The sequence below is a fragment of the Rhodopirellula bahusiensis genome (assembly GCF_002727185.1).
GTDB classification, from domain to species: Bacteria; Planctomycetota; Planctomycetia; order Pirellulales; family Pirellulaceae; genus Rhodopirellula; species Rhodopirellula bahusiensis.
In genome coordinates, this window is sequence record NZ_NIZW01000008.1 from 230,687 (window position 1) to 287,864 (window position 57,178).

The following is a 57,178-nucleotide window of genomic DNA, read 5'->3' on the forward strand; positions in this document are numbered from 1 at the left end:
ACAGCAAAGAAACGCTGCACGACATCAACAACGGAGCTCGTGCGTTCGGCCACTGGCACTACACGTACCTGTACTACAGCCAAGTCGTTTACCGGCAAGGCGACGAGTTGTGGTTGCCGTTTCGCGACCGGTTGTACGACCGGATCGCTGCCGAGCAAAAACCAGATGGATCGTGGGAGGGGCAAATTCACCCGGTTTATGTGACCGCTTGCAACCTGATCATGCTGCAAATCGATCGTGGGTTCTTGCCGATCTATCAACGCTGAGGCCGACGATGGATTTGGAATCGTTCAGTCATCGCGTGCTCGAAATTTTGAAGCATCACTTCCCCACCGAAGGGTTTCGGGCGGGAGAAGAACTTGGCGTGCTGAACTGCGGTGAATTGCAGTTCGGGCTTTCAAACTTGCTGGCGCAACATCAACAAGCGGGTTTCACCGACGAGGAATTGGATGAAACCGTTCGCGTCACGTTCGAGCGAATGTTGGAAATGGTTCGGGCCGCTGACAAGGTGTTGCCCGAAACATGGGAAGAGGCCAAACCTCGGTTGCGGGTGCAGTTGTGTCGAAGCGACATCGATGCCCTTCGCAGGGCCATCACGTTTCCGTTTGCCAACGACATCACCAGCAGCGTCGTCGTCGATTCGCCTCACGGGTACGCCTACATCCGGCCGGAGGATGCGGAGCGTTGGGGGCAATCGGTCGTGGATTTGATCGAGGTAGCCAAAGCGAACTTGTTGGTTGATTCGCTGGAGTGCCCCATGGGTGTCGTCGAAGGACCTACGAAGTTCATCGCGATCCAGTCCGGCGACGGCTACGACGCGGCGAGAGTCTTGCTGCCGCAAATTCGCGAACGTTTGATCCAGGAATTGAGCGACGAGTCCGACGACCCCGAGATGGAACCTGCTGCGATTGTGGGTGTGCCCAATCGAGATTTCTTGATCGCGTGGTCAGCTCAGGTTCCAACGGAACTGCAGGAGCAATTGGCTCGGACGGTCGCGGAAGATTCCCACCGCCAATCGCATCCGTTGTCGGAGCAAACGTTCCGCATCACCGCCGAATCAATCTGGCCGATTCACGGTTAGGCTTCGGGTACGATGGACTTTCAAGTCCGTCGAAAGCTGTTTGTACCGACGGACTTGGAAGTCCATCGTACGGTCATCCAGGCGAGTCCGGCAGCTAATCAGTTGGAAAGCTTTTCCATGATCTGATCGGCGGAGCGTCGCAGCAATACATCGTCGTCGAGCGATCCGTCGATTTTGCGAATCGCGTGCAAGACGGTCGAGTGATCTCGGCCGCCGAATGCGTCGCCGATTTGGGTCAGGCTGTCTTCCGTCAATCTGCGAGCCAGCCACATCGCCAACGAACGGGCTCGGACGATGTTCTGTCGGCGGGAACCGCTTCGCATGTCCGCTGACTTCACTCCCAATTGCCGAGCCACGGCGGTCGTGATCGCTTTGATGGAAATCGACTGGGTCCCGCCTGCGGCTTCGATCGCCGACTGAACCGCTTCGCCGCAGATCGGTTGATCGTGCATTCGGCACCACAACGCGACTTGTTTGATCGCAGACTCGAAGGCCCGTACGGTCGATTCAGCTGGCAAACCCGCATCGAGAAGCGACAAGGCCTCTGGTTCAACGTCCGGCAAATGAGCCAACATCAGCTCGCGAAGGATTGTGCGTCGGGTTTCGCCAGCGGGCGGATGCAGCGTCACCGTCAAACCAGGAAGCGTGCGGCTGACCAAGGCAGGACGCAGTCCGCGAACTTCGGAAGGCAGACGGCGGCAGGTGACGATTGTCAGTCGTCCTTCCGCGTCGCGAGCTTCCAGACGCTGAGCCAGTTCTTCTTGAGCGGGTGCCTTGTCCGCGATCAGATGCAAATCATCCAAAACCAAAATCGGCACCGTGTCCAGTTTTTCGCGAAAACGTGGCATGTCCTTCGAGTCGATCGAAGAGGCAAATTCGCGAGCGAAGTCGATGGCGGGTTGGTACAGAACTCGGCTGGAAAGGACCCGCGATGTGACGCCGGTCGGACCGCCCTGCGCGGTGTCCTTGTCCATTTCCATCGCTTCCCAAACGTTGCTGATGCTCATCCGTTTGGACAGGTGCAGTGCCAGGGCCGTCTTGCCTGTGCCGGGTTGGCCGACCAGCAACATCGGACGCGAAATTTCGAGCAGCGTCTCAATTGGGTTTTCGCACACGTAACCCGCCAACCGATTTTCATCGCCGCAGTAGAACAGCGGGATGATCGGCCGAACGACTTCACTATCGCGACGGCGTCGACGAAGCGACGGACGTTCCAGCGCGAAGGAATTGACGTTGGGAGGCGAAGCGACCACGGCAAATGGCAGTGAACGAGTGGAACACGAAAAGTCGTGCCGAGTGGCTGGAAAGCCGCAGCGGCAAAACATGCGTGGGGAGGGTCAATCGGAGTCCATTCAAACGTGGTGCGTCCTGCCGAAACTTTCGACCCAGCTCCACTCTAAATGGAACTTTCGTTCACCGCCATCCATTTTCCACCGAGTTATCCACAGTTGAAAAGCCTTCTGCCTTCGAAAATTGACGAGAAATCAGCTCGATGGCTCGTTCAATTTCGGCTTGCGTGGAAAACCTCGAAACGCCGAACCTCAACGCCGAATCGACCAGCGACTTGGAGGCGCCCATAGCAAGCAAAACGTGGCTGGGCGGGCTGCTTCCGCTGCTGCACGCGGATCCGCTGCTGCAGGCCACCCCGGCCATATCCAGCGACATCAGCAGACTTTGTCGATCCGCACCCGGCAGCGACAGACACGTCGTGGATGGCAAACGTGGTGCCTGGCGACCGTGGATCAGGCAGGTCGGATGCCGGCGGACCAATTCGGATTCCAGTTGATCTCTCAGAGCCGCCATGTGCTCGGCGGCGGTGGGTTGCTGCTCGCAGGCGATGCGGATGGCTTCGGCGGCCGCGATAACAAGCGCAACGGGCTCGGTGCCCGGACGCGTGCCGAGTTGTTGTTCGCCGCCACGCAGAGCCGCGCGGATATCGACTCCGGAATCGAGCCACAAAAAGCCGACTCCCGTGGGACCGTGCAATTTGTGAGGCGTGATCGTGGCGGCCGAGACTCCCCAAGCGGTCAGATCGACCGGGACCTTGCCAATCGATTGGGTCGCATCAACGTGCAGCGGCACGCGAAATTCGCGGCAGACTTCCGCGGCGGCCTGGATTGGTTGAACAACGCCGGTTTCGTTGTTGGCGGACATGATCGAAACGACCGAAACCGCCTCGGGAGAATCGCCGGACCGAGTCAGTCGATCCAGTGTGCTCCGTAGCGAAACCAACGAAATGACGCCGTTGGCATCGACATCGACCCATCCCAATTCGCGGCCGGACTGCCCCCGTTCTCCCACTTCGGCCGCTGCTGCCGCGGCCAGAACGCTGGGGTGTTCAATTCGGCTGACCACGATCGCACCCTCGGGTTCGCCCATTCCAGCGATTGCCAGGTTGTTCGATTCGGTGCCGCCGCTGGTAACCAGCAACCGAGGCGCGTCGACCCGAGACAAGTCGCTGCCGAGGCAACGTCCGATTTGGTCGGTCGCGGCTTCGAGACGAGACCGAGTCTGCTGGCCGAGTCGGTGTTGGCTGGATGCGTTCGCGGGCGTTTGCGAGAAAGCCTCTGTCAAAACGCGTGCGACCTCGGGATCAATGGCGGTGGTCGCGTTGTTGTCGAGATAGATCATGTTTGACCAGCGGGATCGACCGTTGGGCGATCTTTCTTCAGTGATTGCAGTTCGGGATTGTCGGGTGATTCTTCGAGGGCCTCCGCCAATAAGTCGTCGGCCAATTCGTGCCGCTCGGCGTCTCGCATGTCTCGGATCAGGCTGACGTATTCTTCCGCCAAGTAGTCCGCGACGGTGGTTTTGAGAGTCGCGACATCCTCGACGTCGCGAGTCAATTCCATCAATCGTGGGATCAGGATGTAAAGCTCTCGATCGGCCAATTTGTCGATTGTGGGCCAAAACTGTTTGGCAAGCTTAGGATTTTTCTTGCTCCATTGCTTCCAGGTTGGTTTTCCATCCACCATCAGACGCAGGTGATCGACGAGCAGCGCGGGATCGCGCGGCTCGATTTCCTGAATCCCATGCCTGATTTCGACCAAATCCCACCGACCTGGAATGCTATTGGGCATGATCAGAATTTTGGACTGGGTGAGGTAGCGAGCGGTTTCGGGAGTCGTGCTGACTCGGTGGATCGGCGTGATTTGCCAATGGACCAGCGGGATTTCGTAAAACGAAAATCGGCGGGTTTGGAAGTGTTTGGGGGCGAACTCGGTTCCTTCCACGTAGCCAAACGTGCGAATCATGACGAACAACAATCCGGCCATGATCAACGATGAGATCACAATCAGCAGGATTTGATATCCCGACGCGAGGCGTTTTCGCTTGCGCGTTGCCCCGGCTGATTTGGTGGCGGAGGAATCTGAGGCGGGCGAGGCGGAGGTCGCTGACATCGTTGAAATATCCCGGCAGACGTCAAACAAACGGTTTGGTAGGTTCGCGACTCGTCGTTGAGTGTCCCGAATTCCCTTTTTCCAAGCGTAACAAAGATGAATGGGTACGCCACACCTTGGGCCGGCCGTCGGGCTTGGGCCAACGCGATGCGGCAATCCCCCGCGGCGACCTCTTGGCCGTCCCAGTCGCAGGGACAGCAGGCACTCAGCGGACCAACGCCAGCACAACTTTCGGTGCCGGGCGGAAATCGATCGACGGCGGCTGATTCGCACCCAGCAGGCTCGCAATCCAGCCATGACAACCCGAACGCCGACGTCGTGGATGATGGATCCACCGACGCGGCTGCCGGAGAAGCTTTTGATCCCGAAGACCGCTTGGCTGCTCGGGCCAGGATCGAAGCGGTGCTGCTGATTGCCAAATCGCCGCTGAATTACCGGCGTTTGGCGGCCTTGGCCGGTGTCGAGGACGCTACTTCGGCTCGAACCTTGGTCGGGGAATTGAACGAACTTTACGAGCGATTGGGGCGTGGAATCCGAATTGAACAGGTCGCCGGTGGTCAGCGGATGATGACTCGGTCGGTTGTTGCACCTTGGCTGCGCCGACTTGGGTTTTTGGCTCCAGCGATCCGGTTGAGTTGGCCGATGATGGAAACGCTCGCCGTGGTGGCCTACCGCCAAGACGTCACGCGAGCGGATGTCGAAGCCGTGCGTGGTGTCGCGTGCGGTGAAATTCTGCGACAGTTGATGCAACTGGATTTGGTCCGGATCAGCGGTCGCAGTGAAGAGCTCGGGCGTCCCTACCTTTACGGGACCACCAAACGTTTTTTAAAAATCTGCGGATTGGCATCGATAAAGTCGCTGCCGCCGATTGACTGGCACGCATCCTGCGATGATGTTTCTCAATCTGCCGAAGGCGAGGTTGAAAACATCGCCGACGAAGTGACTGCCGACGAACTGAACTCGAGAGATCCCTCTCAAACTGAATCCCATCCTCGCCGTGAATCTTCGGACGCTGAGTCTTCGGAAACGAATCCTTCAGAAACCGAGCATTCGCACCCCACCAAGGAGTCTGACGTGAGTGTCGCTGCGATCGAAACTCTCGCCACTGAATTCACCGCTTCCTTCGACGCCGACCAGTCCGGTGCCGTGGCCGTTTTGGATGCACCCGCATCCGATGCGGATGCTGCATCGTCGATTGATCCTTCGGCTGTGATCGAAGACGAAGAAGACGATTTGTATGAGAACGGCTACGAGCTCGACGACGAAGAAGATGACGACTTCGACGACGACTGGGATGATGAAGACGACGACAGCGATGATGAAGAAGATGACGACGACGAGGATGATGAAGACTCGGACGACGTCGATGATGATGACGACGATGACCTCGACGGCACCGACGACTGGGAAGAAGTCGACGACGATGAAGCCGACGAAGATTGGGACGATGAAGATGAGGAAGACGACGCGGACGACGAAGAAGAAGAGTGGGAAGACTGATCGTCTTCGAGACCTCATCTCATTGACATAGCCAGACGACGGAAGATGTCGTTGGCTTGCCTTGCTCGAATCATCGCATTCGCCGTTTCGTTCGGTGAATGCGTTTCTTATTTGGTAGCCGCTTCTCGCGGCTCTCTTTCAATTCTGCTTGGACCTTCCACGCGAATGACCGCGGCGGCAATCGCTTCGTGGTGATCTTCCGACTGTGCTTGTTGCCAGCCGATCGCGGGATTGATGACGATTGTGCGGGTCATGACGGTGGCTGCGACGGCCGCATGATGCTTGGACACGCCATTCATCGCTCGATGTGGTGATTTTTCAACATGGTGCATTTGGCGACCTACCTTTGAAACGGTAGCTGTCCTTTTGTATCGCAATCCTTGCGTGGATCCATGTTTGAAACCTCCCAAGCCCAACTGTTGATGGTCGAGCCCGAGCAGGTCTTGGCTGAACTCGCGACCTTCCGTTTGGAGTTGCTGGGTTATCGCTTGGAAGTGGTCAGCAGCGGTGGCGAAGCGATCGATCGATTGCGACATGAACCAATCGACTTGTTGATCCTGGACACCAAGCTGCCCGAAGGCGACGGACTGGAATGGCTGACGGAATTGCGTCTGGAATTTAAAGCTGACCAAGTCCCCGCGTTGGTGTTCTCGCTTGACCCCAGTCTGGAAATGGTTCGTCGCGCTTACTTGGCCGGCGCTCAGGACTACTTGATCACACCGTTCGATCCGACCGTGCTCGAGGAGAAGGTTCAGCGTTTGTTGCCTTCTCATGCCGAGACCGTTTGATCAACCGACGCTGCTGATGGCAAACCGAATCACTTCCAACCCACCTCCTAGTCTTCACGACGGACTCGCACGATGAAACGCATTGGCGACATCTTGGTCGAATTGAACATTCTGACCAACGAACAAATGGACGCTGCCTTCGCGAAGAAACCACGCGGCGTGATGATCGGCGATTGGTTGGTGCAGCAATCCTTGGTCAGCAACGCGCAGCTGGGTGCGGCGTTGTCGGAACAGTTTTCGGTGCCCTTCGTCGACATCGATTTTTCCAGCGTCAATCCACAGGTCGCACGCCTGTTGCCGGAAGACTTTGCTCGTTCACAAGCCTCCGTCGCGATCGATGTCAGCGACCGAATGCTGACGCTCGCGATGGTCGCACCCGACGACATCGAAACGATTGCCGAAGCCGAGTTGATGACCGGCTACAAAATCCAACCTGTCGTGGCATTGGACGACGACGTTCGCGATTTGCTGAACCGCATCTACGACGACCGTGCCTTTGCACGTCAAACGATCGTGGACATGAAGTTCGCCGAGATGGCAGAATCAGGCGAGGTCACCGAAGAAGATGAACTGGCGATCTCCGCCGTCAGTCAAGAGGACGCGCCGGTGGTCAAACTGGTTCAAGCGATCTTGTCCGGTGCCGTTTCGGCGGGAGCAAGCGACATTCACTTGGAACCGCACAAACCCGAGATGCGAGTTCGCTACCGCGTTGACGGTGAGCTACAGGTCGTGATGACGATCCCCAATCACATCGAGGATTCGGTCATCAGTCGCATCAAGGTCATGGGCGACATGGATACAACCGAGAACCGTCGCCCGCAGGATGGTCACCTGACGGTTTACGAAAACGGCAAACGCGTGGGCTTTCGTATCAGCGGCATTCCAACCGTGGACGGTCAAAAGTTGGTGCTGCGACTGCTCGACGAAGGCGGACAAACGTTCGACCTGGCGGGTATCGGAATGCCTCAACGCGACTACGAAACCATCCGCCGCGTGATCGACAAACCTCACGGGATGTTTGTGGTGACGGGGCCAACGGGGAGCGGCAAAAGCACGACGTTGTACGCCGCTCTGCAGCACCTCAATGACGACGATCGCAACATCGTGACGGTCGAAGATCCGGTGGAATATCGATTGCCGGGAATCAACCAAGTCCAAAGCGACAACGAATTCGGGATGGGGTTCGCCAACGCGTTGAAGTACATCATGCGGCAAGACCCCGACGTGATCATGTTGGGCGAAATTCGCGATTGCGAAACGGCGACCACGGCCGTTCAGGCTGCTCTGACCGGTCACTTGGTGATCAGCACGTTGCACACCAACGATGCCGTCGGTGCGGTCCAACGATTGGCCGACCTCGGCGTCGACAATTTCAAGATCGCGGGTTCGTTGCTTGGAAGCGTCGCTCAACGATTGCTTCGCTGTGTTTGTGAAAACTGCAAGGTCGACGCACCTGCCAACTTGAACCTGCTGGAAGCACTCGACCCCGAGCAAATCGTTCCGCGAGACACAACCTTCGTTCGCGGTGCTGGTTGCAAACGTTGCCTCGGAACTGGGTTCGCCGGCCGGGTGCCGATCTTTGAGATCATGCCGCTCAATTCCGATATCACCGCCGCGATCGAAGCCGGAGTTCCAAACTCGCAGTTGGAAGAGATGGCTCATGCGGCCGGAATGGTGCCGCTTCGCCAAGCCGGTTTGGAAGCCGCTGTTGCCGGCAAGACATCGCTCGAAGAAGTGTATTTCAAAACCAGTGGCGATCGCCGCAGCAACAATTCAGCGTCGATTGCCGGCGGACGCCGATCGGTCGATCAACCCATTCCCAACGCGATCGCTTAACGCCCTATCATCCGACCGGATTGGGTTGGCTCTCTCGAACATTGCTTCTGTCATCTGCCTTGGTGCAATCACATGTCATTTCCCGCTAGCACAGCCAACGCGACTTCCTCCGGCGGTGTGATGGGCTTTCTCAGAAAGCTCAACTCGATCGAGGTGGGAGGCCCCAAACGCGGCGTCCCCAAAGGATGCGAGTCCACTCGCATTCCACCGGTTGCGCTAGCGCAGTTGATGCGTTTGCTGTTGATGCTGCTTCAGAATGGACTGACGTTGCCCAAAGCACTCGGTTCGCTCGCGATGGACAACTCCAATCGCAAGTACAGCAGCGTGCTGATGAAGATGCGAAGCACGATCATGGCTGGCGGATCGATCAGCGACGCGATGGCTCGCTATCCGCGAACGTTCAACAAGATGCAGGTTCAGCAGGTCCGATTGGGCGAACGCAGTGGTTCGCTGGAGATGGCTCTGATGCGTGTTTGCGAGCAAGTTGAACGCAAAGTTGCCCTTCGCAAACGAATCTTCAAGAAGATCAGCTACCCGGTTTTGATCAGCGTCGCGGGTCTGGGATTGATGGTGTTCATGTGCGTCGTCGTCGTTCCCGAATTTGAAACCGTTTACACCGCCAGCGGAGTTGATCTGCCACCTGTGACCCAGTTCGTCACTGGTTTGAGTCGTTTCATGCTGACGAAGGGATTGCTGGTATTTCCTCTCGGATTTGTCGCAATTGTCCTGTGGATCTGCGGTCGCCGGAATCCAAGAATTGCCGCCAAGATGGACGCGGTGTTCCTGCGGATCCCCGTTGTCGGACCATGGCTTCGGGACGCTGCCGTTTTGCAGTTCATTGAAGCCACCTCCGCGATGGTTCAGTGTGGGTACAAACCCATCGAAGCAATCGAAGTCGCTTCGACCTGCGTCAGAAATCGCTGCGTACGAAGTGCGATCGAAGACATTAACCATGGTGTGCGCCGCGGCGAAAAGCTGAGCGTCGAACTTGGTCGGTACGAACGGTTCTTTCCACCGACCTTGTGCCAGTTGATCGGCGTTGGTGAACAATCGGGCGAGTTCGCTCGTTCGCTGCAAGGCACCTGCGATCACCTGCGTGAACGTCTGGAGTCTCGGATCGAAGCTTCCGTTGGAATGCTCGAACCAATTCTTACGATCTCATTGGCGGTGATGATCGGCGGCATGGTGCTGTCGATCTACACGCCGATGTTCCACATGTTTGAAGTGCTTGAATGATGCTTGACCGATCCTTCATCCAATCATCGCATCGGAGCGGTGCTCGCCGCGCCGCGTTCAGCATTTTGGAGATCATCGTGGCGCTCACGATTGCAACCTTGTTCGCGATGACAGGGTTGGCGTTCATCCAAACGCACGGCGAGACCGCGAAATCACGTGCCTGCGAAGGCCATCGGTCGATGTTGCAACGCGATGTCGAGTTGTACGAGCACGAGACCGGACGCTCGCCCGGTCGAACCCTGCGGGAATTGGCCGATGAAGATTACACCGGCCCGAACATGCCAACGTGCCCCACGTCGGGGAATGCGTACGCATTGGATGGCGGCGATGTGACCTGCCCCACCCACGGCAAATGATCAGCGAATGGAGATCGCTGTTTGCAACGGACGCAGCACACTGTCGATCAAATACTCATCGACCAAGTCGCGGCAAAGTTGAGATAATCGTGTGAACTCATCCGCGTAATTTTCCTTGGCACCCAAGGAATCATAACGCCGGACCATCATGTAGACGCTCAGTTGTTCTTCCGAGAACTCACCAGTTCGAATTTGGAACGCACCGGTTCGTGATTCAAAGCTGATTCGGCACTGAGTCTTGCAGTCTTCATCGAGCGCAAACTGAACCACAGGTTCGTTGGACAGCAGTTTGCCATAAGGCAACTGGGTGAACTTTTCTAAACCCGGTGCGATGCCAATCGCTTCGGTCACGATCTCGTTGTGGTTGCCTTTGCAAACGAAGTCAAACCCGAGCATCACGGTCAACGCTTCGCAGTCCAACGGGCTGACTGACAACTCGTAGGGCACTAATTCCAAGACCGCTCGGTGCTGCTCGCAAGCGTCCTCGTACGTCGTCGGACTGACCATGCCACTGTTGATTCGCTTGGGTTCCACGGAGACCCAGCGATACGAACCGCTGTCTTTTTCCTTCTCTTCTTCCAGCACGTATTCGTCTTTTTCACGAGCGTAGAAGTTCGCCATCTTTGGGTAACGACGCTGGACCTGTTCAAAGTAATGCAGGACTGATTCGCGACCTTGCGGCAACTCCATTTCGGTGGACAGGTTCATGTTCACGTAATATTCGTCGCCGAATGTGCCGTAATCACTCATGTCGTTTTCACTCAATGAAAAAGATGGTTGACGGATGAACGCCAGGGAAGAGAACGTCCCGTTGTAGCCTTTGCCGATGACCTCGGCCAGACGCAACGGATCCTTCCCGGCGATCAGTGGGACAACTGCATTTTATCACCGCGAGCCAGTCCGTGAGGTGTCTCGTCGTGCGGTTTGCGCAAATGCGTTGTGTCCGGTTTGATGGCATTGCCTAAATCACGACGCGAAGAGGCGACCGTGAGTTCGCGGGGCGCCGCATTCAGGCCGAGTGCGGGACGCCAGCCAAGTTGCCAATCGCGACATCGTTTTCTTCCATCTCATGGTCGCTGAGGCGGTACGGCAGGATCACCCAAAAGGTGCTCCCACGCCCGAGTTCGCTTTGGAAGTCGATTTCGCCGCCCAAGAGCACGGCAAGTTCCTTGACGATCGAAAGTCCCAACCCCGTACCTGCGAATTCGCGAGTCAGGCCATCGCCATCGAGCACCTTTTTACTCTGACGAAATTTCTGAAAGATGATCGGTTGGTCTTCGTCCGCCACGCCCACTCCCGTGTCGGTCACCGAAAGTCGGAAGCGATCGTTGTGCAGATCGACCACGCGAACCGTGATCATGCCTCCCTCCGGAGTGAACTTGATCGCGTTGCTGAGCAAGTTGTTGATGATCTGGCCGAGCTTGTTGGGGTCCTGAAACGCCACCGGCAGATCATCGGGAACTTCCACCGACAACGAGATGTTCTTGTCTTCGGACAGCGACTGAATCATGTCGCACTGAGCCCCAACCAATCGTGACAATTGGAACTCACTGCGGCGGACTTCCATCTTGCCAGCTTCCACTTTGGCCAAATCCAAGATGTCGTTGATCATCTCCAAAAGCAGACGACCGCTCTTTTGAATGTTGGACGCATAGCGACGTTGCTTTTCCGACAGCGAATCGATGCCCTGCAGGACCTCGGAGAATCCGATGATGCTATTCAGCGGCGTGCGAAGTTCGTGACTCATGTTGGCCAAGAAATCCGTCTTCAATCGGTTGGCTTCGTAGAGTTGCAAGTTCAACTGCGCAAACTGGTCGACCCGCGCGTCGAGTTCTCGGTTGACGCTTTGCAATTGAGTCTGTGTTTCGGTCAGGTGACGAAGCATCCGGTTGAAGGCATCCGCCAATTCACGGAACTCATCGTCAGTTGAAATGTTGGCTCGTTGGTTGGTGTCGCCGTGCGTGATCGCGTCACTGACGTCACGCAGGTGCAGCAGCGGTTGCAAAACCAAGTAACGAACAATCGCGTGCAGCACAAACAAAGTCACCGCGACAATGAACATTGCGATGGAAACCACGATGGCTCGAATGCCCGTCATGTCCTTGACGATCTTGTCGTCGGGCATGCTGATGCGTTTGACTCGGTACGGCAGTTGGGCAGCTAACTTTGCGGGGTCTTCGTCTTTGGAGAGCGAAATGATTTCGCCGCTGGGGCCATGGCACGGAACACAGTCGGTGGTCATGAAGACAGGTTCGTAGTAGACGTAGCGACCGTTAGTGGGGCCAAGTTCGTCGAAGACGGGACGGTTGGCGGGACCGATTCGGCTCATCGCTGCGTCGTCGGCCAAGTCCACCGCTTTGCTTAGGTCAATCGGATCTCCAGACAGCAACCTTTCCAGGCGAGAGCGAAACTGTGGTTCCAGTGTTCGAAGCAGTTGCAGTTCGCTCGGATCGGTGGGCTGAGTCGGAGCGGAGAGGTTTTCAAAGGGTTGCGGGTCCTCGAGTCCCAGGATGTCGAACTCGATGTCTTGACTAAGCAATTGCGAACGGAGGTCAGCGATCGTTTGCTGAGTCATCTCGAGTTTGTTCTCAGGCAGATGTTCGGTGTACGTGGCCGCCGCGTGAATCAGCATCATCTCCGTCGCCGCCGCGTCGCGAGCTTGTTGCTGGGTCGTGCTGCTGACCCAGCGATCTGCCAGCAGGAACACCATGCAGAATGCTCCGCACATCAACACGACCAGCGCCGAGCCAAAGAACAGCAAGCATTTGCGTTCCAGACTCATCGATGAGAACAGGCTTTGGATGAACCTCAGCATGAGTTTCCAGGGCAGTACCCCGATTCAATAAGAAAGGTCAAAACCTGTTCCGCGAGACGGAGAAGAGTGGAATGTGAAAGCCCCATTTTGCCTAAAATGGCAGGCTGCGACGAGACGAATCGGGCGATTCGTGCTCGGGACCAGCCGTTTTAACCGGTTTTTTTGGAAATGCTTGCCTCCGATGGCACGGAGATTGGTCCGTAAATCGCTGCAGAAATGCTTGTTTGGCCCCCTGGCCACAACTAGGATGCGAGACTAATTCACGATCCCGTACGATCACATTTCGCCTCCTGTTTTCCCGCCTTCTGACTCTGAGAATACGATGAATCGTTCCCTTCGCCTCGCACTGCAGTGGACGTTGGTGGTCTGCATGATCGCCATTTTGAGCGTGAGTCCCGCTTCGGCCGGATGGCTGCTGAAGCGAATTCACAGCAAAAATGCTGACTGCTGCGAAATCGCGACGGACACCTGCTGCACCGCTCCAGAGCCTGTTTGCTGTGTCCCCGCACCCGAACCAACTTGTTGTGAACCCGCACCGATCAGCTGCGAACCAGCTCCGACCTGCTGCGGCAGTGTTGAAATCGTTCCCGCACCCGTCGTTTCCGACGCTTGCTGTGGTTCGGTCGTGGCACCGATCAGCGAAGGCATCGTCATCGAACAACCGATCTACGGCGATTCAACCGTCGTTCCTATGATCGAAGGGGAAGTGATCGAGGGCGGCATCATCGAAGCTCCCGCCATGCCAGCCGAAGATTCGACAGACGTCGCTCCACCCACACCTGCTGAACCAGCGACGGAAGAGCCGTTCGTTGAGCCTCAAGCGGATCCGGCTGCCAACGCCGAAGCGGAAGACGCGATGCCGATCGAAGAGCCAGCTGAAGAAGCACCGGTTGTCGAGCCACCAGCTGAAGAGCCACCAGCCGAAGAACCAGTGATGGAAGAACCTGCTGTTGAGGAACCTGTCGCAGAAGAGCCAGCAGTCGAAGAACCAACCGAGGATCTGTTCCCCGCTGACGACAACCCGTTCCCGCAAGACGCACCCGCGGAAGAAACTCCTGGCTTCGACATGCCAGTCGAAGAAGCACCGGCTGAGGAAGCTCCCGCCGACGACGCGTTTGGCGATCTGTTTGGTGGCGAAGCGGAGATGCCCGCCGAGCCTGCGACCCCAGACGTCGAAGCTCCGGAAACTCAATCGGTCGATGACCTATTTGGTGGCGACGCTGCTCCTGCGGATCCCGTGATGCCGGAAGCTCCGATCGAAGAAGCTCCCGCCGCCGATGCCTTTGGCGATCTGTTCGGTGGCGAAGCGGAAGCACCTGCCGACATGCCCGCCGACCAACCAGCCGACGATGGCTTTGGTGATTTGTTTGGCGGTGAAGCGGAAGCTCCCGTTGAAGAAGCGATGCCAGAAGAAAGTGGCTTGGACGGATTGTTCGACGACGCTGCTCCTGCCGAAGAGGCTCCCGCGGACGGCGGCTTGGACGACCTGTTCGGTGATCCACCAGCCGAAGACACCTCGGAGTCTGCGATCGACGATCTGTTCGGCCAAAGCAAGCAGCAACTGGCCGACTCGGAAGTCACGCAAGTCGTGACTGAAAAGAAGGTCGCCAAGACCGTCGACGTTTTGGACAGCACCAAGACTCGTACCTGGATCGACAACACTGGCAACTGGGGCACCGACGGTCGATTGGTCGAAGTTCGTGAAAACGAAATTCAGATCCTGAAATCGAATGGCCGCACCTGCACCGTTCCGATGGAACGACTCAGTGAAGCCGATCGATCGTACGTCGATTCCATTCGTGCCCAAGTCAGCGAACTATTGTTCGCGATGGCTTCGGTCGACTGAGGTGGAGTTGGCCCTGATCGAGCTTGCTCGACGTCGAAAACTTCGCACCTGAAACACCAAACGCCTGGCAGCCTCTGAGCTGCCGGGCGTTTTTTTGATTGGTGCTCAAGCTTGGACCGGACTCAGCCGAATAGAACGGTATCAGCGATTGAATTCGCTTTGAGCAAGAAAGAGTCTTCGAGGATGGTCGGGCTTGACGAAAAAGCACGGGTTTCCTAACTTGCTCAGCTTGTGCAACAGTCAGTCTTTGACCGGCTCGAAGCACGTGAAGGCGACGTGGCCAAGTGGCTAAGGCGAAGGATTGCAAATCCTTTATTCGTGGGTTCGAATCCCACCGTCGCCTCTGATGATCGCGAGTGGCTTTTGAAGCGCGGCCCTTCTCAAGGGACCGAAACAGGGCTACGATCATCGTTCCAAATGGGAGAGATTGAGCGTTAGCCAACTCACCCACGCCCTTGTAGCTCAGTTGGTAGAGCAACGGACTCTTAATCCGTGGGTCCTAGGTTCGAGCCCTAGCGGGGGCACTAAGTTCAAAGAAGACGACACCCGAGGCGACACCTCTGGGTAAAATCTGGCTTCTCTTTCTACGGAGCCAGAACAATGACAAAGTCGTCGCAAGCTGCTGTTTTCCCGCTGTTCCGCCATCGGAACGGCCAGTGGGCCAAGAAGGTAAACGGAAAGCACCGTTACTTCGGTGCCGACCGTGATGAAGCCCTGAAAAGGTGGCTGGAAACCAAAGATGATCTCTTGGCGGGTGTCGAGCCGACGCCCGTTGCAGATTCGCCAACTATCGCCGAGTTGGCGAACCTTTACATCGACCGATGCCGACTCCGCGTCGAATCCGACGAGATGGCAGGGTCTACCGCCATCGAATACGAAAACGTCCTTCATCGGATGATTGGTTTCGTTGGTCGTGAGGCTCAACCGGCAACCTGGAAGCCGATCGACTTCGCCAAACTCAAAGAGCGTTTGCACGAACCAATCAAACGCACTGCGGGCCCCCGAGGTGGATTGAAGGGCAAATCGGTCAAACGCCGATCGGCAACGACGGTCGCGATCGACATCAGAGCGATCAAAGCGTTTCTGAACTGGTGTTCCAAATCAGCGTTAATCCCGCCGCCCCACTTTGGTCCAGACTTCGTTCCGCCAAGCCAAAAGAAGCTTCGCAAGGTGAAGCGGGAAAGCGGACGTCGTGATCTCTCGCCGGCGGATATCCTCTCGATCATCGAATCTGCGTCAGTGAACCTGAAGCCACTGATTTTCCTTGGAATCAATGCTGGCATCGGCAACAAGGATCTTTCGCTTTTTACTCTCGATCGACTGCCGGAGATGACCGGCGACGTATGGATCGACTATCCGCGAAACAAAACGGAAGCCGACCGCCGTTTCTGCTTGTGGCCGGAAACCCGCGATGCGATTGCAACTTATCTCGCCAAGCGACCCGGGCCGGCTGGTTCATCGAACACCAACTTGGTTTTCCTGACGCGACAAGGCAGTGCGTGGGTCCGCGGTGATGGCAGCAGCCGTATGGATGCGATTGGCCAGGCATTCAAGAAGGCAAGGACCGATGCAGGCGTTGAACGTGGGACGTTTTATGACCTTCGCCGAACGTTTCAGACTGTCGCAAATGAGACCGGAGACTTTCAAGCCGCTCGTTTGGTGATGGGGCACAGTTCGCACGCCAACGACATGACCGACCGATACACGCAGGCGATCGGCGATGATCGAATCCGTCGCGTTATTAATCATGTTCGAGAATGGTTGTATGCATCATGAAAGATGGTTGGGAATTCGAAGACCAGATCGAAATGAGCGAGCGAATTACTGAGACAGTTCGTCAAATCGTCTGGACGCTGCGTTCAGAACCTGACGCTGTTTCAGTGGAGCTTCTTGCGTCTCACTTTATTGAATTTCGGAACTTAGTGCTTTCGCCTTCGATGACCAAAATGATGAAACGCCAGCACAAAATCTGGTCATCAAGTGAAGGTCGAATCGACTTGAACGAATCGTTCAAGGTCGGAGTTCAGGCGACAGTGGACACGTTCATATTGGTGCGACAATCGAGAGAAGGTGATCTTGACTGGTCAAAAGCCAGGATGGCCGCGAAAGACTTTCTATTCGCCATTGGCGAGCTCAGGAAGTTCACAATTCAATGTCGCTCGCTAGCGGATGGGATAACTGAAAAGGAAGCGTCTCGCCGGATCGAAGTCCAACGCGACATTCGGTTGGCGAAGGTGGATCCGAGCGGTGTTCAGTACGGCCAAGAATCAAAAGAAGTGGACGACTCAACGCAAAATTTGCTGGAAGAATGGCCAACGCGGAGGAAAGACAATTGGCCAAGACCGCTGGCCGAAAAAGTCCGAGAGCTACGATTGAGTGGCGAAACTTGGCAGGACGTCAAGCGACACCTTCGCCAAATAGACCTGGAACAACTCCCGAGAAAGTACCAGAACAATCCGATACCCAAAACTTGGCCGAGCAGGCAGATTCAGGATCGCTGGATTGGGATGTTGAACAGCATTGAGCAATTCGAACGCCTACAGTCGAACAAAGCTGAGCACGAGATGAGCAAAGAAGTTTTTGGAGAGAAAACCGAATGATTTGCAATGCCTTCGATGCTCGACTTTAAAAGTTGAGCATGAGTCAAGCGAACTCAAGATTGACTAGTGAGCGGAGCCTCCCCAACAATCACAAACGTAGTTAATTAAAGCTTTCTTGTCTTTCGAGGCTATTGCCATGCAGGCCACCGCGGACCATCCGACACGCGATATCGAATCAAACATCACACTCATGAGTACCGGCGACGTCGCCAGGCAGACGGGTTGGTCAATCACGAAGGTGAGAAATCTTTGTGAGTCAGGGCGATTGCCAGCGATTAACACCGGCACTGGCAAGCGAAATGTATGGGAGGTCCGCCAACGTGACCTCAACGCGTTCTTAACGCCAGCCGCTCGCGGTAGTGCTGAAAGTTCAAAGCCGCTTCAGTCACTGCAGCGAAACGGAAGAAAGCGGATTGACCGATCGGTGCCGCAGATTTTCTGACCCGCGCGACCAACAACCACCCAGGCCGACCGACCAACGGAAGCCGACATCACACCTCCACGGTGCCGGTGTCGGCTTTTTTCGTGGGCGGCTGGCAAGCGAAAAAACGCCGCCTACAGCAGACGCGGCAGACGACGTTCAGTTTCAGTTTCTCGTTGAATTTGGTTGGCCACCGACCAACAAGAGACTAACCCCTCCGGCAACTCGATATCACACGAAGGACACTCCCATGGTAGCACTACCGCAGAAACAAGCAACGCAGACCCGATCCCGAATCAACCTTCCGCGATTCACACGACATCGAACGCAAAAATCAAAACCGCGATCGAAACGAATCCGCGGCACCGGACTGTTGGCGGTTCACGACTCGACATTGGCCGCAGGATTCGAGGTCACACCGGTGATCAAACTCATTCGAGATCGAACTGGCAGGTTCATTCCGTTTGGGCTGATGCGTGGCAGGATCACTCGACTCGACCGGCATTCATCGCAAAATGGGTACTACTGTGGGCTGATCCATGTCGGCGATGACCCGCGTGAAATGGCGATGCGGCACCAACTGGACCTGCATCACATGACGACAGCTCTACTGTTCGCCCAACATGGATTTTGCGAAGAGACCCGAAACGATGAGCTTGATCTGCTCGACCTTTGTCCGGTTGCGGGAGGTCAATAGCAGTGAGAAAGCTCAACACCACGGGGATAGAGCTCACTATGTCCCGAAAGGCTACGGCAAGGACCAAACGACCAACTCCGAAACAGCGATTGCCCTCGACTAATTCGCTTCCAACGATCGAAGGCCTGCGGTCACACCACGTGGATGATTTGGTTCGTTCGGGACTTACCGTGCAAACCATTACCGAAGCGGGTTTGTATTCGATTGATGATCCCGCCGAAATCAGCAGGAAACTCAACTGGGCCGCTCCAGCCAATCGACTTGGCCCAGCTCTCGCGTTCCCGTTCATCGACCTCGCGACAAAAAAACTGAACGGCTTCACGCGATTGAAGCCCGACACCCCGCGAAAGAACAAAAGGGGCAAAACAAACAAGTACGAACAGCCCGCTGGAGAATCACACCGGGCCTACTTTCCGTTTGGTTGCCTTTCGGCGATTGAGACGCCCGGGGAGATGATCGGGATCATTGAGGGCGAAAAAAAAGCTTTAGCTGCCACGCAGTCTGGCTTGCCTGCATTGTCAACGTCCGGGGTCTGGGGTTGGACCAAGAAGCGAAAGAAGGACTCGAGAGGGAAAGCGATTGGGAAACGACTTCTCATTGATGACCTGAGTTCGATCTTGTGGTTTGAGCGGGAAGTATGGATCGGATTTGACTTCGATGAAGACCGGAACCCCGATGTCAATCACGCAGCAGCAGAACTTGCGAGAGTTCTTGAATCACATGGTGCTCGTGTCACAATCATCGAGATCCCGCCAGGTCCAAGGAAAGATGGAGGCGGTTTGTCGAAAATGGCCGTCGATGACTACCTCGTGTTGCATGGAGAGAAGGCACTCCGAAATTTGATTCGGGGACAAGTCTTCCGGAAGGAAGCGGCTCGTTCACTCGACGACTGGCGAAATGATCTAGCGGTCGCACGAATCGACTCGATCCGAAAAAAGGAAGTGAATCTCTGTCGGTCTCCCACGGGGGCAGGAAAGTCTCATGCAGACACGCACGCGATGGACGCGGTTTCGACAAGCCTGGTCGTGCTGCCAAGCCACAAGAACTGCTCTGAGTTCCAAGGAACTTGCGAGTCAGTCGGCATACCCGCTGTCGCGTACCCCAAGTTGTCTAAAGCAACCTGCGAGAACTTCGATTTGGCTAAGAAAGCGATGGCAAGTGGGCTGTCTCCATCACAGTCAATTTGCCCGAAATGCCCTCATGCTGAAGGATGCGAATACCAAGACTTGCTCACGCTGGCGGAGAAAGCCCGCCACAAAATCTGCACCCACGCTCGCGGAGCAATGTCTTTTGACCAGCTTTCCGAGGGCCGGGAGTACATCAGTGTCCACGAAGAATGTTCCGAGTTTCTTCGTCCTGGGATTCAAATCTCAAGCGGACTCAAGCAAGTAACGATGGTGGCCGAGGCTGCCATCAACGATTGCAAGAACAACTACCAAACGAACAATCCGGATCTTAGCGAAGAGTACTTCTACGTTCGGATGAGAGAGATTTCGGAAGATCTTGCAAAGTCGCTCAAGGCGGACAAAACCGCGGTGATCGACATTCCGGTTTTCACAGGGCCTCCCTGGAACTGTGATGCGAGACTGTGGGACGCAATGAACAGCATTGACGTTTGGCCTGATGCTGATTCAATGCGACTTGTCAAAGCGTTGGCAAGCGGCGAGATATGTGAACTAGTTGTGCGTGTCGACGAAGTTTTCCAACGGGGAGGTGATCGAAAAACGAGAACTTCGATTTGTGCCGTCCGCCAAACCAAAATCCCAAGCGACGTTGCTATCTGGTTCGCTGACGCGACAGCTGACAGATCGGAGGTCGAATCGCTGCTTGGTGGGCTGCAAGTCCGAGATCGCACGCCAGTCGGCAGCCTCGAAGCGAAGCACCCGTCGCTGCAAGTTCCCGTCGACATCACAAAAGGCACATCTCCAAAGAACGTTGCTGCCATTGTTACCGGCATGCTCGAGAGTTTGCCCTATCAACGAATCGGTGTCATCTGCCATCGAGAGCACATCTCTGCCGTGAAAGAGGTCGCCGGGGTCATTCAAGCGAGCCATTTTCGTGGGGGTGAATCCCGTGGCTCGAACGAATGGCTTTCTGAATGTGATTGCATGCTGGTTCTGGGGACGCCGCGTGTTCCACCGCATGTCATCCGGGATCGGCTACTAAAACTTGGACTCCCGGCTGCAATGGCAAAATCAGATGAGGAAGTTCGGTGGGGGAAAGACTATTGGTCAGGCCGCACAACGCGAGGGAATCGGATCACCGTTACGACGCTGGCCTACCGAGACCACGATTGGCATCGGGCTCACTGCCAAATCGTTCGGTCTGAAATCCTTCAATCGGCTGGTCGAGGTCGATCGGTAACTGAAACGGGAATCCCAGTAGTGGTTCTGACCACCGAAGACATGGGACTCCCAATTCTGGAATCAAAATTTTCGCCACTGACTGAATCTCAGAGAGAAATTCTCGAGAGTCTGAAGTTTCACCTCCTTCGAAAACAGGTTTCCAGCGTCGTTCGAGGCGAAACGCTATCGGAACCATCCCCTACAGGAGCGTCATCGGAACAAACTCCTACTATATATATTGTAGGAAATGGTTCCGTTAGCTCGTCCACGATCGCATCGGCGGTTGGATCCTCTGACCGCTACGTCAGGAAAGTTTTGAAAGAGCTTTCAGAACGGAATTTTGTGAAACGGATTGGCCAACGGGGTGGCTGGACTCTCGATCAACCTCCAAAGCTCAACCTCTATGCCGAGGCCGGGATAGCGAATCTGTCTGCTTGCACCTCTCGCGGGGGAAGCCAAGCATGAGTCGAAAGCAAACCCCGTTTTCAAAAATGTCGCCGGATCAGCGACGTCGTTTTGTCGGTGGCAGGCGTGCTCACAACCATCGCCGCCGTATCGAGCGAGACTATCGCCGCTGTCGCTTGGCCGAAGTTTTGAAAACTGTTGACGAGTTTTCGTACGGAGCTCGAAAAAGGCTGGCGAGCGAATTGGGGATCAGCCGGTGGACGCTGCGAAAAGACCTGATCGCGTTGGGAGTCATCACGCGAACTGAACGTCGCGAACGAACCGAACGTGATGCCGTCCAACGTGAAGCTTTCGCCAATCGTCTGCACGAAAGCTTGAGGCGTGGTCGTGAAATTCAAGAAGCACAGGAGCAAGCCAAATGAGAAAGCAAAAACCAAAGACAACGGGAACCAAAACTTCGAAGCCGAAAGCTTCTTTCCCTCCCGTCCCCGATCAGCCACCAGCGACGTTGGCAGAGCTCAAGGCCTACCGCGATTCGCTTCCGGCATCGACTCGCCGGCGCCGTGGACCGCTGGCTGGATGCGACACCGATGGCCAACTCGCTCAGCTGAAACGCTGGAACGAGGAGCTTGGGCAGCGAGAAGGCGACCTACCGAAACCGAAACGCAAGAAACGACTGAAACCACTTCCATTTTCTGATGCCGATTCCACCACCAACGAAGGGAACGAAAAATGACAACCACGATCCGAACGAACGACATTGATCAGATGAAAGCGAAGGCCCAGCGTGACGTCGAGGATGCGAACGCCGTCCTGGAAGAAGCCCGGCGACGCCGTGAAGCAACCGAACAGCAGGTCACCGGTAGCCAGGCCGAACTTGATCGGCTGAACGCTGAAGCAGCCGCGAAGAAGCAAGCCATCGACGCCGCCCGCCAAGCGAGGATCGACGCCGATGCCGAATTGCAAAAAGCCGCGGAGCAAGCTCGCATTGCCGAGGCGAACCTCCCGCAGAATCGAGTCACCCTTGAGACCGCCGAAGTGACATCTTCGCGGGTATTGAGTGCGTTTGATGAATTCCGAAGGGAAAGTGAATTTGCCGACAACCAAGACTTGCCTATTACCGAGTCGTCAAAAAAGTTCTGGTGTGCCATCGACAACGCTCGCGACCGCTTATTGACCACAGACGTCGACGACGATGCATCTGCGATCGTTTTGGGAGTGGAAGGCATTGTGTTGGCTTGTGAGCGATGGGAAGAAGACCGGAAAAACCTTTGGGAAACAGAGATTCCGCCAAGTGAACTCGGAGATTGCCCGCCAGAAAACCATCGTGTCGAAAAATTCGAACGCGATCTTCGCCGGCTGTTGGCAGGTGAGTCTCCGACCTTCACTTTACCAATGATCGGAGACCTGATTCTTGAAGGATTGTCCTTCAGGCAGATTGCCCAGAGGCTGAATTATCTCCGCCCGAGCGGGGTGGTTTGCTTAGAGACTCTCGCAGTTTTAGTCGACACCTTCGATCGACAAGACGGTCCTGAATTCATTTCAGTGCATTGGATGGGAGCCCGTACGTTCGAGACAGCATGGAAGCGACGGCAGGCATCGATCGAATCCCGCAGGAAGAGACGCAATCTATCAATCGCTTCGTCGCTTCGGATTATGCGTGATCCCAATGCGAGGCTTAAGAACGACCCCACTCGCGAGTCGTCGGAAGCAGCACCGGCTCGACGACTTGGCGGTTCATCGGCTTCCGAACCGAGCCAGCTTTCAACGATGCAAGCCGACTGGTAGTCCGCTCCGGCACTCAGTCAACAACCCGACACCGCAAACCACAGCCAGAAGGAACCAGATGTTTGGAGACATGACACTCGCCGTTGAGCGGCGGTTTGATATAGATGCGAGCGAACCGCAATTGCTGGTTGACGCCTATGACGATGGCCGACTGAACGAACTGCTTCCTGATGGCTGCTTCTGGATGGTTTTGATCGGCGACGACGGAAGGTTCACGAGCATTGAACCGATGCGGGTAGACACCACAATCCCAATCCTTCGCTTCGTGATGGTGCGGGAAGGATCATTCGTCATGCGAACGACGAACGAGAGCGAACAGTACCTTCGGGCACTGTCGGCACCGAGTGCCGAACTAATGAAACGACTCAAAGGAAATTAAAGCGAATGACTACCCTCGTCTACAATAATGTTGTCCTGAAGAACTGCGAAACACTTCGATTCGAACAAGACCTCCAATACGACGAATCGAAGACTGATCTTCTGTTTTCACGATTTCGCATCCGAGTCGGATCTACCCTGGTTGCGGTCCGCTATCCCGATGATGGCGGCTTCGGGATCCAGACGCCGAGAGGGTCAACGGTCGGTCAGCGATTGCATGACATTCAGGCGAGACTGTCGCAGCCGCGGAAAGACTTCTGGTTTTTAACTGAGTCGAATCCCATTACAGAAAACGGGGATTCCGGTGCGATCGATCAACCGCTGATCATTGCAACTGGCGAGCCCTACTCCTATGAGTACTCGGAAAGCTCGGTCGATGATAGAAGCCGCGTCGATGCTGAGAAGACCGTTCGCCAGCTGCAACCAAATCCGCTCGATTTCTCTCATGTCAGTGACTACAGCACGGAGAGGTACGGACCGTTCAACACGCCGTTTCCGGCTGACCAAGTGGTTGACTCCGACAATGGCCCCAAGCCCAAAGACATCAATTGCACTGCAATCTTTGGCGGTCGATCGATACGCGTTGAATTTGAGATTGAAGTTTGCCGGCACTACTGCGACCCCGATAGAGCTGGTGACCCTTATCCGCCGACTGAACCGTGGATCGAAGCTCGCGATGACGACGAAGACACCAAAGGCGAGAATGAAGCGGAAGATGGTTTCCGAATCCCGCCATCAAAGAACATCTTTTCAAACCGGTGGTATCTCACTGAAACAAAAGATGCCAACTTTGTGACAACCAAGACGATCCAAGGGACGTTGCGAGTTGCCACGAAAGAAACCCTGCCGCACCTACAACGCTTCTTAGTGGTTCCGCCTCTTTTAGATGGCTATCAGCGAACCGAGCAAACGTTTGCTGACGATCCGTCCGGCTTGGTGCTCAAGTATCGGATCAGCGATCGAGAACGTCACGCCGCTCCACCTGCACCAGCCGTCGACTGGAACGGGACCTACACGGAGACGGCGTCCAAGATGGGCATATATCAGATCTCGCATCTCGACGTGACTCTAATCGGTCCACCTTCGGTCGACAAAATAGATTTGATCGGTGCGGCAGGGCGAGTGCTCAACTCCAGAATGAAAAACTTGCAGAAGGATCCCGCTGACACCAGCCAAGACTATTCGGTAAAGCTTCTCGACATGGCGGTCATCGAATCACTTGATCAACCGATGGTAACTCTTCGCGTTACAGTTCAACATGTCGGCCTTGACGCGACCTATTTCAACTTGCGGCTAGGACAAATTAGCAAGCCGTTGAATAGCGGTGATGACGAAGAGAACTCAGACGGCGACGAAGACGCTCAGTCCATCGATGGCTACTATCCCGATCGTTGGCCGGCTCCGTTGCCGTATGATTCCGAAACGCCAGCGGGATTGTTTTCCTGTTATCTGCAAGATCCTTGCAGCGTCTGGCATTCACCGACGATGCGGATCGAAGGAGAGGACCTACCCAACCCTGGTGGCGAATACGAAGCCCGCGATCTTACAGATGAAACCGGCTCACCGACTTATCCCACGCCGAGCGAAGAAGATGACGTTCCGCGACCTGGCAGTGTGTCCCGCAGCAAGAACAAGCTCGACCGAGACATTCGGCACGTTTCGTCTGACCAGCTGTTCCCCGAACAGGACAAAAAGATCATTTCGCCCGAGCAGTTCGCCGGATGTCCCTACACCTATTGGAAGCTGAAAAGCGAGTATCAGATCAGCACCGGGCGTGCAGCCTTGCCGTTGGCCGCAGTTCGCAGTCCCGAGTACGCGGAACTCCCGCATAACGGCCCAACTTCGAAGATCATCAAGTTACATGAGAACACTTGCAAAAGACTGTTCTGGATCGAAGCAACGAGGGTCGGCAAACCCCCGCAGTTTCCATCTCCAAAAGACACGATGCTCGACATGAATGGTGCGACGGAATATTTGATGGACTGGAAGATCGGATTCGCGAACCCAACACTTGGCCCAGATGGAAGCACCAGGGAATACACGATCGCCGCCGAATACGTCTATGCCCTTGATCGTGCTCCCGCCAATTCAGAATTGTTCCGGATTCCGGTCAGCCCAATCGATTTCACACCGAACGATCCGCGATCGATCAGCGGCACGGATCTGTTCCGGGATGACTTGGTTGAATGGCGGTTTAATGTCGTTCCGTCGCCTCCACCAACCCCATCGCCATAATTCGAAGCCCATCATTCATACGAGAGACATTCCCATGATTCGTGCAATCATTCAATTGTTCAAACGCTGGTCCGGTGATCGTCGCATCTTTCGTTTCCACAATGGCAAGCGATGGACCTATGCCGATCCGGTGATGGTTCACCTGCTACTGAAGTCGCATCCGGAGTACTTGCACCGACACTTGGCCGAAGCCCGAACCGGCGACCTGGAGGCGATCAACGTTTGTGTCGATGCGGCGAGATCCTCCTTTGGTGCCGACGATCTTCCGAAAGCTGACTGCGTTCGGCTTTTGTTCGCCTTCGACATTTGGAAGACCGTTCTTCGTGATAGGCACGATGCTTTCTGTCGCTTGGCTGCAATACATGGCTGCGATGTTGGCTCGCTTGATCCTGAGCGATTCACCGCTCTCTACTTCGCTCGTGCTGAATCACAGATCCGGCAAGCCGACACGCAACGCCTTGGGGCCCGGGCTGCCCATGCGGAGCTGCCACGTGGCTGGTTCACTGCCACTCGCGACTCGCCCGACGAAGCCGTTGCCGATTACGAACAACATATCGCCGCCATCGCTTCGGCTCATGCCCGGGCGGGAGCGTGATCATGGCCAACCAGCATGTTCGTTTTCAGTTTTACGACGGGTTTCGCAGCCGTTCGATCGATCCGCTGGAAGTCATCGAACGCTATCAATCGGTCCACCAGTATCGACCGGCGATGATCGATCAAGCCATCAACGGAGACTCTCAGTCCATCCTGACACTCTCTGAAATCGTTCGATTCGCGTTTGATGTTTCGTTCATCAATGAGCGTGGACGTGGGATGACTCGACTGGATTGCGTCCAGCTTGCCCACCGCTTTGATTCTTGGATTCGCACCCTTCAGACCAAACAGCAGCAGCGATGATCGACAACACAAACGACGACACGCTTGGCGAAAGCAATGACGATCGCAAAGCAGCTATTGCGAAGCTGGAACGGCAAGCGGCCAGCGATGCGGGGCTGAACCAATCGAGCCGAACGACACGAAAAGCCGTTGCTTCGATTCGTCGTCAGTTGCCAAGGCGTTCGCAGCTTCGTTCCCTCACAAGCAAGGTTTCCCGGCTTTCCCGACCGAGTCGATACGAACGGACGCTACAACGACGTGCACTGAATGAAACGCGGATTGAGCGGCTATCGGATTCTGACATCGCGGCGATTCCACCCGCTGAGGTTCCCAGCGAAGAGGCAGCGATTGAGAAACATCGCCGGGCACTGCCAGCGTTCTATCACCAACAACACGGTGGTCGCACGCAGGCTGAGTTACTGGAGATGCGTGACTTTCGCCGTGATCAGATCCCATCGCAGTTTACGGTTAAAGAATGGAGGTCATTGGTTCGCCAACAGTTGCATGACTGGGCCGAGAGTGCGACGAAGCCTGAATCGTTGGCTGGCGAACCGAGACAGCAACCAGCCCCAATGGCTCAAACGCCAACAGAACAAGCTGCACGCGTCGTTGAGGCCGCTTCCGTCGATGTCCAACAGCCATCGAACGATGGAACCAACGCCGATCCTGTGAAAATTGATCCAGAATCGTTCGTGACACTGGCAACTCAAGACCATCGCTTGTTGAACGCACGACGTGGCGAGGTGGAACACGACCCTGAATTGCTTCGACGGTTTGATTCAATCCACAACCAGCAGCAACATCCTGACAGTGGCGAGCCGATCGACCTCGAAGCTGAGGTGGCAAAAGCTTCGAAATCTGTTGCCCAAGAACAAGCCCGATCTGTGATGGATGGCACGCCGGGGGATATGAACACGGAACATCCATCGCGGTCAGAAACAACGGTGGACATGCTCCAGATCGGTGCTGATGCTCTGGGAATCGTCGATCAGACCGCAATCACCGACAGCGCCAACGCGATGGTGAGCTTGGCACGTGCGGCGATGGACCCGCGACGGCGGAAAGAACATCTGCGAAACGCTGCTGTCAGTTTCATCTCGACCGCACCGGTGGTTGGAGACTTCGCGAAAGTCTTCAAAGCATCGAGCATGAAGCGAACGTTTCAGAGTGCGGCGTTTCACGAGTCTGAAAAGAAGCCGAGCAGCCAGCGGGCACCGCGACGGCGGGAGAATGGTCGCGACGACAGAGTTCAATCATCAAACGAGCATGACTTCGACGTCAAGCCTTGGATGGGCGATTCAATCAACGACTTCCTGGACGTTGCCAAACTCGGCAAGCCACAAGACATCCCAAAGGGACGGTCACCATCGCTGGCTCAGCTGCGACAGCGATCATCAAGCGGTGCCGACGCCGCCAGGACGTTCGTTGAGCATCACGGCGGATTCAGCGGTGAAACGGGCAAGACGGACGTTTTAAAGGTTGCCGAGGCGATGGAGGCAATGAAACGCCAGCAAGACGCCATGCCGCCGGTTGAAACACGGCCTGAATCACGCGGTCAGCAACCAGGAGATCTTGATCCAAACGCTACCGACACGAGCTCGGTCAGCAATGCCGTCGATTTGGGGCAGCTCGCCTTGGATGGCATCGGAATCGCTGATCCAACACCGATCAGCGACGGTTTAAACACGGCAATCAGTATTGGTCGCGCGGTCACCGATCCAAACCGCCGTGGCGAACATTTACAGAATGCCGCGATCAGTGCGGTTTCGATGATTCCGTTCGTCGGCGACTTGGCAAAGGTTTTCAAGGCACCGCGTGCAACCAGGTCGGTCAACCAAGCGACCCGGGCGATGAAACGACAACCAGCTGGGAAAGCAGCGAACCGACTTGATGGCATCGTGGATGCTCAACGTGTGGACGACATTGCCGAAGGATCATCGATGGCAAACCGGACTACGGCCGGCGATACTGCAGGCGGATCAGGCGGGGGAGACGTGCCACCAATTTCACCAAGTATCACCGACCCGGGCGATCCTGATCGGGATCCGCGTGAGACCAAACGTCGAATCGAAGATCAACGGAAGTTGCAGGAATTGCAAGACAGCTACCTCGACACGCTGGAAGACGTTGTCCTGGCCACGGGAGCGTTTGGAGTCGCATTGCTGGGAGCCGTCAAGGCAGTTGGTGTCGTCATTGCGGCGAACAAATCGACCATCAGCAACAACAAACATCTTGAAGAACTGAACCCCGTGATTGCCGGTGCCTTCGTTCGTCACGAACTGGATGAGGTTCGCCGAAACCTTCGTCGTGGGGAAGCTTTGCAAGATCAAGTCGCGAACGCCATCGAAGCGGATTCTGAATACGAAACGATGCGTGCGAAGTTCACAACTCCGATCGATTCAATGAAGGCTGATTTTGGAACTGCTGGAACAGAAGTCACTTCCACCATGGCCGAATTTGGAGATGCAATGACGGGATTATCCAGAAACCTCAACATCTTGTCGCAGGCCGTTTCATTCTCGTCGACGCTCTTCTCTGGACTGAATGACATCGCCAAGTCTGGCCTGGATCTATTCTCCGGCAAGCCAATCGCCGAATGGATGACAGGCAAGAAGGACGAGCCGAAAGTGAATCCGAACGCTACGCCAGCTCAAAAGTTCCTAGATGACATCCGAGACGGAAAGTTTGATGGCCGCTCCGATGTTCCGCCATTCTTTACGAGGAAATTCTGAATCACTGAATGATTTCTATGCATCGCGGTCAAAGAGTTCCCTGAGCAACGTTTTGGAATCACTCACGTCTTCTGCAACTCGGAACGCAACGATCATGAACTCGCAGGCGACTCGTAGGATCAAAAGCGGAATCACGAAAAAGAGGTTCACAATGATGATGGTCAAAATAATTCCAAAAGCATTGCCAGGCATAGATGCACCCACGTAGCCCCCGCCACCATTTTCAACGAACGAAAGCGATTGGCCGATCGACGCTGACGCAAGATAGGGTTTTGGCAAAACGTCGGTGGCGGCAACGCCACCGATCGCAAATTTCATTAGTTCGATCGCACTGCCAATGAACGCTCCACCCCAGAAAACAATTGTTGCTAGAACGATCGTCACCGTTCCGATCCCGTAGATGAATCGGATGATCCAGGGCGTTGCAAAGCTATTGAACCGGAAGTCGAAAATCGTGATGAATGCACTCAATGGATCACGTGGAATCGCCAGTTTGATTCGCTTCCCGCCCGGCCTGCCAGGTTCGATTTTCAACTGGAAGTCTGGCTTCGTTTCTCGATCAATGATCGGCTCTTCTGGCTCCGGTTCGCTGGTTGGCGGCGGCTCACTGGCTGGCATCACTTCCCGAATTTGCCGCACACGCTTGGCCAGAATCCATTGTCCCTCAGTGTGCTTGTCGTGCTTCACTTCCGAATCAAAAACAATGTCGCCACGCGATGCGGCTTCAACCAAGACAGCCAAGCTGAAAGGTCCGTGCTCTATTTTGTCGTGATGACGAAGAAGCCAACCGCTGATCGTTTCCATGTTCAATTCCAGTGACGCGTTTGAGTGATTGCGGCGCACGTTAGTCACGACAACCGCCGCTTGCTATCTCATCGCAAAATTCTTTCCGTAAGTGCGGAGATGGTCGGTCGAGGCCGCAAAGCTTTCGCAACCATCTGATCCGGTGCCAAATGGCTGGCAATTCCGTAGATCAATGCGAAACGAGGCTTTTCTGTTGGAAAACTGATTCAGCGTGCACAAAAAAACGGAGGGCCAGTTCTCACGCAGGGAGATAAAAATGGGAATGCCTTGGTTTCGAAAAAGCCGTGGAGAGTGGTATGTCACCCGCGGCAGAAAACAGATTTCACTTGGAGCGAACAAGTTGGCGGCGTTTCAGAAATGGCACGAAATGGAGGCGGCGTTCCAGCGTGGCGAGGCAAAGAACCCCACCTTCAATGAGCTCGCTTTAGCATTCTTCAGGTCCTGCGAAAGAAAGGTGCGAAATGGAGACATCAGTGAAAAAACGGTTGAGGATTACCGCTGGTATATCAATCGTTTCTCCACTTACTACGGCAAATCGCTGTCGCTAAACATCGAACCTCGACACGTCAGTGATTGGCTGGATGCGGAGTCGACGTGGGGCAACTCCGCTCAGCGAGGTGCGATCACAGCAATCAAGCGTCTCTACTCATGGGCATTCAAAGAACGGCGGATCACAGATAATCCTTTGGCTGGCATCGAGAAGCCTTCTGCAAACCGACGTTCCAGATTGATTGATGCGGAAACTCACTCACGCATGATCCTGCGCGTGCGACATGGAGGCTACGCGTGCCCTTCCGACAAGCAGTTTCAACTGGTCTTGGTTGCAATGAAGCATTCTGGCGGCAGACCGCAAGATATCGCCAACGCGAGAGTCGAATACGTCAAGGAAGATTATTCGCGATGGGAATTGCCCAAACACAAACGATACCGGCACACCCTGAAACCAAAATTAGTCTATCTGTCTCCGTGCCTGCGAACCGTCACAATGATCTTGAAGGCGGGGCGATCAAAAGGGCCGCTGTTTCAAGGGCGACGTGGCCCTCTGACTGTCAACGCGATTGGATGCCGGATCAAGCGATTGACGGAACAATTGAAGATTCCCCCGGGCTTGATCGCGTACACCTACCGCCACACGTTCATTACCGAGTCGCTGCAGCGTGGCGTTGATGTTGCCACGGTGGCTGTTCTTGCAGGAACAAGCATCCAAATGATCGAACGCCACTATTCACACATCTATCAGGATCATGAACGTTTGGTGCGAGAGGTGGCGGTCTGTGTTGGATCAAAATCGGTGTTGCCGGCTGACTCGAAATGACGGCAGAATTACACATGGTGAGAAGATGAAATCGGAAATTCGTGCTTGGTAAAATTCGTTTCAGGCTTGACGGGCGGATTGAAAAACCTCATTTTGGCTGGGTCGTTTGGCTGTTGTGCAGGAGTAAGAAACTTGCACAACTTGACCGGTGGTTTTCTCTGACCACGGGTGACAACGCCATGAATTACAATCTCAACGAGACAGAATGCCAAAGCCCAATCATTGGTGGACAATCGAAGCATCGATCCGCAAAGGCGGGGAGCAACGAAAAGTCCTGCGTGGTGTAATTCCCACGTTTCTTAGCCGGTGATTGGGCTTTGTCATGCGCCGACCCTTTGCACGGGGGAAGCGGAAAGGTTGACTTTTTATGTCAACGGCATCCAAAGAAGCGAAGTCCACAGAGCGAGTTTACGGAACCGATCCCTGGACGTGGCCTTTGCTGCGTCTTGATCGCGATTCGAGTTTGTTCAGGGTCTATGAATCCGACATTCAGAGCGGCGACGGTACGGCGAAACCGAACGTTGCCGGTCGAGTCAATGACGATGGTCAGCCAGACATGTACGGAGGCGACGTCAATCTGTATTCGGCGTCAGACGCTTGGCGGGAGCTGTATCACATGGACGAAGCCGAGGAGAGCGTCTCGCTGATGGTCGGGCCCGGTGTTGGACCGGTCACGCTCGAATTTCCAACGTTTCATCCCGACCAGTGGGCCGTCTGGAAAATTGCGAATGGCGACACGAAGCCGATGTTCATGGGGTTCTTCGACCGCCTCGAAGCCCGGGACGTTGCGAAGCGAATTCTTGCCGCCGACGACTGCCCGATTCTTGCCACGCCGTACTTGATTTACACCAATGACTGGGATGATGAAAGCCAACACGGCACCTACTACGAACCGCGCGACCAAACCCAGAACGACACCATCGCCGCGGCTTTGCCTGACTACTCATCGGATGATTTGAGGAGAGTGGCTTCGCCGGGCGGACTGATCGTCAATCGATGCGTCGACTTGGTTGCTGTTTTGGCCACGAAATCCAAGCAGGGAACGCACTGGATGACTGTCATCCCAGAAGACGAAGCGGAATGCTACGTGAGTGATTGTGGCGAAGACTCGATCGAGTGGGAGTGCCTTCCGATTCGGATCCAACTTCCCAACTTGCCGAGCAGCTTCAAGCTTGAGCTCGGCGAAACCAATCCGGACGTTCGGCTCGTTGCTCACGCCGAGGTTCGGGAGGCGGTTCAATGAGAAAGCCTTTCTACCGAAAGTCCCGCGGTTCCTGGTATTTTAACGCCAAGCTTTCCGATGGTCGCTATCGTCAAGTCGAGCTATCTCGCGACCGTGACGAAGCCTTCCGCATCTGGGAGGAACACTACCGACCGCGGCAAGCGAAACGGCACGAACCGGTTGGGCAACGCGAAGTGATCGTCACGAAAACCAAGACAGTCACGAAGACGGTCGTTCAGTCGCCTGCCAGTGAGCCGGCACGCAAGCCCGAAAACGTTCGCGGTCGGTATGCCCAGTTCGAGCGACTGCTTCTCTTGGCTGAATTGCTCGCTCCCCTTCGACGCGGAGCGACGGCCGGCGATCTTTACCGCGATTGCTGCGACCTACTTGGGCGTGTTGTTTGCGAACGCACCATTGAACGAGACTTGGAGTTCCTGCATCAAGTCGGCACTGTGCAAACTGATGACCATCGCCGCTACCGATGGAACGGGGCAAGTGTTCGCAGCGTTGTGATGGAGCGGATGAACGAAGCGATCGCCGGATGATCATCCAGCCCGATAGAATGCCAGTCGACTTGGTCCGCTTTTGGTCCGAGCCGACGACGCCTTTCGAGCACCGACCATGAACCAACGCGATATAAACGGGATTGTTCGCGAACATTCCCGCCGAAACACGGAAGCGGCAAACGTTCAAAAGCGAATCGACACCGATCGTCAATTGGCAATGCAGAGATACGCCAATCGCCATGCCTTTCGGAACACACTGTCCGGCATCATAACTGAGTCGATTCGGGCCGACTTCCAGCTTCGTGTTCATTCGATAGTCAGTCAGCATCAACAGCACCGGTAGTTTCGATCACTTCGTCCGGTGTACCATCCTGCCATGAACGCCAACCCAAACACCCTTTGCCGCGATTGCCTTCACGTTGTCGACACAGTCCCGTCAGACGTCCCGTGGCATGTCATTGAACTGTCCGACTTCATCTTGATTGCCGACGCCCGCGATGAAGCATCTACGCTCATCCTGGAAGCCGTTGCCAGCCAATTCGGTCAAGTGGTCGCCTCCGAGTCGATCGAATCAAATCACACTGACCGTGGGACGCTGCTGGGCTATCTAGTCAAACCATCCGCCGACCTCGCCGATCCTGCTGGTTCGATTCGTGCCGCCTACGCGATTGCGACCACCGAAGCGACCGAAGATGAAGAAGCCGGGCCGTTCTGAAAAGAAACCCCGAGAAACACCCTAAAGGTGTATTGCACCCTAAGGGTGAACTGGCTAGAATACCGATGTTGTTTGAGTGTTTCGCTTTTTTCTTCGTCGGAGTCTTCCATGTCCAACGCAATCCCTCGCCCCCGTGCTTATTTCTTCCGCGATGGCGTCGAGCTGACCGCCCACCCCGCGAACGGTCGCCCGGTCGATTGCATGGGCACGCCGTGCGGAATGACCGGCAAAGCGGTTTGTTTCGATTCGATCACGGTCATCAACGGCCTCTGCAAGTCGTACACGGAACGCGACTTCAAAGGCCCGGTCAGCGTCAAAATCTGGTCGCCTGAATCGAAAGCGATCTGGTTCGGCATCGCGGACGCGGCAACGGTCGCCAGGCTGAACGCAGAAGCGAAGGCTTAGCCAAAAGCCTCAACTCCCCCGCCCCGGTTCATCGCCGGGTCTTTTTTCGTTTCCACACCGAACCGCCAACCAGGAGCCCGCCACGATGGCCAAGAAGAAATCAGCTACGACGGCGAAACCGACCAAACCAACATCCGGAAAGCGAATTGACAGGGCCGCGTATGGAATCGATCTGCCAGCAGTGCTGGAAACGATCCGGCCTCGCCTGGCAGGTACTCACGCCGAGATTGCCGATCGGGCCGGGATGTCGAAAGGCAATGTCAGCAACGTGTTGAGCGGGGCAAAGGAGCCGTCCCTGGGCCACTTGGCAGCACTTGCCCGAGCTGCGGGCGGTCGCATCGACGTGACGTTCATTCCAGAAAAGTCAAAGCGATGATCTTTAACGACAAGCAGATTCCCGCCACGATCCACGAAGCTGCCGAACTGCTGGCAGCCGGGATGACCGACCGGGAGCGTAAACAACTGCTGGCCGGCGATCAGACTGACTTCCATTTCGGGATCGGCAGTGAGATTCGAGACCGATGGATTCACGCCGATGGCTCACGGATCCTGCAGGACCTCCAGCGAACGTACACCGGCATTCACGAAGACCAGGTCAGCGAATTGATTATCAACGAAGCGAAGGCGATCGTCGCGGGGAGCACGGATTGACGAGACTTATTTCATCTCGCAGCCCGCGGGAGATGGTTGAGCGGCAAGGATGCGGCAATTGTCACTGCCCTCGGTTTCGTTTTTCTTGCTGCTCTTGAACGCGGTCACGAAGGCGATCCCAGCCCTCTAGTCTCTCAAGTTTTCCGTGCTTGTTGATGATCGCCAGCGTCGGCGGAGACTTCCGCTTCGCAATCTCCAACATGTGTGGGAGGCAGCGGATTACAGCATCGATCACTACCTGTGAAGACTGCTGTTGAAGAATGAAAAAGAACGCATGGACTTGTGCGTCTATCAACGCGATCAGTTCACTGGGGTTTTTCCCGATCTTTTCGTCTCGACTGATGACGAGCCACCCGTTCTTCCCAACTTCCTTCAGCCACTCCGTGTCTGGGGTGGTGGGGCCAAATTTATCGTCGTGGTGGATAGCGTCGTAACCAGCGTCAATTATCGCCTGGGCAATGTGCTTGCCCATGTTCCTATCGACAAAGAACGGTGGGCCCTGGGCGTGCTTATCAGGCTGCTCGCCGGGGCTGTGCATTCGCAAACATCCATTCAGCGCGGATAGATTCTTCGATTTCGCTGGTCTTGCAGGCGAAGTCGTTGGAAAGCTCTCGGACGGTTTCCCCTGTAAGGTATCGATCCGCGATTACGGAAGTCTTCACTTTTGTCCGATCAACAACTGAGCTTCCGAACGAAAACTCCGGAGAAATGGAAACGACTAAAGGCGATTCCTGGCCGGGACGTCTTGTCAGCGGGAATATCGCTGCCAGGGCTTCGTCTCGATATCGAACACGGGTGAGGTACGATTCCCATCCAGGGAGCAACTGCTGACTAGGGTCGCTCAGTCCGACGATTTCGCCTGCTCTCTCTAGGAACAGTTCTCTGCCGCCTCTGAACAGGTCCTCGTGAAGCAAAGGTTTTTGTATGCCATGTTTTTGCCTGGCGTTCTCAATTGCGACTCCGATAGGACGCAGAGCGATTCTGTCAATCGTGCGAAACATGCGGAGAACATAGGCTTCCACCAAGTTGTCGAAAGACAATAATTTCGGACCTTCACTCGCAGGAATCAGCACCGGTGCGAAATCTGATTTATCGAGTCCCTTGCCGTAGGTCGTTCCAAAGAACCACGATGAAAGCGTTGTCTTGGGTACGTTCAGATATCCAGCCGCGACAGCAATCGTGTACCTCGGAAGGTCCCTTGCTGGCGTGTCGATGTCGATGGAATCGATGTCGAAGGTAATCTTGACCATTGGCTGCTATGCGATGACCCAAAACGCGAGAGCTAGTAACTTTCTTGATCGGCACTTTCCCAGAATTTCGCCAGCTTTCCTTGCCGTGTCGCGTCCCGAATTGTCGCTTGTAGGCCAGTGGCACGCAAACGGAAAGTGAGATCGGCCCAGGTGTCGCGACACCCGCGAAGATGCTTTTCGTGTTTTTTTCAGTGTTTTTGACGCTTTGGGTCGCGTTAATTATCCTCAGAAAGTGGCGTTTTTGCAGCGTTTCCCGGTGCTTTTCGCCGAAACTCTTAATCCGTGGGTCCTAGGTTCGAGCCCTAGCGGGGGCACTCTTTGCCTCGTGAAACACTGGAAATAACGTGTTTTACGGGGGACGCGGACAGCGTGACACAGCCTGAGTCATGCTGAATCACCCTGAGTGGGCTCGTTCGTGGGCTCACTTTTCAATGGGTGTCCGAGCCATCATTGGTTCCCCTCTTGATCATCCCGATCCCAGGGCTCGCGTCCTCGCAGCATGAAGTAGGGCTTCTCCGCCACTCACTGATCTGCCCAGTCACTGATCTGCCCAATCACCTACACCGTCGGCAGTGATCCGACAGGTCCGTCAGTGCTATCGAGCGAAGCCAGTTCCATGGTTCGGGTCCTTTGATTGGCCCTGCTTTGCCAGTGCGTGAGGCTTGAGCCGGAACCATCTCGCGGTACCGAATCAAGGCCTCCCCAATCTTCAGTCGCTTCCTTGTGGAACTTCTGCTTGTCCACGTGAAAGCGAAAACGCAGTCACTTGCTCAGAAGTGAATCGTGATTCTGCCCAACCGTTCTTCCGGCGATTCACAAAGCGACTGAAACCAGATGCACGCCATGGAAACCGAGGCTCGCAAAGCGTCGTTTTGCCCGCGCATCGGGAAATGCTTGCAACGGGGTGGTTGATCCCCAAGAATAGCGGGGGCGTTAGGGCTCCTCAGCAACGGTCGCTTGAACCGATCGCGACCGCTTCAAGCATCGAGCGATTGATCGTCGAAGGATTTCGTTTCAATTCCAGGTCGCCGAAGAACGTCCTGGGCAGAACTCACCGCTTCGACGTTCACAAGAACCAAACGCAAGCAATCAAATCAGGCGGGGATTTCTCGCGGATTCACTAGGCAGGTAGGCAGGAGTGACTGGGCAGAATCATGTGAGCCGTTTGGGCGTTCGCTCCGGTTGTACGTGGGAACAATAGCGTTTGTCATAACAGTTCAAATGCCGAAAGGCTCCTGCCGACCTGCTTGTGTCCACCCAAGCCAAATGTGAGCGGTGAGAACAAGTCACCCAAGTGGACGAAGTCCAGATCAACCGGTGCGAACAGGTGTCGTACCAAGACCTGATTTCATCTCTTTGATTGCTGATCAACAAGTTGTTCGACTGAAAAGCATGAAACGATTTCGAATGTTGACAGCGGTGGTAACCGTTGTCGCAACTGCTGTGTTTCTCGCGGACTCGTATGTTCATCGACCTGGACGAGATTTTCTTTCTGCGATCGCAAGTGCTGACCGAGTGGTTTTCACTGCCGACGGATTCTTTCGTCCGACTGAGACATTAAGAATTGGCGACACGCTTGCCGAAATTACAGACCCCGAACTGATTGACAATCTCTCTTCTGCATTCTCGTTTAGGCGATCCTGGTCAAGAGGTAGCTGTGCCTGTGAAGGATTCCCTCGCGTTGAGTGGTTCCAGAATGGAAAGAGAGTCGCTACAGCTTCGCTTCAGCACAGAGAGGCGATTCGATGGCATGGCCTCGGGTTTGACATGCAGCTTACGCCCGACTCGACAGAGCGATTGGTCGCGTGGTGCGAAAGACAATCCATTCCGACCGATGGCTTTTGAACTTTGTAGCGGTCCGGTGATTGTTAATGAGTAACCATGGCGTGTGCCGGACCCGGGTGTGAGCGATTTTCGGTTGGTCCATTTGTCTCTCGACCCGTTCGTTCAACGCGTTGCCCGAACGATGCGAATTCGAGTCCGTCCAATCTCCGGATTACAATGATGATGTCTTTTCAGTTCGCCATCTCCGGACGCTTGCCCGAGCCAAGCTTGGTCGCCGTGTTGAACCTCGCCGGATTTGACCCCGGCCTTGCCCTTTGGATTGACGCAAGTTTGGAACCTGGGCCATACACGCACTACACAGTTGGCCTCCAGCAACGCGGATCACGAAACGTCCTGAGTATTGACACGTTTCTGCTCGATCCTTGGGTCAACAGCAAAACCGGAGAAACTGGGGAGTCGCCTCACGGCAGTTGCAAGGAATTTACCGTCGACGTATCTGGCAACGTTGTGAATCACGGTGAGGTTGTTGATGTGGACGGCGATGTGACCGAGTGGACCTCGAGTAGTATCAGCTTCTACGGAGGGTAAGATTGGTCATTCACGATTGTCGCGTTCGTCACTGCGGGTAACCATTTCGTGGGACGAAAATTTAGACCGCGAGGTTTTGAAGCGGGGAATCAATCGTTCTCTTCGGTGGCGACGACTTTTATCCGACTGAAATCCGCGGTTTACTCCCATGAGTTCGTTTGAAACTGCCCAGGTTGTTCATGCATATCGTGAACGATGCGAAGATCGCATCGAGATCACCACTGATGGCGACCGCACCGTGATTGTGGTTGCCGATGGCGCTGGCGGAACCGGCGGTGGACACTTTGCGGCCGAAACGGTCCTTCGCGAAACTCGGTCCAGCCTTGCTTCAATTGACGGCTCGACCGGCTGGTCTGATTTTCTCTCGCAGCTCGATTTCGAGATCACTTGCGGTGAAACAACTGCCGTCATAGTTGATCTTCGCCCTGACCGTATCATCGGCGCTAGCGTTGGCGACAGTTGCGCCTGGATCATCGATGGTTCCAGTATCACTGACCTGACGCGCAATCAATGCCGCAAGCCCCTGCTCGGTTCTCAAGCCGCGAAACCTGCACCGTTTTGGCACGGCTCGCTTGATGGCACATTGCTCGTCGGTTCCGATGGATTCTTCGACTACGCTAAACGCGACCAAATCACAACGCTGATTGGTCGAACGGACTTATTCTCTCTTCCCCGTGCTTGCGTTGACTTGGTTCGCCTTCCCTCTGGTGATCTATGGGACGACACCGCAGTGGTTGCCTGTCGCGTGCGATACGCACAATCTCCTCGCAAGCGTTATTCGATTTGACTAACTATGCGAAACTCGCGGATAGCGAGCGTTGGCGCTGGAGTCGGTGTGCCCTTCGCTCCAGCGATCGGCACCGACATTGTATCGCCTCCACTGCGGTCGTCTCCGCCCGGAGATTCACGGATAAGTTCCAATTGAAATGTGTAAACCTTTGACTGCCCTCCAGTCCATCCGTTCCGCACTGACGCTGATTGAACTACTGGTCGTTCTGACAGTGATCGGAATCTGCGTGTCACTCTTGATTCCTGCTTTGCAGTCCGCTCGCGGAGCCTCACGCCGTACCGAATGTGCAAGCAACATACGCCAGTGGCACTTTGATTTTCCCGCGTCACCTGACCGGATCCGCGTGAACTATTGTCCCGATGATCCCAGTGCCTACGGGTTCTTCCGCAATCAGATGGCCAGCAAGCCACTCGCTCATCAGGCCACGTCGCAAACATTTCAGTTCTTTGAGCACGCGGGTGGCTCTGAACGCCCGCTCTATGATCGAAGCTACCATCCTGAACCTGCGTCCGACCCGGAGGTCTGGTTTTCTGATTTGCATCTGTCGAATGGGACCACCCAACGAGAGGTGCGTCGATTCATCGATTACGAACGCCATATTGGCGGGACGGCCAACTACTTGTACCTCGACGGACACGTGGAGACGCTGGACGCTGCTGTCATCGAGGCCTGGATCACTGAAGGCCACAACTTCGCCGATGTCGGAAACGCCACTCCGCCTCGATGACACTCGAGTTCCCAGGTGTCAACGCGATGAATGGAAGCTGCGAAGCATGCGATTCTGAGACGGGTGAATTCTCGTAGCCGCTCGGCTATCTTGGGTTCTGTTCGACTGGCGAGTGGCTTCTTTTCCATGGAAACATCTACACAATATCACATGCAATCTTCATCAAAATTTCTGGCAGTAGCACTTGGTGCGGCAATCTTTGCAATCGGAACCTACCACCTTGCGACTGCGGCAGACCCAAACGCCCCGCACCCAAGCAACTACCTCACAAGTTTTACTGGGAAGACGGTCCTGGTCGTTTTGGATCTCGGTGCTGATGGGATCGAACGAACTGTGCTCCGCGATGCATCGCTCACGGGCATTGGCGAAAAACCCTTTCTAGGTGGAGTTGTTACAGACAAGTACCCAGAGTTCCCGGTCATCATGCCCGGCGAGAAAGCGTATGTTGCACTGGATCGGATCGTGTACGTTCAAGTTCTTGATGATCCGAAGGTAGAAAACGGCGAGTAGCCATTTCTGCTATGTCGTGGCACGCGTCTTCCATCAGAAACGTGAAAACCGAAGCACTGTATAGCGGTTTGCCAGCCGCTGACCGCTCTGGTCATTCGACTGCGACAGCGCGTATCGCTGCAGTAATGTCGGGAGCCAGATCCGAACGCTTTCGCCTGCATCACTCACTGATGCCACGGCCATCTTAAAGTCTGCCAGTGTCACCAGGACGACTCCATTGGAATGGCAACATTGCCGCAGCCACGCGCAGCAGTTATTGTTTTCAACACGCCTGTGAGTCAAGTGATATTGGTCAAACACCCCAACTCACTTGCCCCGTATTGCGCGATTTCCCGAATGCGACCCTACTGAGTAGGGTTGGATCTATTGTTAACCATGCCGTGCATCGGAGTCGGGCTTGCGAGCTTTCTGGTAATGGTGGACCTTTTTCTCCCGGCCAGGTGACGGGCACCGTTATCGGACTGAGCTCGTCCTGCTCTCGTACCGCGAACTGCGTGGCGACACATTGAACGCGAGCGTTGTGCGTGATCGTAGTGGCCTATACAATTTCGCGGCCTGCCTTTGGATGCATGTATGCAGCCGGGCTTCGTCTCTCTCCGTTGCATCACCTCCGCGATTTCCACCCATCCCTTTGACCTGAAAAAATGGCAACATCACAGCAGAGTTATTCCTCACTTCCGTGGTATCGGAAATCAGGTATCAACAACGTATTTATAATTTTGCATCTTTTGACTCTTGGCGTGATCCCATTTCTGATGGTCACTTGCATCGCACTGGTGACCGGTGACATTTTTTATAACGAAACCGATGCCAGCGGCTCTCTCAGAAAATGGAGTTTTGCAAACAAGATAATCGCGGCTTTACTTCTCATTCCTTCGGTTCTGATTGTTGGCGTATTTGTTATTGCGATAGTAGGTGGTATCGTGCGGTCTCTCGCTGGGTAACTGGATTCAATCTGCTGAGTGTGAATTCACACAATGAGCAAGCTATGCCGTGCACCGGAATACTGCATGATGCTCTCAAGAAATGGTGTCAACTCGCCGTTGTCCGACTGACGAAGCACGCGACTCGGCAAGTTCCTCCATTGGATCAGATCGCATATGTTGTGGGCGGGCTTCTCCTTTGCGTGATGATTGGCTTGTTTCTCTACATGTTTTACCTTGCGTTCTCCTATCCTGGTCTAAGAGATGACTCCGGGCTTCACGATTCATTTTGGCCGGAAACTGCGGCCTACGTTTCGACTGCTGGCTTTTTGTTGTGCGGGCTTCCGGGTATGTCAATGCTCTATTTTGCTGCCCGTTATTCTCACGCATGCAATGCCGGGGTCTCTCAGATAGAATGATCCGAGAACGTTGATCGAAACGCTCGGCTGATCGCAGCGGCTGCCGAACGGGCTGACCGCCATGGCGTTCGCACGGAGCGGGGCTTGAGGCCGGGTTTTGAAAGGACAGCATTAACTGGCTGTTGATTGAGTCGTCAATGACGTTTTAACGCATGTGGGATGGGCACTCTTGCCCGTCAGGATTGTGGATGTCGGCCAAGAGTGGCCAGTCTACAATGATTCAACATGCTGTTGTTCTTCCGGCCCGATGACGCCGGTCGATCATTTGAATTGATTGGTACTTTTACGTGACAGGAAAAGGTGATCCATGGGTGAGGGATTGAATCCCTACTCGCCCACCTCCGTCAACGATCTCGCTTGCGCGAAAGGATCTCGCTGGTAGGCGTTCACTTCATTTGTGATAGGGATCCTTGGTGGGACCGCTCTTCAATGGGTGTTGTTTTGGACCGATTCCTTTAGCACAGAGTTTCCACCGATTGGTGGAGCACTACTTGGCATGCTCGCCGTGCTTTCTGCTCGATATCCCTCGATACGCAGCAAGCCTTCAGTAGTACTGGTTGGGGGAGTGAGTCCTCGGGAATCTTCTGGTGCAACAAGGCTCCCCTGCTTTACTGGGACATCCCCCGCGATTTCGCTACCTCGTGGATGCTTGCCTTGGTCGCATTTGGTCTGGCCTCAGTTTGCACGTTCGGGATTGCCAAATCCTTTGAGCGAAGTGCTTCGATGTGGCATTATCCCCGGACAAAGCCTCGATTGTGAGGTCACGGCGAACCATCGGTTGCGACGAGCGGCGGCGGAGGCGTTTTGGCCGTGCGTAGACTCTTTCGCCGTCGCCAGCAGGATCGTGCTGTTCGTCGGCGGGGCAATGCTCGCGTTGCCGGCATCTCTTCCCTGATGTTTCTGCATATGGAATTCGCTTCTTCACCATTGCCTTTTTCGACGATCGGATTTTTGATTCGTTACGGAATTGCGGTGCCGCTTGCGTTTTCGTTTGTCAACCAATCTCGAAGACGCGACAAATTTCACATCGACGGAGAGACGTATGCCTCATTGGCCTTCTAATTGGTTGCTTGATGCCGCGGCTACTGCTTGGATCGCAACAGGTGTGTCAACGCTCGCAATCGTCCCGGTAGGTGCGGTATTGATGCAGGGATCGTTGGCCGACTTGTTGACGACGGACGATGCCTGGGTTGGGTTGGCGACAATTCCGTGGGTCGCTGGATTTGTTCTCGTTGGAACGGCATGTGGCAACTGGTTCGAATCGACCCACGCACGATGGATGTTGGGCTTGGGCCCGCTTCTTCTTTTTGCTCTCTTCCTTGTCCTTCTGGATTGTGTCGAAGATCTCGGGGAAGGCGAGCAGGTCGTCACAGCCTATGGGGTTGGGATTCTGCTTGCTGGGCTCTTCTCGGTTCCCGCGTTCATCTTTCGTGAGAGAAGAGCACGGATACTGCTGATGACGGCCCCGCAACTGACAATTGTCATCGCGCTTGCGTCGTTTCCCGTGGTCGTGTGGTGACAGAGGTGAAAGGCATGGTCGTGTGACGTTGTATGGCTTTCAGTTTCGGCGATTGGCCTCGTCTTTTGATCGCGTCCCATCAGTTCATCCCGATCCAGTGATCCTGGGCGTTCTGCGAATGAGGTTGACCGATTGGCGGAAAGACTATTCATCAAACCTCTCTGATTTACCGATAATTCGATAGGCCGCACGTCTATTCGCAAGGAAAACGCTGTGAAACTTCGCAAGGCACACTGCATCGCACTCGTCGCATCTTCGTTCGCTCTGCTCGCTTTCTTTGCCAGAGTTCACGGACCACGACATGAAGCTGGTCGTGCGTCGATTGGGGCGTCCGGCACGACCGTCCGGTCCTCAGAACCTGCTGGCTATTCAATCACGCGACCAGTTCGAGAGAATCGCGAAAAAACGGTCAGCTACACCGTGATGAAGCCTGTCTACGAACAACGCACCAAAACGATCCAGTACACGCAAATGACGGCTGTCCGCGAAAAGCGAATCAAGCTGAACGAGGTGACGGGCGAATCGATCGATTACGTTGTCTGCAAGATGGTGCCCGAAACCAGGGAAAGGATTGTGAACTACACGGTTTGCAAAATGGTTCCCGAGCGACGAACAAAAAATGTTTCGTACACTGTCACTCGGATGGTGCGTGAAGAACGGACCCTGAACTAACGACGCAACCCAAAGCCATTGAATAGCGATGCTTTCGCTCAATCGGTGAAGCTCGGTGAAGCATTGTCTATCGGATGAGATTCTGCTTGCTGTCTGGTTCACCTTCGTTTCATCTCCGAGCCAATCGAAGACGCTTCCCATCACCTGCTTGTCGCGGTGTCCGTGACGGATCGACCAAGCAAATTGCTGACCGATTTTTCGGACGCGGCGAGGAGTTGTTGATGGCTGTACATGGTCGCGCTCCATTGATCATGATATTTGACAATGGCAAGGCATGGCGGGGACACGCAAGCGATGCGATGGAGTAGATGTGTCTTCCGCTCTGAGGATTGGCTTCGCCATTGTGCGGCCTTCACTGCGGCCAACCCTCCTCGATGATTTGCCATGTTATTTGACCCGGTGAATCAAGCCTGATTCCGCTGGTCATGAGCGACGGAAGAAGCAAGCTTTGTGTGTTGCCACCCGGTGATTGCTGGTATCATTTCATAGTGTGGAACTGACCCAACCTCAATGGGATTGCCTGACGATATTGGCGCGAATGGAACGGCACTGTCACATCTCTGAACTGTTGCTCTATGCGACGGGATGGATCCTGTTTCTTTCGTGCTTCGTTCATTCACGGGGTGGGCCGATTGCTTCATCGATCGCGCTCATTGGATTGCTTCTCCTGCCCGGAACGCTCATATTTGGCGGCATCGGTTTCGCGATGGGTGGTCGACGCATGTTCCTTCCCTGCTCGCTCTGTGCCACTTCGGTTTGGTTGCTGTTGCATGTGGTGCTTGCATCGATTCATCGACTCTAACGCGGGGCGGCGGGATTGAATTGGGCGAATCCTGTTGGTCGTTTTGGTATTCGACCCGGTAGTATGTGGGAACCGTGGCGACAATTTTGGTTTGGTCCGAAGCGACTAAGACGAACTCGCGGGGGTGTGGGCTGTTTTCGAGACACCGCCGATCGGTACTTTCGATGGCAGTGCGAAATACCTACCGTGGTGATCGTGCGGGTCGGTGCTAAATTAGCCGGAAATGAAGTCCGCAAAGCTGCAACGACTGCTGAACGTTCCATTCCGTGTCCGCCAGTTGTGGACGATCGCACTTTGCCGCACCTCCTCAAGTGGAAGTTTGTAGCCGTATGACACATACCACCGTGTCGTTCTTTTTTGGAGCTGCACTGGTCGCAGTTGCAATCGTTTCTGAAACGGCGGCGGTCGAGCCGTGGGACCGCGTTGTTTGTATCCAATCTGAGATCGAGTCGAAGCCCGACACCGGCAAGCTTTGCTCTGCGTTCCTAGTGAATTCAAACGAACGCCTGTTTCTCGTGACCGCTGGGCATGCATCGGAGGAGACGAACCCGAAGAGCAAGTTGAGGTATCGAGACCCAGACGGTGTCTCCCAGTGGGTTGCCTTGAAAACGTTCTTCCGTGCGTCGGCAAACCCTTGGCAACGTGACAAGCGTTCTGACTTCGCGGTTGCCGAATTGCTCTTGGTCGATGGAGCGGAGACTTACTTTGCCCACTTGACCGCGCTTTCGATCTCGCTTGAATCAATCAGCACGGAAACGCCTTCGCGTACAACTGGGATTGTCACAGTCGGGTTTCCGCTCGCGATCGGTGCGGGCGAGGTGCTCTCTCCGGTGGCAATTGTCGGCCATGTCGCATCTCGCGAAACGGATACGAAAAATCGCTGGGGGCATGAACCCATTGTTTATTGTTCGCCACCTCTTGCTCAAGGCACGAGTGGCGGTCCTGCGTTCTTGGACAATCAGCCCGAGGGTTCCTTGGTTGTCGTTGCCATGTACATTGGCGTGATCCATGATTCATCGGGAGCCAAATTGTCGAAGATGGTTCCAGCACGGCTCATCCGAGCGTCAATCATGCAAATGCAAGGCGGTGATTGATCGCCGCTTTGGACCAGCCAGCGACATCCATCCACTTGTTGAACAACCATGGCGAATGATCCCGAGAAACATCGTTGGTCTTTGTGCGAGCTTGACTACGGTGGGATGCCGCTATTTCTGCGGATCAATGAATCCGCTCGCGAATGGATTGGTCATCCGGACTACGGGATCAAGTTGGGGTTCGCGGTTCAGATGCTGGACTCAGAGGGTGCCAGCATTCCGGACCCCACCGAGAATGAATCGCTGGCTGATTTAGAGGATCGAATCGTCGAAACGGTTGCCGAGGGTGCCGACGGGATTCACGTGTTGACGCTGACCAACGCTTCGATGAAGGAGTTGGTCTTTTACATCAAAGAGGGTGCGGACATCGGAGCGATGCACGAATCGTTGAAGAACGCTGATGCGACCCATGAGGTTCAGTGCCAAGCGGTTTGGGATCACGATTGGGCAGCGTTCACTGAGTTTTTGCCAGAGGACGACGCGTAGGGATACGCAATCAGTCCGGTCAAGCGGCATCTCCGATGGAGTCGAGGTCGTCTTGGCTGGGGGCGTTTGACCCAACCAATCGAAGGTCGATGGGACGCGATGCCTGGATGTGCAAGTCGCGTTGCGGGAAGGCGATGACGATCTCGGCTTCTCGAAACATCGAGTCAATCTTCAGTCGCACGCCTGTTTCAATCATTCGCATTTGGGTCACGTTCTTGGCCTGGATCCAAAAGTGAACTTGGAACACGAGCGCGTTGTCGCCAAAGTCGTTGAACCAAACCATTGGTTTGGGCCGATCCAGGACTCCACTTTGCTCTGAGGCTGCGCGGGCAAGTAAACGCAAAACGGAGTCGAGGTTCGAGCCATAGGCAACCCCGATTGTCACCGAAGTCCGCAGTCGATCATCGCGGCGGGTCAGGTTGGTGACGTTGTTTTCCAGAAATTTGCTGTTGGGCACAATGATGTCTTGGTTTTCACCGGTTCGAATTTGAGTGCTTCGAGCGCCAATAGTTGTGACGTTGCCCAGCGTTCCGTCCACGCTGACGAGATCGCCGACTTTGATCGGCCGTTCGGCAAGCAAAATCAGGCCGCTGATGAAGTTGTTCAATATGTTCTGGCTGCCGAAGCCAACACCGATTGCCACCGCCCCGCCGAGGAAGGTGAAAACAGTCAGCGGCACATTGGCGTAGCGAAGGGCGGTCAGTCCGAGCGTGATCAACAAGGCGTAGAAGGTCAGCGATTCGATGGCGTGCGCGGCTGCTTCTTCGACGCCCCATTTGGGCAGGCGACGCCCAAGCAGTGCGCTGAACCAGCGAGCGAGCATGAAGCCGATGAAGAGCAGCAGCACGCTGCTGCAGACCTTGCCGACCGTCAGCGACGTGTCATCGATATTGGCCAGTTCGTAGTTCCAAACTCGTTGGGTTTGGTCCCAGCTGTCTTCGATGATTTCGCTGACGCTCCTTCCTGGTTCGCCATCGATTTGGTTTTTCAATCGTCGAAGTGTTCTTTCGGCGTTGTCCTGTGAAATGACGCTGCTGTTGTAGAACTCGACCTGCTTCGCCAACGAGTCACGTTTGGATTCAAGCCATCGACGGACCGCAGGGTTGGTTCCGTTGATCGCATCAATCTTGGCTTCGACGTTGGACTGATTAACTCTTAGTTCATCGAGTTTGAACTGCCTTGCTCTTCGATCTCGTTCGATTTGTTCAATCTGTTGCTCGGTTTCTTCCACCCATTCCTGGCGTTCCTTGCGTTCGGCTTGGTTGGTTACAACGAGAAAGCGACGTTCCCATGCCTTTTTGAGGATCGGGATCCGCTGCAGTTGTTGATTGATCAAAGACGACTGATTCTGAAGGGTCATCTGTGCGACTTTGAGTGAGTCCACTCGCTCGGTCAGCTCAGGTCCAGCGTTGGGCGTGGAATCCGTTTCTTGTCGGGCCGCCATCCAGCGGCGTTCGGCGAAGTGCAGTTCGTTCTTGAGGCGTGCGACTTGCTGCTTCAGTTCGATCTCTCGAAGGTCGAAGTCATCCAGTTTTTGCTCGAGCATTTCACGAGTGAAGACGATGTGATCACCCACGATCGCCAGCTTCTCTTCTTCGATCTCGAGCTGCAGTTTGGCGATCGTTTGATTGGCTTCGGCGATCGATAGCTCTTGGCGACGGAGCACGAGCATTTCTTCGGCAAGCTTTTGCTCTAGTTCGGCGATTTGATTCTCGTTTTCCGTTGCTGATGTGGACGTTTCTTTCAGTTGGCGGAGCGTCCTTGCGCGGTCGTCCGATTCGAGTTTGGCAGTTTCCGCAGCGTCGCGAGCTGAGACGACAGACGACTCGGCTGAAAGAAGTCGGGTATTCGCATTGCGGACGGATTCTTTGAGTCCGTCTTGGAACACGATCGAGTACGGCGGTGACTTGTCCTCGATTTTTCCGTCTGCGAGCCGAGTCAGAAGTTGCTTGAGCGAGGCGACTTGCGCATCGTGGTCTTCGTTCGACGAGGTTGCCGACTGTTGTTGTGCGATGACAACATCGATCTGCTTGAGTAGGTCGACCCGACTGGAATCAGCGCTGGGTTGGTCGTTGTCGTTTCCAGCCGACTCCGCCTCTTGCTTCTCTTGCAGCATCGCGACGCGAAGCTCTGCGGCAACTTCTTCTTGTTTGTTCTCTAGCACCTCAGAAGACGTTTCGGCAGCCAAATCGTCTTCTGCGGAGACGAGAGCGACGGGATTTGATGCATCAGGACGCGAAGCTGCATTTGGCGAAAAGACCGCTTCGGGTTGCCCGACGTCTCGCAAGTTGGGGACATTTGACGCGGGAGCAAGTTGTTGTGTCGCGGATAGGTTCTGCTCGGTTGGTGCCGCATTTGCTTCGGGCGGTAGGATTCCAACCAAAGAGGCGACGCACAGACACAGCAGCAATCGTCGATAGAATTCAGTCATCGCGAGCGTCCTTGCTTCGGCGGAATGAGAGAGACCTTTGTTGACAAATACGCTTTCGGGCGAAACCGGAGCAAGGCTGCAAGATTCGCAGTGAACGGTCGAATCAGGGAGGCGTCATTGATTCGCGTGCTTTAAACTCGAACCACGCTGATTTTGACTTTCGATTTGGAGCCGAAGATTGGACTGGTCGTCACCGGAACATCTTCCGCCCCTTCGCGTCATCCCCGTTTATCATCCAATTGTTTGCCATGTCGTTCACCGAATACACCGCACCGTTTGCGGAGTACCCTGTTTTGCAGCAAAGGGTGTTGACTGTCTTGAAGCAGTTGCCGGAGGACGTGCAGGCAGACTTTTTGAGCGATGAACGCTTTCGAGTTGAAATTGACAACTACGTTCCCGGTGTGGGCTGGTCATTTTTGATGCCCGCCCCCGGAATCGATGGAAACGGCAGTCGCTGTGTGATTCTGCGGAGCAAATTGGCTGACGCGAGCGAAGCGTTCGCGCACTACGTGATCGCTCACGAGTTTGCGCATGCGTTTCTGCGAAACGGCGGCTGGGGCGAAATCACTGATATCGAACAAGCCGCGGATGCTCTGGCTGCGTCCTGGGGTTTCGAACGACCCGCGTGAATAGGCTCGCGATTAGTGGCATAGGCTTCCAGCCTGTGTTCCGCACAATCACAGGCTGGAAGCCTATGCCACACTTTCTGTTTTAGCTGAGCGACCAGCCTTCGCGAGGTTCCCGAGCGATGAAGGGGGCTGCTTCGGGGCATCCCACGCACTGCATCTTGTCGCGATCCCAGGTGATCTTTTTGCCGACTCGGTGGGCGACGTTTCCGAGATGGTTGGCTTCGGTGGGCGGGCCGGCATAGCTGAATGGGCTTGCAGTCTTGCCTTCGCCCAAACACGCTCGAACCCATTGGGCATGATGTCCGGGCGAGTCAGGCACGAAGGGGGGTGGCGGCTCGAAATCGACGAAGGATTCTTCTGGGAGCAGCATGTGCTTCCCGTAATCGGAAAGCAACATACCTTTGCTGCCAATGAACAGCACTCCGCTATCCCAGCGAGGAATCTCCCCGCGTTGCCAGATCTCGGGTTTGTGTGTGCCTTGGTACCAGGAAACCGACACTGGGCCGCGATCGCCGCGCTGAGGGTACTCGTACTTCGCTGACATGGATGCGGGGGCAATTTCGGGATGAGCCGGATCGCCGAATGCCTCAACCGTGGTGGGAGCGTCGAGCTCCAGTGCCCAGAAAGGAAGGTCGTTCCAGTGGCTGCCGAGGTCCGACATGGTTCCGCCAGCGAAATCCCACCATCGATACCAACGCGGCCCGGGGAAGTAGACCGAGTGGTAAGGACGGACCGGGGCGGGCCCCAGCCACAGATCCCAGTCGACATGTTCCGGTGGTGTCATGGCGTCGCTCGGTCGCGAATCCACGTGCAGTAGATCGCGGTGCTTCTTGGCGTCGGCTTCGGATTGCAAACCCCAAGCTCGGTTCACCCACACGTGAGCTTCGCTGACTTCGCCGATCGCGCCGCTTTGGATCAACTCAACAACTCGATGGTAATTGTCGCCAGCGTGAATCTGGGTTCCCATTTGGGTGACGACACCGGCACGTTCGGCCGCTTCGGTGATCTTCCGTGTTTCGTTGATGTTGTACGCCAATGGCTTTTCGCAATAGACGTGCTTGCCAAGTTGCAACGCCGGCTTCGTTGCGAACGCGTGGGTGTGTTCGGTGGTGCTGACGACGACGCCATCAATATCGCTGCCAACGGCGTCGTACAGTTTGCGAAAATCTCGAAACGCTTTTGCCTTCGGATGCCGCAGGATGGCTTGGTCGGTGTATCGCGTATCGACGTCGCAGACGGCAATGATGTCGACCAGCCCAGTCTTTTCCATCGTCCGCAGGTTTGATCCACCCCGCCCGCCGACGCCGATGGCGGCAATCTTCAGGCGATCGTTGGCGGATGTTGGAGCGGGGTCCTGGGCGGGTGAAACTTTCGAGAGTCCGGTGGCCGCGAAAGCGGTTCCGCCTACCAGAATGTCACGTCGATTTGGAAGCTTCTTGCAAGACATCATTCATCTGGTCTTCATCGAGTGACGGGCGGAAAGCCACGATCCTAATGGAGTGAGCATCCGCCGGGGAAGAAATGTCAGGCTCGGCGAATACTTTCTTCGCTAGACGCTCGTCGGATCATTTTTCAAGCTGGAAGCCCTTGGCTTCGCTTGGTTGCGCCGATTGGACCTTTCCGCTGCATCCGTTTGCCTTGTCGCAATGGCCGCTGGCGACGAGCAATCGACCGTCAGAGAGACCTTCGATGCCGAGAGAACAATTGAGTTCGTGTCGGCCTTTCATCTGGAAGTCTGCGTCGGTCACCAGAGTGATGGCGGGGGAACCATAGCAACCGAACCACCAACGGTCGTGAGCGAAGGTGGCACTTTGGATCCCCAAGTGAGTGTGTCCGCTCGCGATCACGTGCTTCTTGAGAAAGCGAAAATCACTGTCGTGTTCATAGGCATAGTTTTCGTCGACTGAATCGGGCAGTCCCCCAACAACGTAGAAGTGGCCGTCATGGTGTCCGATGCCGCCTGCTCCGTGAAAGACCTCTTGAGTCTCATGTCGACCAAGTTCTTCGAGATTTTTAGTGTCGTAGACATAGACCCATGAATCGGCGTTGCCATTTGGGTCGTTGAATTTGCCAAGGTTGACCGCGACATAAAGCTTGCCGTCGTGGAAGCAGAGATCGCCGTGGTGATTGGCGACTGGAATCTTGTTCAGGACTTTTCCATCGAGGTCCGTTTTGACCAGCGTGGTTGTGAATGACCAGTAGATCGACGCTTCGTCGCTGCAAACGCCTTGCAGATGGTGCGGGTAGGTTCCTTGGCAGGCCACTTCAAACGGTTTCGCTGTGAAAGCGGGTTTGTTGCCCGAGGAAACCGCGTCTTGTGCGACCAGCGAACCAGCAAGGGTGAGGACAGAGAGGAATAACAAGCTGGCGAAGAATCTGGATTGGTGATTCAATTGATAGCAAGGCATGGTGGAAGCGTCTGTCGAGAAACATGGCTGTGTTGAACGGAGGGCCAAAGGTAAGCCTTTGATGGCGCGGCATGCAAACATTCTTCGACAAGATTTCATGAAAGAAGAGGTTGCCCTGCTGAGGAACGTTCGGTCGATCGTTGTCGTGAATGGCTTCGCCGTCGCAGCGTCGGATTAGCGGAGAGATCCTTGAGCACCGCTGATCGGATTAGTGTCGTATGAGAGGAGATTAGTGTTCGGCGCAGCCTGTTTTGGGGAACACTAATCTTCGCTAATTACACACTAATCGATGCCACGGAACGATCCAAAGAACACAGTTATTCTGACATGCATTGATTTCTTGAAGCTTGGAATGATCGAGGCTTTTCATTCATCAAAACTGTCTTGGCCTTGGGCAGAACGCATCCGGTGAGGTGACCATTTCGGTAGTTTTGTCGCGAAAGAGCAGATGGCAGAGATCCTGCCATCGCTGTCTAACGCGAGGCAGTTGGTTCCAGGTTTGCTTTGCGGTCGAGGAGGATCTTCATCATTTCCTCCGCCGATCCGAAGGCGATTTTGCGGATGCGTTCGCGGTCGGTTTCGTCGCCAAATTCATAGGTCACCGCGTGAATTCCGAGTTCTCGAGCCACCCAGGCCTTGCTTGTGCTTCGGTGAGCGTTGTGTCCGTCGTCCCGCAACATGGTTGAATCGCCCATTCGACCGTTGAGAGATTTCAACCACTCGGTCGTGAAGCCATCGGGAAACAGTTTGGTTTGTTTGGGGACGGTGTAGAAAACTTCGTTGTAGGTGCTGTGGAAATCGAGGAACAACCACAAGCGTTTCCCTTGGTCCCCGCGAAGGTGAACCAAGTCGTCACGGATGGATCTCGTTTCCGGTTCTTGAAACTTCAGCCAATCGCGGTTGAGGTCGACGCCGTTGGCATTGGATCGCCAGTAACCTTTGGCCACGCCATCGGGATTGGCGATTGGAATGGCGACGGTCAGGAATTCTTCCCGATAGCGTTTGGCCAACTCGGTGTCTCCGCATAACGCTTCGATGAAATGCATCATTCCGATGGTGCCGGTGACCTCCGGAGGATGCTGTCGCGAAAGTGCGTAGATCACTTCTCGGCTATCTGGGTTGCCGATCGCGATTCGATGAATCGGTCGGTCCTGAACAGAGCGACCTGCAAGTGACGAATCGACAAACGGCAATTGGGCGAGCGTGTCGACCCAGTTGGCGATGTCTTTGTTGCCGACCAGTTCTTGGCCGGCGACCCAGAGGACTTGGTCGCTGACGGGAAGACGCAGTGTCACTTCGCGTCCACCGGGATGACGTGCGACGATCAGATGCTCAGCGGATTCCCACTGGACGCGATCGTGACTGATTTTTGGTGCGTAGCGGTGGGAGCCGCCTTCGTATCGCAGCCGGACATTGATCTGCCTCGGGTTCGTTGCGTGAACGCGGAAGGCATACCAAGCACTGTCATTGATCGGTTCGTTCTCGGGGCGAATCAGGATCTCAAAGTCGCCGCCGCCCAGCTCCACGAGCTGATCGATCTTGCCGCCGGCGAAATCAGTTTCAAAGCTGACGGCTTTGTCTTGCGATTGGAACTTCACCGTGGGCGAAGGTTCCGGAGCCGGGTCCGCAAATGAATGCTGACAAGGCGCGGTCAACAGGCACACGACGCAAAGAAGGGCGAAGGATGGGCGCACGGGAAACTCAGCGGTGAGGCGGGAGGGAGCTTGAGGCGGGCCGAGCGAACTCGGGGTGGGAAGGGCGATGCTCGCTTGCCGATTCGTCCGCGGGAAGTGACATCGCTACGAATCACTTGAATCGAAAGTCAAGCGGCTGGAAAGTGGCTTTCCGACGAACGGCAACAATCTTTCCGCAAAGGAGGTCAAATCTTTCGTTCTGTTGTCCGCAGCAGGTTGGCCCCAAGTTCGATTCGCGGATCGGTAAACGCGTTGAGTGACGGGGGGAGTTAGAATGGAAGCCTCCTTGGAATCCCCTCCCTTCCCCAACTTTATCCACGGCCCACCTCATGCTGATTTCTTGTCACTCAACGTTTCGATCCTTGGTTTGGGCGTTGGCTCCGATTGCTTGTCTTGGATCCATCGATGCGTCTGTCTTGGCCGACGATCAGGTCGCGTCCTCGGTACAGAATGGTCGCGTCGTCATCGGTCCCGACTATGAAGTGGCTCCCGAGTTGAAGGATCAGGGAGCCCCCAAGGGCAAGCAGTTTGAATTTGCGATGCCGCTCTCGGAGAGCAAGATTTTCGATGGAACCGATTCGACGTTGGACCCACGCAAGGATGTTCGCAAGCAACGCAAAATCGTGGTCTATGTTCCGGCGGCTTACCAAGACGGAACCGCAGCCCCGTTCCTGGTCATGCATGATGGGCCGAGTCGGTTGAACTTGGTTCGCAACGCACTGGACAACATGACAAACTCCAAGGATCCAAATCGTCGGCTTCCGGCTTTCATTGCGATCGCGGTTCAAAACGGTGGCAACGACAGCAAAGGCAGCCAGCGGGGATTGGAATACGACACGATGTCTGATCGATTGGCTCGGTTCATTCAGTTGGAGGTGTTGCCCGCCGTCGAAAACCATCCTGAGATCCGCGCGGCCTATCCGAACTTCAAGCTAACGGACGACCCATGGGGGCGTGGCGTGATGGGGTGCAGTAGTGGCGGTGCGGCGGCGCTCACAATGGGATGGTTCCGTCCGGAATGGTTTCGCCGTTTGATCACGTACTCGGGAACGTTCGTTGATCAGCAAGATGATGATGCACCCGAAGAAGCGGACTACCCGCTCGGGGCGTGGGAGTATCACTCGAGCATGAAGCTGATCGAAAACACTGAGAAGAAGCCGCTGCGAATCTTCACTCACGTCGCGGAGAACGACAATCGAGCCAACGATCCTGAGTCGACCTATCACAATTGGGTGATGGCGAATGAACGAACCGCCGATGCGTTGGAAGCGAAAGGCTACGAGTACCGGTATGTGTTCTCAAAGGCGACCCGGCACTGCGATCGCAAGGTGTTCGAAGCGACGTTGGCCGACACGCTCGCGTGGATGTGGCACGGCTACGAGGCGGACGCGAAATAGCGAGGGAACGCTGGGGAAATCACTTCTCCAATCTGCACTGATTAGCCGATGGCCGTTAGGCCCGGTTTCGTCGTAGGAACCGGTGCTCACGCATTTCGGTTAATCCTCAAAAACCTGCGAATGATTTGCCCTGGGCGGGGAATGCAGCGATAAGAGCGGGTGATTGAAAAAGTTAAATTGACAATTGAAAAGTGCAAATTGATGGTGGCTTTTCAAGTGGCCGAGTCGTTCCCGGCAAACATGTTTGTGTAGAGGTGACGAGGGATTGGCACGCGCAAGAACTGCTGCTCGTGCCAATGTTTCGGTCGCTCAGTCTTGGTCGGTGCGGAGCACGGAGATGAAGGCTTTTTGCGGGATGTTGACGCTGCCAAACTGTTTCATCTTGGCTTTGCCCTTCTTCTGCTTTTCCAACAGCTTCTTCTTCCGACTCACGTCACCGCCATAGAGTTTCGCGGTCACGTCTTTGCGATATGGAGCGATCGTGGTTCGTGCGATCACGGTGCCACCGATGGCACCTTGGATCGGAATCTTGAACTGGTGCCGCGGGATCGCTTCGGCCAATTGCTCGCAATAGTGCATCGCGCGAGCACGTGATTTGTCACGATGAACCAGGTAAGCAAGTGCGTCAACAGGTTCCTTGTTGACCAAGATGTCGACTTTGACAATGTCCGTTTTGCGGTATTCGATCGGCACGTAGTCAAACGACCCATAGCCACGCGTGATCATCTTCAGCTTGCCATAGAAGTCGAACAGGACTTCGCCAAGTGGCATCTCGCTGGTGACTTCCAAGCGTCCAGCTGACAAGTAGTTCATTGTTTGGCTCTCGCTGCGATGTTCGCGGCAGAGTTCCATCACCGGTCCGACGTACTCTTCCGGAATCAGAATCTGAGCCTTGATGTAGGGCTCGCTGACCGAATCAATGGTCGATGGGTCGGGCCAGTAAGTCGGGTTGTCGACGTCCTGCGTCGAGCCGTCTTTGAGTTGGATCTTGTACTGCACCGAAGGCGCCGAGATGACCAACCCGATGTCAAACTCTCGCTGCAAACGTTCCTGCACCACATCGAGGTGCAACAAGCCCAAGAAGCCACAGCGATAGCCGAATCCGAGAGCGGCGGAGCTGTCTTTTTCGAACGTCAACGCGGCGTCATTGATCGAAAGTTTTTCAAGAGCCTTAGTGAGGTCTTGGTATTCGTCGGTGCTCATCGGATACACGGATGAGAACACGACTTGGCGTGCGGGTTGATAACCTGGGATCGGTTCGTCTGCGGGTTTGTTCGCCAGCGTGATTGTGTCGCCGATCTCGATGTCTTGGACTGATTTCACACCGGCGACAATGTAACCGACTTCTCCAGCAGCGAGTTGTTTTTTAGGAACAAGCTTGAATTGGTTGTAGCCGAGTTCATCGACCGTGAAGTCGCGATCGGCGTGCATGAAGTGGATGTTGTCTTTGGGTTTCAGTGTTCCCTCCATGACACGGCATTGCAGGATCACGCCGCGATACTTGTCAAAGAAAGCGTCGAACACCAGAGCCTTTAGCGGCGCATTAGGGTCGCCTTGCGGAGCGGGCAGGTTCGTGACGATCCCTTCGAGAACGTCTTCGATGCCCTCGCCTGTCTTGGCGGAAACCGGGATTGCGACGAAGGGATCGAGTCCCAAGTCCTCATCGATCTCACCGCGAACACGATCGACATCGGCGGCGGGCAAGTCAATTTTGTTGATGACCGGCAGCAGTTCCAGATCGTATTCGAGCGCGAGGTACAAGTTCGCGACGGTTTGAGCTTCGACACCCTGGGAGGCATCGACGACCATCAGAGCACCTTCGCAGGCCATCAGCGACCGGCGGACTTCGTGTGAGAAATCGACGTGGCCGGGGGTGTCGATCAAGTTCAGTTGGTACGCCTCGCCGTCTTTGGCGGTGTAGTTCAGCGTGACCGTGTTGCTTTTGATCGTGATTCCGCGTTCCCGCTCGATGTCCATCGAGTCGAGCATTTGGTCGTGAAACTCTCGTTGAGTCACTCCGCCGCATGATTGGATCAGCCGGTCCGCCAGGGTGGATTTTCCGTGATCGATGTGGGCGATGATGCAAAAATTGCGAATGTG

General features: G+C 55.1%; 53 protein-coding genes and 2 tRNA genes (2 of these 55 cut by a window edge). 41 read left to right on the forward strand and 14 right to left on the reverse strand.

From position 1 onward, the window contains the following. On the forward strand, window positions 1-266 hold the 3' portion of the coding sequence (locus CEE69_RS12240; RefSeq protein ID WP_099260914.1) for a prenyltransferase/squalene oxidase repeat-containing protein. It extends 988 nt beyond the left edge of the window; only the last 266 of its 1,254 coding nucleotides appear in the window; its start codon lies off the left edge, out of view; it ends in the stop codon at window positions 264-266. A gap of 8 nt (window positions 267-274) precedes the next feature. Then, window positions 275-1,081: a hypothetical protein gene (locus tag CEE69_RS12245; RefSeq protein WP_099260915.1), complete on the forward strand. Its 807-nt coding sequence runs from the start codon at window positions 275-277 to the stop codon at window positions 1,079-1,081. Between the two features lie 98 nt (window positions 1,082-1,179). On the opposite strand, the gene CEE69_RS12250 is transcribed toward CEE69_RS12245, so the two are convergent. The 3 genes from CEE69_RS12250 to CEE69_RS12260 form a co-directional block, all read right to left on the reverse strand. Then, window positions 1,180-2,334, reverse strand: a complete 1,155-nt coding sequence (locus tag CEE69_RS12250; protein WP_099261014.1) for a helix-turn-helix domain-containing protein — start codon at window positions 2,332-2,334, stop codon at window positions 1,180-1,182. 160 nt (window positions 2,335-2,494) lie between these two features. Continuing rightward, window positions 2,495-3,712, reverse strand: coding sequence for a cysteine desulfurase family protein (locus CEE69_RS12255; RefSeq protein ID WP_099260916.1), 1,218 nt, complete (start codon window positions 3,710-3,712; stop codon window positions 2,495-2,497). Beyond that, on the reverse strand, window positions 3,709-4,482 hold the full coding sequence (locus CEE69_RS12260) for a hypothetical protein (protein ID WP_099260917.1): 774 nt from the start codon (window positions 4,480-4,482) through the stop codon (window positions 3,709-3,711). Before CEE69_RS12260 ends, CEE69_RS12255 begins: the two co-directional genes overlap by 4 nt. A 96-nt stretch (window positions 4,483-4,578) precedes the next feature. Between CEE69_RS12260 and scpB the strand changes: the two genes are divergently transcribed. Then, window positions 4,579-5,982 carry an SMC-Scp complex subunit ScpB gene (scpB, locus tag CEE69_RS12265; RefSeq protein ID WP_099260918.1) on the forward strand — a complete coding sequence of 468 codons (1,404 nt, stop codon included), beginning with the start codon at window positions 4,579-4,581 and terminating at the stop codon, window positions 5,980-5,982. A 107-nt stretch (window positions 5,983-6,089) separates the two neighbouring features. Here scpB and CEE69_RS12270 read toward each other — a convergent pair whose 3' ends face one another. Then, window positions 6,090-6,272, reverse strand: a complete 183-nt coding sequence (locus CEE69_RS12270) for a hypothetical protein (protein ID WP_158231011.1) — start codon at window positions 6,270-6,272, stop codon at window positions 6,090-6,092. A gap of 102 nt (window positions 6,273-6,374) precedes the next feature. Here CEE69_RS12270 and CEE69_RS12275 point away from each other — a divergent pair, with 102 nt between their 5' ends. From CEE69_RS12275 to CEE69_RS12290, 4 genes are all read left to right on the forward strand, one after another. After that, complete coding sequence (locus CEE69_RS12275) at window positions 6,375-6,770, forward strand: response regulator (protein ID WP_099260920.1); 396 nt, start codon at window positions 6,375-6,377, stop codon at window positions 6,768-6,770. Window positions 6,771-6,842: 72 nt separating this feature from the next. Continuing rightward, window positions 6,843-8,606, forward strand: coding sequence for a GspE/PulE family protein (locus CEE69_RS12280; RefSeq protein WP_099260921.1), 1,764 nt, complete (start codon window positions 6,843-6,845; stop codon window positions 8,604-8,606). 72 nt (window positions 8,607-8,678) lie between these two features. Then, a complete protein-coding gene (locus tag CEE69_RS12285) occupies window positions 8,679-9,842 on the forward strand; it encodes a type II secretion system F family protein (RefSeq protein ID WP_099260922.1) in 1,164 nt (387 codons plus the stop codon). Further along, window positions 9,839-10,198 (forward strand): competence type IV pilus major pilin ComGC, encoded by a 360-nt coding sequence (locus CEE69_RS12290; protein ID WP_099260923.1) that lies wholly within the window; start codon window positions 9,839-9,841, stop codon window positions 10,196-10,198. The genes CEE69_RS12285 and CEE69_RS12290 overlap by 4 nt, the downstream gene beginning before the upstream one ends. Here the strand turns inward: CEE69_RS12290 and CEE69_RS12295 are convergent, their stop codons facing one another. Next, a complete protein-coding gene (locus CEE69_RS12295; RefSeq protein ID WP_199169860.1) occupies window positions 10,199-10,963 on the reverse strand; it encodes a hypothetical protein in 765 nt (254 codons plus the stop codon). Window positions 10,964-11,207: 244 nt separating this feature from the next. After that, window positions 11,208-13,013 carry a sensor histidine kinase gene (locus CEE69_RS12300; RefSeq protein ID WP_099260924.1) on the reverse strand — a complete coding sequence of 602 codons (1,806 nt, stop codon included), beginning with the start codon at window positions 13,011-13,013 and terminating at the stop codon, window positions 11,208-11,210. Between the two features lie 322 nt (window positions 13,014-13,335). On the opposite strand from CEE69_RS12300, the gene CEE69_RS12305 reads away from it, so the two are divergent. The 15 genes from CEE69_RS12305 to CEE69_RS12375 all read left to right on the forward strand — a co-directional run bounded on the left by CEE69_RS12305 (window position 13,336) and on the right by CEE69_RS12375 (window position 29,336). Continuing rightward, window positions 13,336-14,859, forward strand: a complete 1,524-nt coding sequence (locus tag CEE69_RS12305) for an SHD1 domain-containing protein (protein WP_099260925.1) — start codon at window positions 13,336-13,338, stop codon at window positions 14,857-14,859. 270 nt (window positions 14,860-15,129) lie between these two features. Next, window positions 15,130-15,202 (forward strand) — tRNA-Cys (locus CEE69_RS12310). A gap of 108 nt (window positions 15,203-15,310) precedes the next feature. Further along, a tRNA-Lys gene (locus CEE69_RS12315) sits at window positions 15,311-15,383 on the forward strand. Between the two features lie 76 nt (window positions 15,384-15,459). Next, the gene (locus tag CEE69_RS12320; RefSeq protein WP_099260926.1) at window positions 15,460-16,635 is read left to right on the forward strand and encodes a tyrosine-type recombinase/integrase; all 1,176 of its coding nucleotides are present in this window, start codon (window positions 15,460-15,462) and stop codon (window positions 16,633-16,635) included. 170 nt (window positions 16,636-16,805) lie between these two features. After that, complete coding sequence (locus CEE69_RS12325) at window positions 16,806-17,459, forward strand: hypothetical protein (protein WP_143549211.1); 654 nt, start codon at window positions 16,806-16,808, stop codon at window positions 17,457-17,459. Between the two features lie 671 nt (window positions 17,460-18,130). Next, on the forward strand, window positions 18,131-18,577 hold the full coding sequence (locus tag CEE69_RS32005) for a hypothetical protein (RefSeq protein WP_143549213.1): 447 nt from the start codon (window positions 18,131-18,133) through the stop codon (window positions 18,575-18,577). 89 nt (window positions 18,578-18,666) lie between these two features. Continuing rightward, window positions 18,667-21,387 carry a DUF3854 domain-containing protein gene (locus CEE69_RS12335; protein ID WP_158231012.1) on the forward strand — a complete coding sequence of 907 codons (2,721 nt, stop codon included), beginning with the start codon at window positions 18,667-18,669 and terminating at the stop codon, window positions 21,385-21,387. After that, on the forward strand, window positions 21,384-21,749 hold the full coding sequence (locus tag CEE69_RS12340) for a hypothetical protein (protein WP_099260930.1): 366 nt from the start codon (window positions 21,384-21,386) through the stop codon (window positions 21,747-21,749). The genes CEE69_RS12335 and CEE69_RS12340 overlap by 4 nt, the downstream gene beginning before the upstream one ends. Further along, window positions 21,746-22,063, forward strand: a complete 318-nt coding sequence (locus tag CEE69_RS12345; protein WP_099260932.1) for a hypothetical protein — start codon at window positions 21,746-21,748, stop codon at window positions 22,061-22,063. The genes CEE69_RS12340 and CEE69_RS12345 overlap by 4 nt, the downstream gene beginning before the upstream one ends. After that, a complete protein-coding gene (locus CEE69_RS12350) occupies window positions 22,060-23,115 on the forward strand; it encodes an HlyD family secretion protein (protein WP_099260933.1) in 1,056 nt (351 codons plus the stop codon). Before CEE69_RS12345 ends, CEE69_RS12350 begins: the two co-directional genes overlap by 4 nt. A 70-nt stretch (window positions 23,116-23,185) precedes the next feature. Continuing rightward, on the forward strand, window positions 23,186-23,494 hold the full coding sequence (locus CEE69_RS12355; RefSeq protein WP_143549214.1) for a hypothetical protein: 309 nt from the start codon (window positions 23,186-23,188) through the stop codon (window positions 23,492-23,494). A 5-nt stretch (window positions 23,495-23,499) separates the two neighbouring features. Next, window positions 23,500-25,728 (forward strand): hypothetical protein, encoded by a 2,229-nt coding sequence (locus CEE69_RS12360; RefSeq protein ID WP_099260935.1) that lies wholly within the window; start codon window positions 23,500-23,502, stop codon window positions 25,726-25,728. 34 nt (window positions 25,729-25,762) lie between these two features. Beyond that, the gene (locus CEE69_RS12365) at window positions 25,763-26,323 is read left to right on the forward strand and encodes a hypothetical protein (RefSeq protein ID WP_099260937.1); all 561 of its coding nucleotides are present in this window, start codon (window positions 25,763-25,765) and stop codon (window positions 26,321-26,323) included. A 2-nt stretch (window positions 26,324-26,325) separates the two neighbouring features. Continuing rightward, window positions 26,326-26,625, forward strand: coding sequence for a hypothetical protein (locus tag CEE69_RS12370; RefSeq protein WP_099260938.1), 300 nt, complete (start codon window positions 26,326-26,328; stop codon window positions 26,623-26,625). Next, complete coding sequence (locus CEE69_RS12375) at window positions 26,622-29,336, forward strand: hypothetical protein (RefSeq protein WP_099260939.1); 2,715 nt, start codon at window positions 26,622-26,624, stop codon at window positions 29,334-29,336. Before CEE69_RS12370 ends, CEE69_RS12375 begins: the two co-directional genes overlap by 4 nt. Window positions 29,337-29,351: 15 nt before the next feature. On the opposite strand, the gene CEE69_RS12380 is transcribed toward CEE69_RS12375, so the two are convergent. Beyond that, complete coding sequence (locus CEE69_RS12380; protein WP_099260940.1) at window positions 29,352-30,140, reverse strand: DUF4282 domain-containing protein; 789 nt, start codon at window positions 30,138-30,140, stop codon at window positions 29,352-29,354. Window positions 30,141-30,594: 454 nt separating this feature from the next. On the opposite strand from CEE69_RS12380, the gene CEE69_RS12385 reads away from it, so the two are divergent. The 7 genes from CEE69_RS12385 (at window position 30,595) to CEE69_RS12425 (ending at window position 34,954) form a co-directional block, all read left to right on the forward strand. After that, a complete protein-coding gene (locus CEE69_RS12385) occupies window positions 30,595-31,455 on the forward strand; it encodes a tyrosine-type recombinase/integrase (protein WP_158231013.1) in 861 nt (286 codons plus the stop codon). 367 nt (window positions 31,456-31,822) lie between these two features. Continuing rightward, entirely contained in the window at window positions 31,823-32,698 is an 876-nt protein-coding gene (locus tag CEE69_RS12395) for a hypothetical protein (protein WP_099260943.1), read from the forward strand. Next, entirely contained in the window at window positions 32,695-33,222 is a 528-nt protein-coding gene (locus tag CEE69_RS12400) for a hypothetical protein (RefSeq protein WP_099260944.1), read from the forward strand. The genes CEE69_RS12395 and CEE69_RS12400 overlap by 4 nt, the downstream gene beginning before the upstream one ends. 337 nt (window positions 33,223-33,559) lie before the next feature. Beyond that, window positions 33,560-33,898: a hypothetical protein gene (locus CEE69_RS12410; RefSeq protein ID WP_099260946.1), complete on the forward strand. Its 339-nt coding sequence runs from the start codon at window positions 33,560-33,562 to the stop codon at window positions 33,896-33,898. 108 nt (window positions 33,899-34,006) lie between these two features. Continuing rightward, the gene (locus CEE69_RS12415) at window positions 34,007-34,303 is read left to right on the forward strand and encodes a hypothetical protein (RefSeq protein ID WP_143549215.1); all 297 of its coding nucleotides are present in this window, start codon (window positions 34,007-34,009) and stop codon (window positions 34,301-34,303) included. An 85-nt stretch (window positions 34,304-34,388) separates the two neighbouring features. Then, complete coding sequence (locus CEE69_RS12420; protein WP_099260948.1) at window positions 34,389-34,679, forward strand: helix-turn-helix domain-containing protein; 291 nt, start codon at window positions 34,389-34,391, stop codon at window positions 34,677-34,679. After that, window positions 34,676-34,954 carry a DUF6794 domain-containing protein gene (locus CEE69_RS12425; RefSeq protein WP_099260949.1) on the forward strand — a complete coding sequence of 93 codons (279 nt, stop codon included), beginning with the start codon at window positions 34,676-34,678 and terminating at the stop codon, window positions 34,952-34,954. Before CEE69_RS12420 ends, CEE69_RS12425 begins: the two co-directional genes overlap by 4 nt. A 61-nt stretch (window positions 34,955-35,015) precedes the next feature. On the opposite strand, the gene CEE69_RS12430 is transcribed toward CEE69_RS12425, so the two are convergent. Then, window positions 35,016-35,492, reverse strand: a complete 477-nt coding sequence (locus CEE69_RS12430; protein ID WP_099260950.1) for a PIN-like domain-containing protein — start codon at window positions 35,490-35,492, stop codon at window positions 35,016-35,018. Next, window positions 35,467-36,204, reverse strand: a complete 738-nt coding sequence (locus tag CEE69_RS12435) for a hypothetical protein (RefSeq protein WP_099260951.1) — start codon at window positions 36,202-36,204, stop codon at window positions 35,467-35,469. Before CEE69_RS12435 ends, CEE69_RS12430 begins: the two co-directional genes overlap by 26 nt. Before the next feature lie 2,001 nt (window positions 36,205-38,205). Between CEE69_RS12435 and CEE69_RS12445 the strand changes: the two genes are divergently transcribed. The 10 genes from CEE69_RS12445 to CEE69_RS12510 all read left to right on the forward strand — a co-directional run bounded on the left by CEE69_RS12445 (window position 38,206) and on the right by CEE69_RS12510 (window position 46,519). Further along, on the forward strand, window positions 38,206-38,577 hold the full coding sequence (locus tag CEE69_RS12445) for a hypothetical protein (RefSeq protein ID WP_099260953.1): 372 nt from the start codon (window positions 38,206-38,208) through the stop codon (window positions 38,575-38,577). Between the two features lie 148 nt (window positions 38,578-38,725). Continuing rightward, on the forward strand, window positions 38,726-39,364 hold the full coding sequence (locus CEE69_RS12450) for a protein phosphatase 2C domain-containing protein (RefSeq protein ID WP_099260954.1): 639 nt from the start codon (window positions 38,726-38,728) through the stop codon (window positions 39,362-39,364). Between the two features lie 139 nt (window positions 39,365-39,503). Then, window positions 39,504-40,094 carry a prepilin-type N-terminal cleavage/methylation domain-containing protein gene (locus tag CEE69_RS12455; protein ID WP_099260955.1) on the forward strand — a complete coding sequence of 197 codons (591 nt, stop codon included), beginning with the start codon at window positions 39,504-39,506 and terminating at the stop codon, window positions 40,092-40,094. Between the two features lie 63 nt (window positions 40,095-40,157). After that, window positions 40,158-40,604 carry a hypothetical protein gene (locus CEE69_RS12460; RefSeq protein ID WP_143549216.1) on the forward strand — a complete coding sequence of 149 codons (447 nt, stop codon included), beginning with the start codon at window positions 40,158-40,160 and terminating at the stop codon, window positions 40,602-40,604. Between the two features lie 644 nt (window positions 40,605-41,248). Beyond that, window positions 41,249-41,548 (forward strand): hypothetical protein, encoded by a 300-nt coding sequence (locus CEE69_RS12470; RefSeq protein WP_099260958.1) that lies wholly within the window; start codon window positions 41,249-41,251, stop codon window positions 41,546-41,548. Between the two features lie 1,440 nt (window positions 41,549-42,988). Next, a complete protein-coding gene (locus CEE69_RS12485) occupies window positions 42,989-43,465 on the forward strand; it encodes a hypothetical protein (protein ID WP_143549217.1) in 477 nt (158 codons plus the stop codon). A gap of 213 nt (window positions 43,466-43,678) precedes the next feature. Then, window positions 43,679-44,137, forward strand: a complete 459-nt coding sequence (locus tag CEE69_RS12490; protein ID WP_233215170.1) for a hypothetical protein — start codon at window positions 43,679-43,681, stop codon at window positions 44,135-44,137. A 538-nt stretch (window positions 44,138-44,675) separates the two neighbouring features. After that, window positions 44,676-44,939 (forward strand): hypothetical protein, encoded by a 264-nt coding sequence (locus tag CEE69_RS12500; protein WP_099260964.1) that lies wholly within the window; start codon window positions 44,676-44,678, stop codon window positions 44,937-44,939. A 329-nt stretch (window positions 44,940-45,268) separates the two neighbouring features. After that, window positions 45,269-46,033 (forward strand): trypsin-like peptidase domain-containing protein, encoded by a 765-nt coding sequence (locus CEE69_RS12505; RefSeq protein ID WP_099260965.1) that lies wholly within the window; start codon window positions 45,269-45,271, stop codon window positions 46,031-46,033. Between the two features lie 48 nt (window positions 46,034-46,081). After that, a complete protein-coding gene (locus CEE69_RS12510; RefSeq protein WP_099260966.1) occupies window positions 46,082-46,519 on the forward strand; it encodes a DUF695 domain-containing protein in 438 nt (145 codons plus the stop codon). Between the two features lie 19 nt (window positions 46,520-46,538). Here CEE69_RS12510 and CEE69_RS12515 read toward each other — a convergent pair whose 3' ends face one another. Beyond that, a complete protein-coding gene (locus CEE69_RS12515; protein ID WP_099260967.1) occupies window positions 46,539-48,950 on the reverse strand; it encodes a mechanosensitive ion channel domain-containing protein in 2,412 nt (803 codons plus the stop codon). Between the two features lie 248 nt (window positions 48,951-49,198). On the opposite strand from CEE69_RS12515, the gene CEE69_RS12520 reads away from it, so the two are divergent. After that, window positions 49,199-49,579 carry a hypothetical protein gene (locus tag CEE69_RS12520; protein WP_099260968.1) on the forward strand — a complete coding sequence of 127 codons (381 nt, stop codon included), beginning with the start codon at window positions 49,199-49,201 and terminating at the stop codon, window positions 49,577-49,579. 82 nt (window positions 49,580-49,661) lie between these two features. Here the strand turns inward: CEE69_RS12520 and CEE69_RS12525 are convergent, their stop codons facing one another. From CEE69_RS12525 to CEE69_RS12540, 3 genes are all read right to left on the reverse strand, one after another. Further along, window positions 49,662-51,029 carry a Gfo/Idh/MocA family protein gene (locus CEE69_RS12525; protein ID WP_233215171.1) on the reverse strand — a complete coding sequence of 456 codons (1,368 nt, stop codon included), beginning with the start codon at window positions 51,027-51,029 and terminating at the stop codon, window positions 49,662-49,664. A 115-nt stretch (window positions 51,030-51,144) separates the two neighbouring features. Next, the gene (locus CEE69_RS12530; protein WP_099260970.1) at window positions 51,145-51,987 is read right to left on the reverse strand and encodes a Kelch repeat-containing protein; all 843 of its coding nucleotides are present in this window, start codon (window positions 51,985-51,987) and stop codon (window positions 51,145-51,147) included. Window positions 51,988-52,460: 473 nt separating this feature from the next. Then, window positions 52,461-53,585, reverse strand: coding sequence for a M14 family metallopeptidase (locus tag CEE69_RS12540; protein WP_099261016.1), 1,125 nt, complete (start codon window positions 53,583-53,585; stop codon window positions 52,461-52,463). 425 nt (window positions 53,586-54,010) lie between these two features. Between CEE69_RS12540 and CEE69_RS12550 the strand changes: the two genes are divergently transcribed. Beyond that, window positions 54,011-55,078 (forward strand): alpha/beta hydrolase, encoded by a 1,068-nt coding sequence (locus CEE69_RS12550; protein WP_099260973.1) that lies wholly within the window; start codon window positions 54,011-54,013, stop codon window positions 55,076-55,078. 309 nt (window positions 55,079-55,387) lie between these two features. Here CEE69_RS12550 and lepA read toward each other — a convergent pair whose 3' ends face one another. Continuing rightward, window positions 55,388-57,178, reverse strand: the 3' portion of a protein-coding gene (lepA, locus tag CEE69_RS12555) for a translation elongation factor 4 (RefSeq protein ID WP_099260974.1). 6 nt of this gene lie beyond the right edge of the window; 1,791 of the gene's 1,797 nt are visible here — the last part of the coding sequence; its start codon lies off the right edge, out of view; the stop codon is at window positions 55,388-55,390.

What these genes read in the sequence shown, in the direction of transcription:
- CEE69_RS12325 (WP_143549211.1), top strand. Translation starts at nt 16,806, where the DNA reads ATGATGAAACGCCAGCACAAAATCTGGTCATCAAGTGAAGGTCGAATC.
- CEE69_RS12290 (WP_099260923.1), top strand. Translation starts at nt 9,839, where the DNA reads ATGATGCTTGACCGATCCTTCATCCAATCATCGCATCGGAGCGGTGCT.
- CEE69_RS12320 (WP_099260926.1), top strand. Translation starts at nt 15,460, where the DNA reads ATGACAAAGTCGTCGCAAGCTGCTGTTTTCCCGCTGTTCCGCCATCGG.
- CEE69_RS12380 (WP_099260940.1), bottom strand. Translation starts at nt 30,140, where the DNA reads ATGGAAACGATCAGCGGTTGGCTTCTTCGTCATCACGACAAAATAGAG.
- CEE69_RS12455 (WP_099260955.1), top strand. Translation starts at nt 39,504, where the DNA reads ATGTGTAAACCTTTGACTGCCCTCCAGTCCATCCGTTCCGCACTGACG.
- CEE69_RS12400 (WP_099260944.1), top strand. Translation starts at nt 32,695, where the DNA reads ATGAGAAAGCCTTTCTACCGAAAGTCCCGCGGTTCCTGGTATTTTAAC.
- CEE69_RS12300 (WP_099260924.1), bottom strand. Translation starts at nt 13,013, where the DNA reads ATGCTGAGGTTCATCCAAAGCCTGTTCTCATCGATGAGTCTGGAACGC.
- CEE69_RS12255 (WP_099260916.1), bottom strand. Translation starts at nt 3,712, where the DNA reads ATGATCTATCTCGACAACAACGCGACCACCGCCATTGATCCCGAGGTC.
- CEE69_RS12470 (WP_099260958.1), top strand. Translation starts at nt 41,249, where the DNA reads ATGGCAACATCACAGCAGAGTTATTCCTCACTTCCGTGGTATCGGAAA.
- CEE69_RS12245 (WP_099260915.1), top strand. Translation starts at nt 275, where the DNA reads ATGGATTTGGAATCGTTCAGTCATCGCGTGCTCGAAATTTTGAAGCAT.
- CEE69_RS12355 (WP_143549214.1), top strand. Translation starts at nt 23,186, where the DNA reads ATGACACTCGCCGTTGAGCGGCGGTTTGATATAGATGCGAGCGAACCG.
- CEE69_RS12410 (WP_099260946.1), top strand. Translation starts at nt 33,560, where the DNA reads ATGAACGCCAACCCAAACACCCTTTGCCGCGATTGCCTTCACGTTGTC.
- CEE69_RS12345 (WP_099260932.1), top strand. Translation starts at nt 21,746, where the DNA reads ATGAGAAAGCAAAAACCAAAGACAACGGGAACCAAAACTTCGAAGCCG.
- CEE69_RS12445 (WP_099260953.1), top strand. Translation starts at nt 38,206, where the DNA reads ATGATGATGTCTTTTCAGTTCGCCATCTCCGGACGCTTGCCCGAGCCA.
- CEE69_RS12260 (WP_099260917.1), bottom strand. Translation starts at nt 4,482, where the DNA reads ATGTCAGCGACCTCCGCCTCGCCCGCCTCAGATTCCTCCGCCACCAAA.
- CEE69_RS12360 (WP_099260935.1), top strand. Translation starts at nt 23,500, where the DNA reads ATGACTACCCTCGTCTACAATAATGTTGTCCTGAAGAACTGCGAAACA.
- CEE69_RS12305 (WP_099260925.1), top strand. Translation starts at nt 13,336, where the DNA reads ATGAATCGTTCCCTTCGCCTCGCACTGCAGTGGACGTTGGTGGTCTGC.
- CEE69_RS12530 (WP_099260970.1), bottom strand. Translation starts at nt 51,987, where the DNA reads ATGCCTTGCTATCAATTGAATCACCAATCCAGATTCTTCGCCAGCTTG.
- CEE69_RS12510 (WP_099260966.1), top strand. Translation starts at nt 46,082, where the DNA reads ATGGCGAATGATCCCGAGAAACATCGTTGGTCTTTGTGCGAGCTTGAC.
- CEE69_RS12515 (WP_099260967.1), bottom strand. Translation starts at nt 48,950, where the DNA reads ATGACTGAATTCTATCGACGATTGCTGCTGTGTCTGTGCGTCGCCTCT.
- CEE69_RS12285 (WP_099260922.1), top strand. Translation starts at nt 8,679, where the DNA reads ATGTCATTTCCCGCTAGCACAGCCAACGCGACTTCCTCCGGCGGTGTG.
- CEE69_RS12485 (WP_143549217.1), top strand. Translation starts at nt 42,989, where the DNA reads ATGCCTCATTGGCCTTCTAATTGGTTGCTTGATGCCGCGGCTACTGCT.
- CEE69_RS12280 (WP_099260921.1), top strand. Translation starts at nt 6,843, where the DNA reads ATGAAACGCATTGGCGACATCTTGGTCGAATTGAACATTCTGACCAAC.
- CEE69_RS12525 (WP_233215171.1), bottom strand. Translation starts at nt 51,029, where the DNA reads ATGATGTCTTGCAAGAAGCTTCCAAATCGACGTGACATTCTGGTAGGC.
- CEE69_RS12350 (WP_099260933.1), top strand. Translation starts at nt 22,060, where the DNA reads ATGACAACCACGATCCGAACGAACGACATTGATCAGATGAAAGCGAAG.
- CEE69_RS12430 (WP_099260950.1), bottom strand. Translation starts at nt 35,492, where the DNA reads ATGCACAGCCCCGGCGAGCAGCCTGATAAGCACGCCCAGGGCCCACCG.
- CEE69_RS12505 (WP_099260965.1), top strand. Translation starts at nt 45,269, where the DNA reads ATGACACATACCACCGTGTCGTTCTTTTTTGGAGCTGCACTGGTCGCA.
- CEE69_RS12365 (WP_099260937.1), top strand. Translation starts at nt 25,763, where the DNA reads ATGATTCGTGCAATCATTCAATTGTTCAAACGCTGGTCCGGTGATCGT.
- CEE69_RS12550 (WP_099260973.1), top strand. Translation starts at nt 54,011, where the DNA reads ATGCTGATTTCTTGTCACTCAACGTTTCGATCCTTGGTTTGGGCGTTG.
- CEE69_RS12395 (WP_099260943.1), top strand. Translation starts at nt 31,823, where the DNA reads ATGTCAACGGCATCCAAAGAAGCGAAGTCCACAGAGCGAGTTTACGGA.
- CEE69_RS12520 (WP_099260968.1), top strand. Translation starts at nt 49,199, where the DNA reads ATGTCGTTCACCGAATACACCGCACCGTTTGCGGAGTACCCTGTTTTG.
- CEE69_RS12415 (WP_143549215.1), top strand. Translation starts at nt 34,007, where the DNA reads ATGTCCAACGCAATCCCTCGCCCCCGTGCTTATTTCTTCCGCGATGGC.
- scpB (WP_099260918.1), top strand. Translation starts at nt 4,579, where the DNA reads ATGAATGGGTACGCCACACCTTGGGCCGGCCGTCGGGCTTGGGCCAAC.
- CEE69_RS12340 (WP_099260930.1), top strand. Translation starts at nt 21,384, where the DNA reads ATGAGTCGAAAGCAAACCCCGTTTTCAAAAATGTCGCCGGATCAGCGA.
- CEE69_RS12370 (WP_099260938.1), top strand. Translation starts at nt 26,326, where the DNA reads ATGGCCAACCAGCATGTTCGTTTTCAGTTTTACGACGGGTTTCGCAGC.
- CEE69_RS12420 (WP_099260948.1), top strand. Translation starts at nt 34,389, where the DNA reads ATGGCCAAGAAGAAATCAGCTACGACGGCGAAACCGACCAAACCAACA.
- CEE69_RS12375 (WP_099260939.1), top strand. Translation starts at nt 26,622, where the DNA reads ATGATCGACAACACAAACGACGACACGCTTGGCGAAAGCAATGACGAT.
- CEE69_RS12425 (WP_099260949.1), top strand. Translation starts at nt 34,676, where the DNA reads ATGATCTTTAACGACAAGCAGATTCCCGCCACGATCCACGAAGCTGCC.
- CEE69_RS12275 (WP_099260920.1), top strand. Translation starts at nt 6,375, where the DNA reads ATGTTTGAAACCTCCCAAGCCCAACTGTTGATGGTCGAGCCCGAGCAG.
- CEE69_RS32005 (WP_143549213.1), top strand. Translation starts at nt 18,131, where the DNA reads ATGGTAGCACTACCGCAGAAACAAGCAACGCAGACCCGATCCCGAATC.
- CEE69_RS12450 (WP_099260954.1), top strand. Translation starts at nt 38,726, where the DNA reads ATGAGTTCGTTTGAAACTGCCCAGGTTGTTCATGCATATCGTGAACGA.
- CEE69_RS12435 (WP_099260951.1), bottom strand. Translation starts at nt 36,204, where the DNA reads ATGGTCAAGATTACCTTCGACATCGATTCCATCGACATCGACACGCCA.
- CEE69_RS12500 (WP_099260964.1), top strand. Translation starts at nt 44,676, where the DNA reads ATGGAACGGCACTGTCACATCTCTGAACTGTTGCTCTATGCGACGGGA.